Raw genomic sequence first — 46,412 nt, forward strand, 5'->3', positions numbered from 1 at the left:
GCAGCGCCTCCTGGATCGCGGCCACCTCGGCGCGGCGGTCGATCGCCTTGTCGCCGTACCTGTAGCCGTCGACCGCGACCAGCACGACCGGCTCGATCTGCTGCCACCGGTCGACCACGCTGCGGGTGCCGAACTCCGGCGCGCACGACGAGAAGGTCGCGCCGAGGCTGGCCGTGGCGAGCATCAGCACGTACGTCTCGGGGATGTTCGGGGCGTACGCCGCGACCCGGTCACCGCGCCCGACGCCGAGCCGGCGCAGCTCGGCCCGCGCCCGCCGCACCTGCTCGCGCAGCTGTGCCTTGGTGAGCGTGACCGGCTCGCGGGTCTGCGAGTACGCGATTACGACCGGGTCGTCCGGACCCAACCCCGGCATCCGCAGCACGTGCTCGGCGTAGTTGAGGGTGGCGCCGGGAAACCAGCGGGCGCCGGGCATCACGGGCTCGTCCAGGACGGCGGTCGGCTGGTCGTACGCCTTGACGTCGAAGTAGTCCCAGATCGACCGCCAGAAGCCCGGCAGATCGTCGACCGACCACTGCCACAGGTCGGCGTACCCGGCGAAGTCCAACCCACGGTGCTCGCGCAGCCAGCGCAGGTAATCCCCGATCCGGGAGCTGTCCCGCACGTCGGCCGGCGGCGTCCACAACACTGTGCCCGCGCTCATCCGAACATCTTGCCCGCCTGCCGCGCGAGCGGCGAAACCGGTACGGTGCGCGCATGCGACATCTATGGAGTTTGCTTGCCGGCGTGGTCGCCGCGCCGCTTACCTGGGTGCTCGTCTCCATGGGCCAGTCCGGCTCGTCCAGCACGGTGGCCAGATGGGCGGAGGCCGGCCGGTTCGACACCCTGGACCTCATCGAGCCGGCCGTATATCTGGCGGTGGCCGGCATCCTCCTCGGTGTGATCGGCACGCTGCGTTTCTCGCCGCTGGGCCCGCTGGTCGCCGGGCTGCTGCTGATCGCGCCGTACGCCGCGCTCTTCGCCGACCCGATCGCCGTTCGTGACGCGGTGCCGGACGGCTGGGAGGTCATCGATCGGGATATCCCGCTTCTGGTGCCGCTCGACAACGGCACGCTCCTGCTGCTCGGCGCGCTGCTGGTGATCGCCACGTTCAGCGTCCAGCGGTGGCGGCGGTGGCCCCTGGCGAGCGGATACGCGCCCGAGCCGTTCACACCGAAGGACGAGCCGGACACGCTGCCCGACCTGATCACCGTGCCGCCGGCGACGTCCTCCTTCAACGCTTTTAGCGCGGGAAACGCTTTTGATACGCAATCCGACGAGACGCCGACCGTGCCCAACCGGCCCTCCGGTAGCACTCCGTGGTCGGCGCCTCCCGCCGGGGCGAGCAAGGGCACCGACGCCAAGTAGCGCCAGTTCAGGGGCTTGCTCCCGGGGGGTACGGTGCCCCTGCGGATGATGATGGGGAGGGCACATGCGCCACGCGGGTTCGCTCCTGCTGTCGCTGTTTCTGGCGCCGCTGATCTGGGTCGGCACGGGCTACGGCCTGACCGAGGTCAACAAGGCGCGGGCGCAGCTGCTCGGCGGGTTCGAGATCGAGATCCTGCTCGGCCTGCTCGCGCTGTTGGCGGCCGGCGGGCTGTACGCGCTGCTGACGATGGCACGGCTTTCCCCGATCGGGCCGGCTCTCATCGGGCTGATCTTCCTCGCGCTCGCGTCCTGGGCGGCGTTCGACCCGGAGTCCTACTTCGACACGATGCCCACCGACCTGCGCGACGGTGACTTCGCCCTGACGTTCCCCGCGCTCGGGTACTCGGCCATGCTCGCCGTGCCGCTGCTCGCCACGCTGCTGAGCCCACGCCGCTGGCGGCGCTACGCCCACCCGGCCGCCGCGACGCCGGCCGCTCCCGCGCCGTACCCGATGCCCGCCGCCGGGATGCCCCCGGGCGCGGTGCCGCCGGGTGGCGCCTACGCCCCGCAGCCCACGTTCGCCGCTACGCCGGGCTACCTCGCGCCGCCGCCTTCGGGTGCGCCGACGACGGCTTTCCCGTCGTCCGCGCCGCCGTCGAGCGCGCCGCCCGCACCGCCGATGGCCGCGCCCGTCCAGCGGATCCCGGCGCAGACGCCGCCACCGCCGGCCGAGCAGGAGACGACGACGCGGCTCAGCCAGCCGCCGCCCGAGGCCCCGACGACGCGCATCCCGGCATCGCCGACGGTCGCCCCGCCCGCGCCGCCGGCCGAAGCTCCGACGACGCGCATCCCGACGTCACCGACGGTCGCCCCGCCCGCGCCGCCGGCCGAGGCTCCGACGACTCGGATCCCGACATCGCCCACGACCGCCATCCCGCCGGGCGGTGACCAGACCACGACGCGGCTCGGTGCGCAGCAGGACACGGAGGCCACCCAGCTCCTGAAGGGTCCGCCCCCGAAGGACGCCTACCCGAGGCCGGCCTGGTCCGCTCCGACGCCGCCGCCGATCACGCCGCCCGGCGCCCGTAAGCCAGAAGACGACGACCTCGACGACCCGGAAGCCACCCAGCCCGCGCGCTGACGGACCCGTCACGCGGCCTGGCGGCGCCAGCCGAGCAGCCAGATCAGGTACATGCCGCCCAGCGCGGCGGTCACCACGCCGACCGGGAGCTGGGTCGGCGCGAGCGCCCGCTGCGCGACGAGGTCGCTGGCGAGCAGCAGCGCGGCGCCCATCGCGGCCGACGGCAGCGGGTTGGGACCGGTGGCCCGGGTGAGCCGCCGGGCCAGCTGCGGCGCGGCCAGCGCGACGAACGCGATCGGCCCGGCGCACGCGGTGCCCACCGCGGCCAGGCCCACCGCCGCGGCGATCAGCGCCAGGCGTACCCGTTCCACGGAGACGCCGAGCGAGCGCGCGGTCTCGTCACCCATCTCGAGCACGAGAGTGCGCCGGTGCAGGATCAGGACGACCGGCAGCAGTACCACGAGCGCACCGCCGGCCACGGCCGCGTGTGCCCAGCCCCGGGCGTTCAGGCTGCCCATGATCCAGAGAGCGGCGCGCTGGGAGTCGAAGATGTTGGCGCGGGCCAGCAGGTACGTGGTCATCGCGGTGAGCAGTGCCTGCACGGCCACCCCGATGATCACCAGCCGGTACCCCTGCGTGCCGCGCCGGTAGGCGAGCAGGTAGACCGCGACGGCGGCGAGCGCCCCGCCCAGCACGGCGCCGGAGGCGATCTCGACCAGGCCGCCGCCAACCAGGATGATCATGATGAGCGCGCCCACGCTCGCGCCGGCGGTGAAGCCGATGACGTCCGGGCTGCCCAGCGGGTTGCGGGTGATGCTCTGGAAGATCGCCCCGCTCGCGCCGAACGCCGCGCCCACCGCCAGCGCGGTCAGCACCCGGGGCAGCCGCAGGTCGATGACGATGTACTCGGCCGCCGGGTTGCCCCGCCCCACCAGTGTCCGCACCACGCCGGCCGGCGAGATCGGGTAGTCGCCCGTGCCGAGGGCGACGACGGCGACGAGCGCGCAGGTGCCGAGCAGCGCCAGACCGACCGCGAACGAGCGCTTCACAGCCGGGGAAGCCTTCCGCGGCGGCGGACCAGCACGATCAGCATCGGCGCGCCGAGCGCGGCGGTCACCACGCCGACGCCGACCTCGCTGGGTCGGGCCACCACCCGGCCCACGATGTCCGAGAGGAGCAGCAGGATCGGCGCGAGCACCAGGGAGTACGGCACGAGCCAGCGGTAGTCCGGTCCGGTGATCATGCGGGCGGCGTAGGGGACCATCAGCCCGAGAAACGCGATCGGCCCGGCCGCCGCGGTCGCCGCGCCGCAGAGCACCGTGACCGCCACCGCGCCGAGCACCCGCGTCCGGCCTCGGTGGACGCCCAGTGCCTGGCCCGCCTCCTCGCCCAGTGCGAGCGCGTTGAGCGACGGGGTCAGGCCGAGCGCGATCGCCGCGCCGCCCGCGATGAACGGCAGCACGGCCACGATCACGGCCGGGTCGGCGCTGGCCAGCGAGCCGACCATCCAGCTGCGCCAGCGGTCGAAGGTGGCCGAGTCGGTGAGCAGGATGGCCCGGCCGATCGCGTGCAGCACGTACGTGAACGCGATGCCCGCCAGCACGAGCCGGACCGGGCTGGCTCCCTCACGGCCGCGGGCGCCGACCGCGTACACGAGCGTTGCGCTGACCGCCGCGCCGGCGAACGCGAACCACACGTACGCCCACGGGCTGGTCAGTCCCGCGATGCCGATCGCCACGAGCACGCCGAGCCCGGCGCCCTCGTTGATGCCGAGGATGCCCGGGTCGGCCAGCGGGTTGCGGGTGAGTGCCTGGATCAGCGCGCCGCCGAGCCCCAGCGCGGCACCGACCACGAGGCCGAGCAGCGTGCGCGGCACCCGCAGGTCACGGACGACCACGTGGTCGTCGATCCGTGCGTCGTAGTGCAGGAGCGCGTCGAACACCGTGCCGAGCGGGATCGACTTCGAGCCGATCGCGATGGACAGCAGCGCGGTGACGACCAGGACGGCGCCGGCCGCGGCCAGACCGAGGGCGAGTGCCGGCCGCGCGCGGACGCCGGCTTTGGACACGCCAGCGGCTGCGGTCACGGTCACAAGATCCCTCCTCGACATTCCGGTGCCGGTTAGCTTAGCCTGCCCTTAGTTCAAGCAGGAGGGTGGCACGTGAGCGGACTGAGTCGGCGGCGGCTGTTGATCGGCGGTGGCGCGGCGCTGTTCGTGCTGGCCGGGTGTGGTGGCGAGGACGAAAGCGGTGCGCCGGCGGGTGCTGGCGGCGGGCCGTGGGAGTTCACCGACGACCGCGGCAAGAAGGCGACCCGCGACAGCCGCCCCACGAAGGTCGTCGCGCAGATCAGCGCCGCCGCGACGCTCTGGGACTTCGGCATCCGCCCGGTCGGCATCTGGGGCGACGCGAAGAACAGCGACGTGCTCAAGGGCAACGTCGACGTCAACTCCGCACAGTGGGTGGGCCAGACCTGGGGCGACTTCAACATCGAGAAGCTCGCGTCACTCACCCCTGACCTGCTGGTCGCGCCGATGCAGACCAAGGACCAGCTCTGGTACGTGCCGGAGGACGCGGTCGCCAAGATCGAGCCGCTCTGCCCGAGCGTCGGCATCAACCAGTTCGAGGTGCCGGTCGACAAGGTGATCGGCCGCTTCGCCGAGCTGGCCGGCTCGCTCGGCGCCGACCTGAACGCCACCGCGGTCACCGGCGCCAAGGCGGAGTTCGAGGCGGCCGGCGCGGCGTTCGGCGAAACGGTCAAGGCCAAGCCCGGCCTGCAGGTGGCGTTTGTCAGCGGCAACAAGGAAAACCTCTACCTCGGCAACGCGAAGATCTTCTCCGACCTGGCGTACATGCAGAACCTCGGCGTCAACTTCGTACAACCCGCCGTGCCGGCGAACGAGCCGCATTGGGAGGTGCTCTCTTGGGAGCAGGCCGGCAAGTACCCGATGGACGTGTTGCTCTACGACTCGCGCAACCCGTCATACTTCACGACCGACCTGGCCCGGTACCCGACGGTGGCGAACCTGCCGGCCATCAAGGCCAACCAGGCTGTCGCGTGGAACCCGGAAACGCCCTCCACGTGGGCGGCGTTCGGCAAGGCGCTGCGCGACCTGACCGGCAAGCTGAGCACGTTCAAAACCGTGGCCTGACCGCCGTGCTGCCCGACCTCCTGGAGCGCTACAACGCCGCGGACGGCTACCCGCCGGCGGCGACCGGGCGGGCGGGCGACGGCTGGTACACACTCCGCGAGCTGCACGCGGACGGCGGCGTGCTGGCCACGCAGATGCGGGCGTTCGTCGCGTCGTCGGGCTGCCCGCCGGAGACCGCGGCGACGCACATGGCCGGCTGGGTAACGGGTTCGTTCGTCCGGCTGCTCGTCTACGCGTACCAGCGGGAGCGGCGGCTGCCACTGCTCACAATGGACGGCACCGCCCTCCGCGTGGACGAGGGCGGCTGGTTCAACGCGCTGGCGGTCGGTGCGCCCGTGCTCGCCGTGCGGCCGGGGGATCCCCTGGCCGGTGCGCCGGGCGTCGAGGTCACGTCCACAATGGAAGGCCAGCTGCTGGGCACGATTCTCGCCCTGTCCACTCCCGTCGTCGACACGCTGCGCGGCGTGTCGCGGCTCGGCCGCCGCACGGCCTGGGCGCTCGTCGCCGACACCGTGATGAGCGCGTTCGCCGGTGAGCTGCCGCCGGTCCCGGCGTACACCGCCGCCGCCGAGGCGGAGCGGCTGCTCGCCAGCGCCGGCGCCGGGCCGCTGGCGGTGCGGCGGCGGTGGGTGGGCTCGGTGCCGCTCTCCTCCGCGTGTTGCCTCGCCTACAAGCGCCCGGGTCTGGAGCACTGCGAGCGGGTCTGCCCCAAGCTCGATGACGAGACCCGGCACGACCAGATCACAACCTGGCTGCGTCAGCCCATGTGACGAGCTTTCGGACCGCGTTGATGCCCATCCACCGCAGCGGCTCCGGGGGCCAGCGTGGAGACTTGTGCCCTACCCAGGGGAGCGACGTCAGCTCGCTCTCCACGCCGAGTATCAGGTCGGCAAGCGTACGGCCGGCGAGGTTCGTCGTGCCGACGCCGTCGCCGACGTAGCCGCCGGCCCACGCCAGCCCGGTGTCCCGGTCGAGCCCCACGGAGGCGGACCAGTCGCTCGTGACACCGACCGGACCGCCCCAGCTGTGCGTGGCCGGCACGCCGGCGAGCGCGGGGAAGAGCTCGACCAGTGCCCGGTGCAGGGCGGCGAAGACGCGCGGCTCGTTGTCGTACTCCGCGCTCGTCTTCGACCCGAAGTGGTACGGCGCACCGCGCCCGCCGAATGCCAGCCGCCCGTCCGCCGTGCGCTGCCCGTAGATGATGAGCCGGCGGAAGTCGGCGAACGTCTCCCGCTCGGCCAGCCCGGCGGTGGCCCAGAAGTCGTCGGGCAGCGGAGGCGTGGAGATCATCAGCGAGTACACCGGCGCGATCGCGCGGCGGGCGCCGGGCAGCGCCGGCGTGTACGCCTCCGTCGCGCGGACCACGACCGGGGCCCGCACGGTACCGACCGGGGTGTCGGCCGCACCCTTGCGCAGCCCGACGACCGGCGTGCCCTCGTAGATGGTGACGCCCCGCCGCTCCACCGCGCGGGCCAGGCCACGCACCAGCCGGGCCGGGTGGATCGCGGCGCAGTGCGGGGTGTAAACGCCACCGAGCACGTTCGTGGCGCCGCACCGCTTCACCGCCTCCTCCGCGCCGAGGAGGACGAGGTCCTCGTCCTCCTCGACGGCAGCACGGGCGCGGCGCAACTGGGCGGGCGTGCGGGCGACCGCCACGGTGCCGCCCTTGCTCCAGTGGCAGTCGATGCCCTCCGCCGCGGCGACGCGCCCCACCTCGTCCACAGTGGAGTTCATCGTCTGCCGCATGGCCACCACGGCCTGCTTGCCGTGGCGGCGGGCCATCAGCCGCTCCGGAGTGGGGAAGAGCGCCGAGCACCAGCCGCCGTTGCGCCCGGACGCGCCGTACCCGGCGAACTCCTTCTCCAGCACCACGATGCGCAGCGACGGCTCGGCCGCCGCCAGGTAGTAGGCCGTCCACAGGCCGGTGTAGCCGGCGCCGACGATCGCGACGTCGGCCACGAGTGAGCCGTCCAGCGCCGGTCTCGGCGTCAGATCGTCGTCCACGGTGGACATCCAGAGGCTGCCCGCCTTCAGAGACGTAGCCATGCCTCGCCCAGGACGGCGCGCAGGATCTGCTCCATCTCGTCGAACTGCTCCTGCCCGGCGATCAGCGGCGGTGCCAGCTGCACCACGGGATCGCCCCGGTCGTCGGCCCGGCAGTAGAGCCCGGCCTGGAAGAGGGCGGTGGAGAGGAAGCCGCGCAGCAGCCGCTCGGACTCGTCGTCGTCGAACGTGGCCCGGGTGGCCTTGTCCTTGACCAGCTCGATGCCGTAGAAGTAACCGTCGCCCCGCACCTCGCCGACGATCGGCAGGTCGTTGAGCTTCTCCAGCGTGGCGCGAAACGCGGCCTCGTTGGCGCGGACGTGCCCGGTGAGGTCTTCGCGGGCGAAGATGTCGAGGTTGGCCAGCGCCACCGCGCAGGAGACCGGGTGGCCGCCGAAGGTCACGCCGTGGGCGAACATGCCGGTCTCGGCGAGGAACGGCTCGATCAGCCGGTCGGAGGCGATCATCGCCCCGAGCGGCGAGTAGCCGGAGGTGAGTCCCTTGGCGGTGGTGATGATGTCCGGCTGGTAGCCGTACCGCACCGCGCCGAAGTACTCGCCGAGGCGGCCCCAGGCGCAGATCACCTCGTCGGACACGAGTAGCACGTCGTACTCGTCGCAGATCTCGCGTACCCGCTGGAAGTAGCCGGGCGGCGGCGGGAAGCAGCCGCCGGAGTTCTGCACCGGCTCCAGGAAGACGGCCGCGACGGTGTCCGGCCCCTCCCGCTCGATGGCGCGGGCGATCTCGTCGGCCGCCCACCGCCCGAACGCCTCGATGTCGTCGCCGTGCTCCGGCGCGCGGTAGAAGTTGGTGTTGGGCACCTTGATGCCGCCGGGCACCAGCGGCTCGAAGTCGCTCTTGATGCCGGGCAGGCCAGTGATCGACAGCGCGCCCATCGACGTGCCGTGGTACGCGATGTACCGGCTCACCACCTTGTGCTTGGTGGGCTTGCCGACCCGCTTGTAGTAGGCGCGGGCAAGCTTCCACGCCGCCTCGACCGCCTCCGCGCCGCCGGTGGTGAAGAAGACCCGGTCGAGGTCGCCCGGCGTGAGCGCGGCGATCCGCTCGGCCAGCTCGATCGCGGTCGGGTGCGCGTACGACCACAGCGGAAAGAACGCCAGCTCGGCGGCCTGCTTGGCGGAGGCCTCGGCAAGCTCGGTGCGCCCGTGGCCGGCGTTCACGACGAAGAGGCCGGCGAGGCCGTCGAGGTAGCGGCGGCCTTGGGCGTCCCACACGTAGGCACCCTCACCGCGGACGATCGTCGGCACCTCGCCGTCGCGGTAGCCGCCCATGCGGGTGAAATGCATCCAGAGATGATCGGTTGCGTTGCCCATGCCACGATTACCGCACAAAGTTGGGGGCTCAGGCAAGCGAATCCGTCACTCGATAAACCAGACGCAACGGATTTCGTTGACCTACTCCCCGCGTTGACCACAATCTCCTCCTACTGGCCGGCGCCCGGTCCGGGCGGAGGAGGGTGACGGTCCGGGTGATCACGAGACTTGGCGGCGTGACCGACGATGCGTTGCGCTTCTTCCGCGAGTTCGCCCGCGCCCCTCTCTCGGTGGGCGCGATAGCCCCGAGCTCCGCCGTCCTGGCCCGCCACATCTGCGCGACCGTCCCCGAGGGCGGCGACCCGGTGGTGGTCGAGCTCGGACCGGGTACGGGCGCGTTCACCGATGTCATCCAGCGGCGGCTCGGCGGCCGTGGCCACCACCTCGCGGTGGAGCTCAACCCCGTCTTCGCCGGCCGGCTCGCGGACCGGTACCCCGGCGTGGACGTCGCCGTCTCCGACGCCGCGCGCCTGCGGGACCTGCTGGACGAGCGCGGCCTCGGCCGGGCCGACGCGATCGTGAGCGGGCTGCCCTGGGCGGCGTTCTCGGCGGGGCGGCAGGGCAGCGTGCTGGACGCGGTGCGGCGGGTGATCGCCCCGGGCGGTGCGTTCACGACCTTCGCGTACGTCCACACCCTCTGGGCACCTCCGGCCCGCCGGCTCCGGTCGGCCCTGCGCGCGGCATTCGAGGAGGTCGTCGTCGGGCGCACGGTCTGGCGCAACGTGCCACCCGCGCTGGTCTACCACGCCCGCCGCCCGCGGGCGGCGTAGCCGCCGCTCATCCCCGGCGAACGAGGTGGAGGTGGCCCCTCCGTGGATAGCTTCGAGCCATGTCGCATCACCTCGACACCCCACTGGCGCGCCAGAACGGCCGGCTGTACATCGACGACATGTACGTCTTCGGGAGCGAGGGAGCCACGACGTTCGTGATGGACGTCAACTCGACCATCACGGGCCCCGACATCACGCCCGGGTTCCACCCCGAGGGCCGGTACGAGTTCAAGGTCCACTTCGACGGGGCGGACGTGGAGGCGCTGACCTACCGGTTCGCGTTCGACGGGCCGGACGCCGACGGTCGCCCGAGCTACACGGTGTACGAGCTCACCGGTGCCGCCGCCAACGACGACGGCACGCCCGGCATCCCCGTGGCCCGGGGCCGCACCGGTGAGGCGGCCGAACAGGGATCGCTGCGGGTGTGGGCGGGACGCGTCCAAGACCCCTTCTACGTCGACCTCGACCAGCTCGACGTGATCAACGCGGCCGTCCGGGACGGCGCGCCCGTCGACCTCACGTCGTGGGCCGCGGCCGGAGCCAAGAACAGCTTCGCCGGCACGACGGTCTGCTCGATCGTGCTAGAGGTGACACACGACCACCCGCGTCTGCGGCCGGGCGCCTCGACCGGTGTCTGGTGTGCCACCAAGCTGGCCACCGACGCTGGTGGGTGGCGCCAGATCAACAGGTTCGGGCACCCGATGATGTGGCCGATCTTCTGGCCGGACGACACCGACTTCGCCAACCCGGCGAACGACCGTCACCCGGCCGAGGACTTCGACGCGGACGGCAAGTACATCGCCGAGAAGGTCGGCGCCGTGGTGGCCGCGAACGGCACCTCGGCGGACCCGCAGGGCTACGGCGCCCTGGTGGCGCGGCGGCTCTTTCCCGACGTGCTGTCCTACATGGTCGGCACTCCGGCGAGCTTCGGCATCAACGGGCGGACATTGGCGGACAACGCCCCCGAGGCGATGTTTTCGCTGATCCTCGGCAAGGCGACGCCTTCGGGTCTGGGCCCGTCGACCGCGGCCGACCAGCGCCAGGACCGGTTTCCGTACGTCGTGCCCGGTTAAGCCGTACCCCAGCTGTATGTCTGCTTCCGGAGCTTGAGGTAGACGAACGCCTCGGTGGAGACCACGCCCTCGACCTTCCGTAGCCGGCTGATGATCTCCAGCAGGTGGTCGTCGTTGCGGCAGACCACCTCGGTGAGCAGGTCGAACGAGCCGGCCGTGATCACGACGTAGTCGAGCTCCTCCAGCTCGGCGAGCCGGTCGGCGATCGCGTCCAGGTCGCCCGTGGTGCGGAGGCCGATCATGGCCTGGCGGGGAAAGCCCAGCTGGAGCGGGTCGGTCACCGCCACGATCTGCATCACCCCGGCGTCGAGGAGCCGCTGCACGCGCTGTCGCACGGCGGCCTCGGAGAGCCCTACCGCCTTGCCGATCGTGGCGTACGGGCGCCGTCCATCCTCCTGAAGCTGCTCGATGATCTGCTTGCCGACGTCATCGAGAAGGGCGTGGGCCGCGCCGTCGCCCACCGCGTACCGCGGCTTCGCCATCCAACCCCTCCTCCAAGCGCACTGTTTCGTTCGTATTTCGTTGCGAATTGGCTCATCCGCAACGGAATCCTTGTGACGCGGCATACATCATGCCAGGATCAGGCGTCGGATCGTACGAAGCATTCTCGCGAACCACTCTGGAGCCGCACATGCGCCCCATGAATAGCCCCCTGTCACCCGAAGCCAGGGCCGTGCTGTCGGCCACCAGGTTCTCACGGCGCACCCTCGTCCGGGGTGCGATGGCGTCGGGCGCGTTCGTCACCGCCGGTGGCCTCCTCACCGCCTGCGGCACCGAGGGCACCAAGCAGTCCGAGGAGAGCTGCGTCAGCGAAGACACCTCCAGCACGGACAAGAAACTTGCCTTCTCCAACTGGCCACAATATATGGACGTCGATGAGAAGGATGAGTCCAAGCGCCCCACGCTGATCGCGTTCCAGGAGAGCACCGGCATCCAGGTCACCTACACCGAGGACGTCAACGACAACGACGAGTTCTTCGGCAAGGTGCAAAACCAGCTCTCCGGCTGCCAGTCCACCGGCCGCGACATCTTCGTCCTCACCGACTGGATGGCCGGCCGGGTCATCCGCCTCGGCTGGCTCCAAAAGCTCAACAAGGGCAACCTGCCCAACGTGCAGGCCAACCTCCTGCGCTCGCTGCGCGCCCGCCCGTTCGACAAGAACAACGAGTACGCGGTGCCGTGGCAGTCCGGTCTCACCGGCATCGCCTACAACGGCGCGGTGACCAAGGAGGTGCGCTCGATCGACGAGCTGCTCACCCGCGCCGACCTCAAGGGCAAGGTCACCTGCCTGACCGAGATGCGCGACACGATGGGCCTGGTGCTGCTGTCGAACGGGCACGACCCGAGCAACTTCACCGAGGCGCAGTTCGACGACGCGCTGGAGAAGCTCAAGAAGGCGATCGCCTCCGGTCAGATCCGCAGGTTCACCGGCAACGACTACTCCACCGACCTGGCCAAGGGTGACATCGCCGCGTGCATCGGCTGGTCCGGCGACGTGATCCAGCTACAGGGCGACAACGACAAGATCAAGTTCGTGGCGCCCGACTCCGGCCTCATGCTCTGGTCGGACAACATGCTGATCCCCAACAAGGCGGCCCACAAGGCGAACGCCGAGAAGCTGATGGACTACTACTACGAGCCGAGCGTGGCCGCCGAGCTGGCCGCCTACGTCAACTACATCTGCCCCGTGCAGGGCGCCCAGGAGAAGATCACCGACCTCGACCCCGAGCTGGCGAAAAATCCGCTGATCTTCCCCGACGACGCGACGCTCAACAAGACGAAGGTGTTCATGGCGCTCGACGAGGCGCAGGAGCGGTCGTACTCAACCAAGTTCCAGCAGGCAATCGGGGCGTGACGATGGCGGATAAAGGCGACCTGGAGTTGGTCAACCTGACGAAGCGGTTCGGGGTCTTCACCGCCGTCGACGATCTCAGCCTCACGATCCCGCAGGGTGGTTTCTTCGCCCTGCTGGGAGCGTCGGGCTGCGGCAAGACCACCACGTTGCGCATGGTGGCCGGTCTGGAGGAGCCCACGACCGGCAAGGTGCTGCTCGGCGGGCGCGACATCAGCCGGCTGCGGCCCTACAAGCGGCCGGTCAACACCGTGTTCCAGAGCTACGCGCTCTTCCCACACCTGGACGTCTTCGAAAACGTCGCGTTCGGCCTCCGGCGGCGCGGCGTCGGAGACATCCGGGCGCAGGTCGAGAAGATGCTCGCCCTCGTGCAGCTGGAGGGATACGGCAAGCGCCGCCCGGCCCAGCTCTCCGGCGGCCAGCAGCAGCGGGTCGCGCTGGCCCGCGCGCTCATCAACCACCCGCAGGTGCTCCTGCTGGACGAGCCGCTCGGCGCGCTCGACCTCAAGCTGCGGCGGCAGATGCAGATCGAGCTCAAGCGCATCCAGACCGAGGTCGGGCTGACCTTCGTGCACGTCACGCACGACCAGGAGGAGGCCATGACCATGGCCGACACGGTCGCGGTGATGAACGCGGGTCGCATCGAGCAGCTCGGCGCGCCGGCCGAGATCTACGAGTTTCCGTCCACGCCGTTCGTCGCCAACTTCCTCGGCCAGTCCAACCTGCTGGCCGGCGAGGTGTCCGGCCGTTCCGGCCAGGACATCCTGGTATCGGCGTACGGTTCGCGCTTCTCCGTGCCCGCCGGCCGCTGCCGGGCCGTCGACGGAGATGTCTATCTGGGGGTACGCCCGGAGAAGCTCCACCTGGCGCCAGACAGCGACTCGGTGCCGGCGGGCCACCAGTGGGTGACCGGGGTCGTCTCGGATTCCTCCTATGTGGGCGTCAGCACGCAGTACCTCGTGCGCACCCCTTGGGGCACCGAGGTATCCGCCTTCGCCTCCAACGCCGGCGTGCTCGCCCAGGTGCCGGTCGGCGCCCAGGTCGTGGCGTACTGGCGGCCGGACCACGCGTTCCTGCTCGGCCGGCAGGCCGGTGCCGGCGACGCCACCCAACCGCTGCTGGAGCCGGTGCCGTGAGTGCGGTCGGGCACATCGGCACCGCAGTCGGTCCACATGAGACACCGCCACCGCCGCCGCGGAAAGGGCGGCGGCTCCTGCCGTACCTCCTGCTGCTGCCCGGCGGGCTGTGGCTGACCATCTTCTTCGCCGTGCCCGCGGTGCAGCTCGGCGCGACAAGCCTGTACGACCCGAGCGGGTCGCTACAGGACGGTTACGCGATGACGTGGGAGTTCGGCAACTACGCCGACGCGCTCTCCGCGTACTGGCCCCACTTCGTGCGCTCGCTCGTCTACGCGGGCATCGCGACGATCCTGTGCCTGCTGCTGGGCTACCCGCTGGCGTACGCGATCGCGCAGAAGGCCACCCGCTTCAAAAACCTCATGCTCGTCTGCGTCATCGCACCGTTCTTCACCAGCTTCCTGGTGCGCACGCTGGCCTGGAAGACGATCCTGTCGGACAACGGCTGGGTGGTCGGCGTGCTCCGCGACGTCGGGATCCTCGGCTCCGACGGCCGGCTGCTGGCCACGTCGGCGGCGGTGGTGCTCGGCCTGACGTACAACTTCCTGCCGTTCATGGTGCTGCCGCTCTACGCGAGTCTCGACCGCCTCGACGGCCGGCTGCTGGAAGCGGCCAGCGACCTGTACGCCAGCCCGCTGCGCGCCTTCGCGAAGGTGACGCTCCCGCTGTCGATGCCCGGCGTGGTGGCCGGCACGCTGCTCACGTTCATCCCCGCGGCGGGCGACTACATCAACGCCGAGCTGCTCGGCACGCCCAACCAGTACATGATCGGCAACGTCATCGACTCGGCCTTCCTGGTGCGCCTCGACTACCCGCAGGCGGCGGCCCTCTCGTTCATCCTGATGGCCGCGATCCTGGCGATGGTCTTCGTGTACGTGAAGCGGGCCGGGACGGACGAGGTGCTCTGAAATGAAACTGGGGCGCTGGCTGTCCGACCACTGGGTGATGGGCGTGGGAGTGCTCGTCCTCGCCTACCTGTTCCTGCCCATCGCCGTGGTCATGGGCCTCTCCTTCAACGAGCCGTCGAGCCGCCTGTCGTACGACTTCAACAAGTTCACAGTGGACAACTGGACCAACCCCTGCGGTCCGGGCGACATGTGCGACGCGGTCGTGCGCAGCGTGCAGATCGGCTTCATCGCCACGGTGGTGGCCACGGTGCTCGGCACGCTGATGGCGTTCGCGCTGGTGCGCCACCGCTTCCGTGGCCGCGGCGCGACAAACCTGCTCATCTTCCTGCCGATGGCCACGCCCGAGGTGGTGATGGGCTCCTCGCTGCTCGCGCTCTTCGTGGCCGGCGGCTTCCCGCTCGGCTTCTGGACGGTGGTCATCGCGCACGTGATGTTCTGCGTCTCGTTCGTCGTCGTCACCGTGAAGGCACGACTGTCCGGATTGGACAGCCGGCTGGAGGAGGCGGCGATGGACCTGTACGCCAGCGAGTTCCAGACGTTCCGCAAGGTGACGCTGCCGCTGGTATTCCCGGGCATCGTGGCGGCCGCGCTGCTGGCGTTCTCGCTGTCGTTCGACGACTTCATCATCACCAACTTCAACTCCGGCACCACGGTGACGTTCCCGATGTACGTGTGGGGCGCCGCCCAGCGCGGCATCCCGCCGCAGGTAAACGTCGTCGGCACCGCGATGTTCCTCGTCTCGCTGCTGCTGGTGCTCAGCACGTCGGTACGCCGGCGGAAGGCCTCCTGATGCGCGTCCTCGTCGTCGGGGCGGGCGGCGTCGGCTCGGCCGCCGTACCCATCGCCGCGCGCCGCTCGTTCTTCGACGCGATGGTGGTCGCCGATCTCGACCCTGATCGGGCCCGCCGCGCTGTGTCCGATATGGACAGGCGATTCAGCGCCGCGGGTGTCGACGCGTCGTCGGCCTCCTCCGTGGCTTCCCTGTGCCGGGACGCCGGCATCACGCACGTGCTCAACGCGGTCGACCCGCGGTTCGTCATGCCCATCTTCGAGGGCGCACTGGCCGCCGGAGCCGACTACGTCGACATGGCGATGTCGCTCTCCAAGCCGCATCCCGAGCGGCCGCACGCCGAGACCGGCGTGAAGCTCGGCGACGACCAGTTCGCACAGGCCGACCGGTGGGCGGCGAGCGGCCGGCTGGCGCTCGTCGGCATGGGCGTCGAGCCGGGGCTGTCGGACGTCTTCGCGCGGTATGCGGCCGACGACCTTTTCAGCGAGATCGACGAGATCGGCGTCCGCGACGGCGCCAACCTCGTCGTGGAGGGTTACGACTTCGCGCCTTCGTTTTCCATCTGGACCACCATCGAGGAGTGCCTCAACCCGCCGGTGGTCTGGGAGGCCGGCAGCGGGTGGCATACGACCGAGCCGTTCTCCGAGCCGGAGGTCTTCGACTTTCCGGCGGGCATCGGCCCCGTCGAGTGCGTCAACGTCGAACACGAAGAGGTGCTGCTGATCCCGCGCTGGGTCAAGGCCGGGCGCGTCACGTTCAAGTACGGGCTGGGCAGCGAGTTCATCGAGGTGTTGCGCACCCTGCACAAGCTCGGCCTCGACCGCACCGACGCGGTTCGCGTAGGCGGCGTGTCGGTGGCACCGCGCGACGTCGTCGCCGCGTGCCTGCCCGACCCGGCGACGCTCGGCGACCGGATGCGCGGCAAAACCTGTGCCGGCACCTGGGTGCGCGGCACCGGAAAGAACGGCGAGCCGCGAGCCGTCTACCTCTACCACGTGGTGGACAATGAGTGGTCGATGCGCGAGTACGGCCACCAGGCCGTGGTGTGGCAGACCGCCGTCAACCCGGTGGTCGCGCTCGAGTTGCTCGCCGCCGGCACCTGGTCGGGCACCGGCGTGCTGGGCCCGGAGGCGTTTCCGGCCCGGCCGTTCCTCGACCTGTTGACGGCATACGGCTCACCATGGGGGATGGAAGAGCGATGACCAGATACGGCGCGATGTACGGGCCCGACGTGACTTTCCTCGGCGTCGACAGGTGCGACCTCGGCGAGCAATCGTCCTATGCGGACGCTGACGTCGTGATCGTGGGCGCGCCTTTCGACGGCGGCACGTCGGCGAGGTCCGGCACCCGGTTCGGCCCGATGGCCATGCGGCAGGCCTGCTACCTCGCGCAGGACGGCTCCCGCCCGTCCCTCGCTCTGCGCGTCGACGGCCTCCGCGACCTGCGCGTGTACGACGCCGGCGACGTCGAGATGTTCTCCGGCGACATCGAGCGCGCGCACCGCGCCTTGGAAGACGCCGTCGCCGCGGTCGCCGGCGCCGGCGCGATCCCGATCGTGCTGGGCGGCGACCACTCGATCGCCCGGCCGGACGCGACGGGCGTGGCCCGCCACGTAGGCTTCGGCCGCGTGTCGATGGTGCATTTCGACGCCCACGCCGACACCGCCGACATCGACTTCGGTTCCCTCTACGGCCACGGCCAGCCAATGCGCCGCCTCATAGAGTCCGGCGCCGTCCGCGGTGACCGCTTCCTCCAAATAGGACTGCGCGGCTACTGGCCCGGCCCCGAGGTGCTCGACTGGATGGCCCAGCAGCGCATGCGCTCGTACGAGATGAGCGAAATCGTCGCCCGCGGCCTCGACGAATGCCTGACCGAGGCATTCGCCACGGCGGTCGACGACTGCGACGGCGTATTCCTGTCCGTGGACATCGACGTCGTCGACCCCGGGATGGCACCCGGCACCGGCACCCCCGAGCCGGGCGGCCTGACCGCCCGCCAGCTGCTCGACGCGGTCCGCCGCTGCTGCCTGGAGCTGCCGATCGTGGGTGTCGACGTCGTGGAGGTGTCCCCGCCGTACGACCACGCCGACATCACCGCCTACCTCGGCAACCGCGTCGTGCTGGAAGCCCTCTCCGCGATCGCCCGCCGCCGCCAAGGCCCGCCCTGGGACCCCCGCCAGCCCCTGCTCGACGGCCGCTAGAGCGCTGAGGCCGTCGACCTGGACGCACAGGCGGGGCAGCTCGACAGCGACGCGGTGAGCGCGACCAACAGCGGATGGGTGAGGCTGCGGGAGCAGCGGCATGGACCACGGCGGACGTCGCGGAAGTGTCACACCGGGACACACCGGCTTGACCAGCCGTGTCATCATTCTGGCTACCGAATCTTGTGGGGCCAGCGGGGGTAGGGCGCGGATCGATGGGTGAGTTCGTGGACGCGGCGCTCGGTTTTCCGGCCGTGCTGTTCACTTTCCTCCTGGTGGTCGTCGTCGGCTACTGGATCCTCGTGCTGCTCGGCGCGCTCGACATCGAGGCGCTCGACTTCGACGCCGACGGCGATGTGTTGGGCGGCATGGGCTTCGCCGGCGTGCCGGTGGCGGTCACCGCCTCGCTCCTCATCGCGATCGCCTGGTTCGTCAGCCTTGCCGGCACTGTGCTTTTCGGCGGCGTGCTGCTGCTCGCGATCCTCGCTCTGCTCGTGGCGCTCGCGGTCGCGTGGTTCGCCACGCGGCTGCTCGTCAAGCCGCTTCAAAGGCTCTTTCCCAGCGGGCCGGAGGCATCCCGCGCCGACTTCGTCGGGTCGGTGTGTGTCATCCGCACCGGGCGAGTCAGCCAGACTTTTGGCCAAGCGGAGGTTACCGCCGCCGACGGTTCCTCAGCGATCATCCAGGTGCGGCAGACCGGCACCGACACGTTCAAGTCGGGCACCGCCGCGCTGATTTACGAATACGACGCCGACGGGGAGTTCTTCTGGGTCACCCCCGTCCCACACCCCGAACCACACGGATAAAGAGGGACCCCTCATGGACGTCATCACCACCGGCTTCGGCGTGCTCGTCGCCGTCGTGCTTCTCGTCGTCATCGTGTTGCTGTTCATGGTGAGCCGGCTGTTCCGCAAGGTGGAGCAGGGCAAGGCGCTCATCATCTCGAAGATCCGGAAGGTCGACGTCACGTTCACCGGCGCGGTCGTGCTGCCGGTCTTCAACAAGGCCGAGATCATGGACATCTCGGTCAAGACGATCGACATCGAGCGCACCGGTAACGAGGGGCTCATCTGCCGCGACAACATCCGAGCCGACATCCGGATCACATTCTTCGTGCGGGTGAACAAGACGGTCGAAGACGTCATCAAGGTGGCGCAGGCCATCGGCACGGCGCGGGCCAGCGACCAGGAGACGCTTCAGGAGCTGTTCAACGCGAAGTTTTCCGAGGCGCTCAAGACCGTAGGCAAGCAGCTCGACTTCGTCGACCTGTACACGAAGCGGGACGAGTTCCGTGACCAGATCATCGCGGTGATCGGCACCGACCTCAACGGGTACAGCCTCGAAGACGCGGCGATCGACTTCCTGGAGCAGACGCCGATGGCCCGGCTCGACCCGGCCAACATCCTTGACGCGCAAGGCATCCGGAAGATCACCGAGCTGACCGCGATCGAGCACGTGCGGACCAACGAGTTCCAGAAGACCGAAGAGAAGGAGATCACCCGCCAAAACGTCGACGCCCGCCAGGCGATCCTGGAGCTGGAGCGGCAGCAGGCGGAGGCGGAGATCAAGCAGCGCCGCGAGGTCGAGACCATGCGGGCCCGCGAGGAGGCGGAGATCTCCCGGGTACGGGCGGAGGAGCGCCAGAAGGCCGAAGGCGCCAACATCCGGGCCGAAGAGCAGCTGGGCATCCAGATGGAAAACAAGGCCCGCGAGATCGCGGTCGCGGAGAAGAACCGCGAGCGGGTCATCGCGATCGAGACCGAGCGGATCGAGAAGGACCGCATGCTCGAGGTCATCGCCCGGCAGCGGGAGACCGAGCTGACCACGATCTCCAAGGACAAGGAGGTCGAGGGCGAAAAGCGGCTGATCGCCGAGGTGGTGCGGGAGCGGATCGCGGTCGAGAAGACGGTCGCCGAGCAGGAGGAGAACATCAAGCGCCTGCGGGTGGTCGAGGAGGCCGAGCGGGTGCGCCAGGCGACCGTCATCCAGGCCGAGGCCGAGGCGCAGGAGGCGTTGGTCAAGGACATCAAGGCGGCGGAGGCGGCCGAGGCGGCGGCCAAGCACAAGGCCCGCGAGGCGCTGGTGCTGGCCGAGGCGCGGCAGCAGGCGGCCGAGCTCGACACCCGGGCGAAGATCCGGCTGGCCGAGGGCGCACAGGCCGAGGCGGCCGCCGCCGGGCTCGCTGACGTGCAGGTGCGCGAGCGCGACGCGGCCGCCATCGAGAAGGTCGGCCGGGCCGAGGCCGCCGTGGAGCGGGAGAAGGCGCTCGCCACGGCCGAGGGCACGGAAAAGCTGGGCAGGGCGGAGGCCGCGGTCGAGCGGGAGAAGGCCCTCGCGCTGGCCGACGCGGTGCGCGAAAAGCTGAAGGGCGAGGCCGAGGGTCTCACCGAGAAGGCCGCCGCGATGGCCGCGCTCGACGAGGCGACCCGCGAGCACGAGGAGTACCGCCTGCGGCTGGAGGCGGAGAAGGAGATCCGGCTCGCCGGCCTCGACGTGCAGCGGCAGATCGCCGAGTCGCAGGCGTCGGTCGTGTCGAAGGGCCTGGAGAAGGCGAACATCGACATCGTCGGCGGCGACAGCATCTTCTTCGACCGGCTGATGAGCTCGATCACCGCGGGCAAGGCGGTCGACGGCTTCGTCGGCCACTCCGACGTGGCGCAGACGCTCGCCAAGCCGTGGCTCGACGGGTCGGCCGACTTCACCAAGGATCTGGCCGAGATGCTCAAGTCGCTCAACACGGCCGACGTGCAAAACCTGACGCTCTCCGCGTTCCTGCTCCAGCAGATCAAGTCCGGCGGTGCCGACGCGGAAAAGCTGAAGGAGTTGCTCCAGGCCGCGAAGCGGCTCGGCCTCGCCGACGCGCCCCTGGCTGAGCTGAACGCGAAATGACGGTAACCGCCGAGGCTTCTCCGAAGCTCGACGTCGGCACGTACGAGGTCCTGCGCGGCCGGCTCGCCGATCGTTCGGCCGAGCTGGCCCGCCGGGCGGAGGCGCTCAACGCGCGCCGCCTGGAGGTGTTCGGCAGCGCCGAGATGCGGCTTGTCGGCACCGAGCGGATCCGTACGGAAAACAACTGCGTGCCGCGCGACATCGTGTCGATCGGCGGGCTGATGCTCTTCGGCTACAACGTGTTCATCGGGCTCAAGCCGGAGACGACCGTCGACGACGTGTTCGCGGTGCACGCGTTCAGCCGCGACGGCGAGGCGTTTCGCTTCGAGCCGGCCGGCGAGGTGCCGTGGCTGCGCGACCCGCAGTTCCTGCGCGACTTCGGCGAGCTGTACCGGTACTACAAGGAGACCCGGCTGCTCCAGCTGCGCCGTCTCGACGGCCGGCTGCTCGCGATCTTCCAGACCGGTCCCAACATCGAAGACATCCGGGTACTGCGGTGGCAGGTGGCCACCGACGGTGCGGTGTCCTACATGGACAACCGGGGCGAGCGCGACCACACGTTTCCGTCGCCGCACGACTTCGAGTGGGTCGAGACCACCCGGGAAAACCACGTGCTCGGCCGCCACCCGCACATCTCCATCGCCGACGAGGTCTTCGTGGAGGCGGTCGGCGGCAACCTCACCGTCAAGGTGGAAAACAACACCGAGACCGGTGAGGGCATCTACGCCGAGCCGGTCGACGAGCCGCTCCAGAGCCTCGCCGACGCCGACATCCACTACGCGCGGGTCGGGCCGCTGATCCTGCTGCGGGTGCGGCCGTACAAGGAGACGGTCTGGCGCCACCTCGTCTTCAACACCCGCACCAAGACCGTCGTGCGGCTCGACGGCATCGGGCAGGCGTGCCAGCGGCTGCCCGAAGACCACGGCATCATCTTCCCCGGCGGCTACTATCTCGCGACGGGCGTCAACAAGACGTTCGACACCGACGTGGCGAGCCTGGAGTTCGACCGGGTCATCCGCTCGACAAACGGGGAGGACGTGCTCTACGTCTTCCACGCGCGGGCCGAGGGTCGCTCGCTCCTGTTGCCGTACAACGTGATCCGCAAAGAGGTAGCCACGCCGATCCCGTGCCACGGCTACTCGCTCTTCGACGACGGCACGCTCGTGGTGTTTCGGGCGACGTCCGAGGAGCCGACCCGGGTGCACCCGATGCAGGTGTGGCAGACGCCGTACCTGTCCGACACGTACGCGGCCGCGCAGCCGGTCGGCACCGGGCCACTTGAGCGGGTGGGCAACGCCGACCTGGTTCGCGGCATCTCGGACTGCCTCTCGGTGGCCCGGATGACCGACGAGATGCGGCCCTCCACCGGCGTCTTCGAGAGCCTGATCGCGACCTGCGCCCGCATCTTCGACCACTACCACTGGCTGGGCGAGCAGGAGCTCGGCGACCTGCGCACGCCGCTGTCGGAAGTGCGGGCCACCGCCGAGCAGGTGCTCGACGAGTTCGAAAAGGTGCAGGCGCTCACCACGCAGGCCGCCACCGCACTGGAGGAGGCGTCCGGCCGGATCCAGTCGCTGATCCGCCGCACCCGTGGCGAGGCTCCACAGTCGACGGACGGCTGGGTGGCGCAGCTGGCCGACCTCCGCTCGGCGCAGGGCCATCTGGTGACGCTCCGCGAGCTGCGCTACGTGGACATCGCGCGGATCGACGAGCTGACGCGGGTACTCGACGACGAGCTGGCATCCGCCGCGAAGCGCGCGGTGTCGTTCCTCCAGCGCGACGACGCGTTCACCGGATACCACGCGGAGATCGACCGGCTCGTCGCCGAGGCCGAGGGCATCGCCACCGTCGCGGCGGCCGAGCCGCTCGGCGATCGGCTCGGTGCGCAGGCCGAGGGGATGCAGGTCATCACCGAGGTGGTCGGCTCGCTCGACATCGCCGACGCCACGGTGCGCACGAGCATCCTGGAGCGGATCGGCGAGGTGCTCGGCGGCGTCAACCGGGCCCGGGCCACATTGGAGGGCCGGCGCAAGGAGCTGCTCGCCACCGAGGGGCGGGCCGAGTTCGCGGCGGAGTTCGCGCTGCTGGGCCAGGCCATCACGGGCGCGCTCGCGGTCTCGGACACCCCGGAGCGCTGCGACGAGCAGCTCGGCCGGCTGCTGCTCCAGCTGGAAAACCTCGAGTCGCGCTTCGGCGAGTTCGACGACTTCCTCGCCGACCTCGGTGCCAAGCGCACCGACGTGTACGAGGTCTTTTCCGCGCGCAAGCAGGCGTTGCTCGACGAGCGGGCGCGCCGCTCCGACCGGCTCGTCGACTCGGCCGACCGCATCCTCGCGAGCGTGCACCGGCGGATCGCCGTCCTGAAGACGATCGACGAGGTCAACACGTACTTCGCCGGCGACCCGATGGTGGCCAAGCTCCGCTCGGTGGCGCAGGACCTGCGCGACCTGGGCGACGCGGTGCGCGCCGAAGAGCTCGACGGCCGGATCAAGGCGGCCCGCCAGGAGGCCGGGCGCAGCCTGCGCGACCGCCTCGACCTCTACAGCGACGGCGGCGAGACGATCGCGCTGGGCCGGCACCGTTTCGCGGTCAACACCCAGTCGATCGACCTCACGCTCGTGCCGCAGGACGGGCGGATGGCGGTCGCGGTCACCGGCACCGACTACCGGGCGGCCGTGCGTGACGAGGCGTTCGAGGCCACCCGCCCCTACTGGGAGCAGCTGCTGGTCTCGGAGACGGCGGAGGTGTACCGGGCCGAGTTCCTCGCCGCGTCGATCCTCCTCGACGGCGACCTCGACGTCCTGCACGAGGCCGCGGTCGCCGACGGCGGCTTACGCGATCTGGTGCGCCGCACCGCCGAGTCGCGCTACGACGAGGGGTATGAGCGCGGGGTGCACGACCAGGACGCGGCCGCGATCCTGGATGCCCTGCTGCGCCTGCACGCCGGCGCCGGCCTGCTCCGCTACCCGCCCGCGGCCCGCGCGGCCGCGCAGCTCTTCTGGGCGTACGGCACCGACGAGGCCGCCCGCGCCGCGTGGTCCACGAGGGCGGGTTCGCTGGCTCGAGCCCGTGCCGCGTTCGGCGCCGCGCCGGCGATCGAAGAGCTGCGCGCTTCGCTCTCTTCGGCGGTGAGCGCGTTTCTGCGTGAGCGCGGCCTTTCCGTGGATGACCACCTCGCCGGTGAGTACCTCTTCGAAGAGCTGGCGAGCGCGCCGTTCGGCTTCGTCACCAGCGCCGGCGCCCGCGACCTGCTCGACCGCTTCCACCGCGCGAAGGTGGAGTCCTTCGTCGAGGATCTGCGTGCGCTCGGCGACGACCTGGCCGCCCGGCACCAGCTCGCGTCCGCCTGGCTCTCCGCGTTCGTCGGCGACACACCCGCGCCGGAGCTGCCGGAAGCCGTCGCCATCACGCTCTGCGGCGCCGAGGTGCCGCGCCACGACTCGTCCGCCGTCCTGTCCGCCACTGTGGACGGTCTGCTGGGCACCCACCCGCGGATCGCCAGCCGCAAGCTGGACCTGCGGCTCGACGAGGTGCTGGCCCGGGTGCGCCGCTTCCGGGCCGAGCGGGTCCCGGGTTTCCGGGCGTACCAGCGGCAGCGCAACGACCTCATCGCCCGCGAGCGCACCCGGCTGCGCCTGGCCGAGCACCAGCCGAAGGTGATGAGCGCGTTCGTCCGCAACCGCCTGCTCGACGAGGTCTACCTGCCGCTGATCGGTGACAACCTGGCCCGCCAGCTCGGCGCGGTCGGTGACGCCAAACGTACCGACCAGATGGGCCTGCTGCTGCTCATCTCGCCGCCCGGCTACGGCAAGACCACGCTGATGGAGTACGTGGCGAGCCGTCTCGGCCTGGTCTTCGTGAAGGTCAACGGTCCGGCGCTCGGTCACGCGGTCACCTCCGTCGACCCGGCCGAGGCGCCCAACGCCACCGCCCGGCAGGAGGTGGAGAAGATCTCGTTCGCCCTGGAGATGGGCAACAACGTGCTGCTCTACCTCGACGACATCCAGCACACCTCGCCCGAGCTGCTCCAGAAGTTCATCTCGCTCTGTGACGCGCAGCGCCGGATGGAGGGCGTGTGGGACGGGCGCACGCGCACATACGACCTGCGGGGCAAGCGGTTCGCGGTGTGCATGGCGGGTAACCCGTACACGGAGTCGGGCCAGCGCTTCCGGATCCCGGACATGCTCGCCAACCGCGCCGACGTGTGGAACCTCGGCGACGTGCTCTCCGGCAAGGAGCAGCTCTTCGCGCTCAGCTACATCGAAAACTCGCTGACCGCCAACCAGGTGCTGGCCCCGCTCTCCACAAGGGACCGTGGTGACATCGAGCTGCTCGTGCGGCTGGCGAAGGGCGACGAGTCGGTGCGGCCGGACCAGCTCCAGCACCCGTACTCCGGGGTCGAGCTGGAACAGATCCTCGCCGTGCTGCGCAAGCTGCTGCGCGTGCAGCAGGTCGTGCTCACCAACAACCAGGCGTACATCGCCTCGGCCGCCCAGTCGGACGCGTCCCGCACCGAGCCGCCGTACCAGCTCCAGGGGTCGTACCGAAATATGAACAAGCTCGCCGAGCGGATCGTGCCGGTGATGAACGAGGAAGAGCTCGAAGCCGTCATCGACGACCACTACCTGGGCGAGGCGCAAACGCTGGCCGCCAACGCGGAGGCCAACCTGCTCAAGCTCGCCGAGCTGCGCGGGCGGCTGACCGGCGAGCGGGTCGAGCGGTGGGCCGAGGTGAAGGCCGGCTACCTGAAGGCCCAAGCGCTCGGCGGCGCCGGCGACGACCCGATGAGCCGCGCCGTGGGCGCCGTGGGCCTGCTCGCCGACCGCGTGGGCGCGGTGGAGTCGGCGATCGACCGTGCCGCCGAACGCCTCCAAGAGCCAGCCTCCTAGGGGCGAGACCGCTGCTCCCGCGGCCTCACCCGTCCGCCGCCGGTCCCGCTTCCCCCTCCCGCCCTGTCCTGCCCTCAAGAGGGCAGCCCTCTCACTGTCTGGGCGGGTATACGGGACCCCTGCGGAGAATTCACGCCCAAGAGGGCTGCCCTCTTGGGGCTTGGTGGGGCTTGGTGCGCGGAGGTGGCAGTGGAGGTCGGGGATTTCGGCTCGTCCTGCGAGCCGCCGACCTCCGCGGTCTCCGGCGGGAGCAGCGGTCCGCCGCTGACGCGGACCGGGAAATCTGTTTCGAGATCTTGACCCGGAAGGTCTCTAGGACGACAAGGTGTGGAGGATGCCTTCGCAGCTGCGCACGACGACGCCGGCGGCCCGGCGCTGCTCCAGGCTCAGCAGCGGGTCTTCGGTCTGCTCCTGCCACCGCGTCAGCGCGTCAGTGGCCAGCTCCCACAGCTGGCCGGGATTGGTGCGCGGGTCGACGCCAAGCCGTGCGGCAGGTGCGGTGCCGCCCTCCCCGACGAGGCGGCGCGCCTCCGCCTCCAGCTCCGCGCCGAACTTGATCCGGTGCCCCTGGAGCGCCGCGACGAGCCGCAGTTCGCGGAAGTCGTGCGCGTTGGTCAGCGTGTGCTCCAGGTCGGCGAGGAGCTTTTCGCTGCCCGGGCGGGGCTCGGCGCGGAGCACCGACTCCAGCGCGGTGAGCGCCGAGCGGGCCTTGAGCGCGTCGGCCCGGTCGACGAAACACCGGCCGACCGCTTCCCGCAGCTCGCTGAGGCCGCTGCGGCGCACCAGCTCGGCGGCCAGCCCGGCGCGCGTGTCGGTGCCCGTGCCGGTGCGGATCAGCGTCGTGGCGAGCCGTACACCGAAGATGCCGAGCCGGTCGAGCAGGTCGACGCGGGTCTCCACGTCGACCTGCGCGGGAAAGTCTTCACCGGTGAACCTGTCGGTGGTCAGCAGGTACGGCTCCAGCTCCGGCCGTGGGGTACGGGCCAGTGTGGACAGTGCCGAGAAGTCACGGTCGCTCAGCACCCGGCCGGCCAGCGCGAGCAGGCCGCCGAGCGCCACTACGGCCAGGCAGAGCGAGCCGACGTGGTGGTCGCGGTGGTGTTTGCGGGCCAGTTGCTTCGCCGCGAGCAGCGCGTCGATGCGGCCGCCGCCGATCTCGTCGGCCCGGGAGAGGACGAGGATCACGTTGACCGGTGCGGCGCGGGCGACCGTGCCGTCCTGTGCCGCTTCCAGCCACTCCAGGTCGGTGCCGCGCCCGTCGCGGGTCAGGTAGAGCACCGCGTCCGCGTCGCGCAGCACCTTGTCGCCGGACTCCGGCAGCGCCGGGGTGTCCACAATGGTGGCGTTGCGCAGCGCCCGGCTGGGCCAGGTGACCACCAGGTCGTTGACGGGCGCCGGCTGCCACCGCCGGATGTCCACCCGCAACCCGTTCGCCGTGCGCGCGACCGGCAGCTCGACCCCCGCCGGGTACGCGGTGGCGTGCGGCTCGGGCCCGTCCTGGTACCAGGTGAAAACCTGCTCGGCGTCGGGCACCTCGATGGGTGCGACCTCCTCGCCGACGATCGCGTTGACTAATGTGGACTTGCCCGCCTGCCAGGGACCGGCGATCGCGATCCGCAGCGGCTCGTCGAACCGGCTCAGGTGGTGGCGCAGCTGGTCGGTGGCGGGCGGGCTGTCGTGGTAGAGGTCGAGCGCTTCGTGCATGAGGCGCCACACCGACTCTTCCAGAGCTGATGTCACGCGGGGTCCCCGCATAAACGTGGAGCGCAGCGGAGCGTTGTCGTGGGGTGCTTCATCCAACCGGCTCCAGGGGGCGACGCTGCTGCGGCACGCGGGGGCTGCCGAGCGCGGTCAGGGCCTGGGCCCGCTCGTACAGCGCGGCGAGCCGGCGCATCTGCTGCTGCACCTCGCGCTTGCGCTGCTCGCGCTCCAGCGCGTCGGCGTCCGCGGCCTGCTTCGCCGTGCGCAGCGAGTCGACGATCGCCTCCTGTAGCTGCTCGGTCAGCCCGGTGAAGTGGTCGCGCAGCGCCCGCTGCACCCACCGCGCGGTGTCTTTGCACTCCTTGTTGAGCCGCAGGAAGAAGTCGTCGACGTGCCGCTGCGACGCCACCTTGGCCGCGGCCTGGCGGCGGCGCAGCATCGTCTTGCCCTCGTCGCGGATGGTCTTGCCGCCGAAGAGCGCGCCGGCGCCGAGGGAGACCGGGTTGATCAGCGGCATGCCGGCGAGCGTCGTGGCGAGGCCGAACATGAGCAGCCCGCCGTACGAACCGCGGAGGCCGCTGAAGATCTTCTGTACCGGCGTGAACTTCTCCACGCTCGGCCGCTCGATCTCCTCCAGCTGCTCGGCGAGCCGGTCGGGGATGCCCGCCCGCCACTCGGGGAGGATGTCGGCGCCGTACCGGACGAAGTGGTCGGCGACCCGGCCGGTGATCCAGTCGCACCGCTGCACCAGCCACGCGAAGTTGGCCTCGGCGGCCTCGGTCAGGCTCTGCTCCATCCATGCCTGGTAGTCGTCCCAGGTCTTCAGCGGGTCGGCCGTCTCGAACGCCTCGTCGACCTTGCGCATGATCTGCCTGGTGCGGTCGCGCAGGTCGTACTCGATGTCGGACATCAGATCCGTCATCTCGTCGGACAGCGTGTTTTGCCAGCGGGTGGCGCAGCGGCGCAGCTCGTCGAGCCCGCGCTGCGCCTCGTACAGCCGGTGCAGCGACCCGGAGTCCTCAGTGGACATCTCGGCGCGCAGTGGTGCGGCGAGCTGCTCGATGACCGTGCTGGCCATCAGTCCGACCGCCGCGGGTGCGAGCACCTCGCCCTTGGAGCCCTGCTCGCGCTTGAGCCGGGCGATCAGGTCGGGGAAGCCGGACTCGGCGTTGACCGCCTTGTCGTTGGTGCGCGCGGCCTGTAGCCGCAGCGTCGCCGACACGGGAACGAGTGTGGCCGGCACGCCGGCGCTCGCGAGGTGCTCCCTGTTGCGCTCCGCCACGGCCCGCCAGTGCGGCGAGATGTCGATCTTGGTGAGCGCGACGACCACCCGCGGGTGCGACTGCATGATCTGGAGCAGCAGGTTGACCTCGGAGACGGAGAGCTCGCGGGTCGCGTCGGTGACCATCACCACGACGTCTGCCCGGCCCACCGCGGCGATGCCCGCGCCGGTGGTCGGGTCGTCGCCATCGGCGCCCGGGGTGTCGATGAGCACGATGCCGCTGGCCAACAGTCCACGAGGGACACCGATCTCGGCGTGCACTTCGCTCGCGCCCGGCCGCCGGCCCGGCGTCGTGGCGCTGATCCGGGCGGCGATGTCCGCGACGGGCATCGGCACGCGCTCGTCCGCGTCGCCGTCGTGCACCAGCGCCGCGGAGGGCGACTCCGCGTGCCGCACGACCGTGGGGATCGCCGTGGTGAGCCCGTCGCCGACGGGGCAGACCGGCGCGTTTATCAACGCGTTGACGAGCTGGCTCTTACCCTGCTTGGGCTCGCCCACGACAAGCACGCGCAGGGTGGGGTCCAATAGCTGCTCCCGCTTTTGCAGGAGCCACCGGACCAGGTCGGTGCGGCTGTGCGCCGCGCATACCCGAGCCGTCTCGTCGAGGGTGTCGAGCCAGATCGGTGCCATCACCGGACCAAGTCTGCTGATTTCCACTCATATATCAAGAGGGATGGGAGACCGGGCCCGAGTCCGGCCTCCCATCCCTGGGACCGCGGTAACGCTTAGAAAACCAGCCGTGACGCCGGGTCGTTCAGGCAGTGACGGCGGGTTTTTCAGACGAAATCAGAACAGGATGTCGGTGACGCCGAGGAGGCCGCCATCGGCGTGCGTGTCGGCGGTCGCCGAGCCGTGCACGGTGCCGTGCACGCCAGCCGAGCCGTGCGCCTCGGCGCCGCCGCCCAGCAGGCCACCCACGCCGACGCCGTCGAGCGTGCTGTCCACGGTGCTGGTGGCGCCGCTCAGCAGCGAGTCGCTGCCCAGGGTGTCGTTGAGCTCCGGCAGGTCGACCGGGGGAACGCCGACGCCGGCGGTCACCGAGCCGACCAGGCCGGTCACGCCGTCGAGCTGCCCGTCGACGGTGCCCAGGGTGTCGTCGGTGGTGCCGAGGACGTCGTCGACGGGCGCACCCGGGACCAGGCCGGTGGCGGTGCCCAGCGTCGCGTCGACCGTGCCGGTCGCGTCCGCGCCGATCGGACCGACCACATCGGAGTCGAGCGTGCCGGCCACGTCGTGCACGCCGGAGAGGTCGACGGATGCGCCCGAAGTGCTTGCCGCGACGCCGATGCCGGGGATGATGCCGGTCGTCGCGAGGCTGATGCCGCTGGTGTCCACAGTGATGGCACCCACCGCGGCGACGTTGACGTTCGCGTCGGCGCTGGGGGCGGGTACGCCGAGCGAGAGCTGCTGCGTGACCGACTGGAGCTGGCCGATCGCGTTGGTGGTGTCGCCGAGTGCGGCCACCTGGCCGAGGCCGAGGTCGCTCGTCGGCGCCAGGCCGGTGATCCCCTGTACCGGCGCGTAGTCCACGACCAGGGGGACCACGTCCTGCACGTCCGCGGCGGTGATGTCACCGAGCCCCGCGGCGTTGAGCGTGCCCTCGGGGTCCAGCTCGAAGGCCGAGCGCGCCTCGGGGTTGGTGAGGAGGTTCAGCACGAAGTCGTGCAGTGTCTGGGTCGATTCCATGCCGCTGACCGTATGAGGGCGCCAACCGCCGGGCATCGGGGACCGCGCCGGGTTTCCCGGTTAGGGGATTAGGGGGTCCGTCGCGCCAGAATTAGTGGCTCAGCAGGGCGAACATCTCTGGTACGAACGTATGGGTCCGCTGGGAGGAGAGCACTCGGATGCCGTACGTGCTGGGGATCGACATCGGTGGCACGACCACGACCGCCGCCGTCTCGCGTCTGGGTAACGCGAGATGGCTGGTGCCCGAGGTCGTGCGACTCGGGACGAGGTCCACGGCCGTGCCGTCGGTGCTGCACGTCGCGGGTGACGGCGCGCTTACGGTGGGCGAGCCGGTGCAGCTTGACGCTGGCCGGGTCGCGCGCGGTTTCGTCCGGCGCATCGGCGACGACGTGCCGCTCATCGTGGGTGGCGAGCCCTGCACACCGCAGGCGCTCACCGCCGTGCTGGCCATGTGGGTGGTCGAGCGGGTGCTGGCTCACGAGGGGGAGCCGGCTGAGCAGGTGGTGATCAGCCACCCCGCCGCATGGGGCGCGTATCGCCGGGAGCTGTTGCACCGGGCGCTATGGGAGATCGGCCTGGCCAACGTCACGTTGCTGCCGGAGCCTGTCGTCGCTGCCGAGAGTCACGCCGCGAGCGGCTGGAGGGGCCGCACCTTCGGCGTGTACTCCCTGGGCGGCAGCGACTACGAGGCTTCGGTCGTGCGCTGGGCGGAGGGTGTCGGCTTCCAACTCCTCGGCAGTGCGGGCGCGATCGAGCCGTTCGGCGGCGCGGACGTCGACGAGGCCCTCGTCGACCACGTGCGGTCGCGGCTCGACCGGGACCTGCGGGAGATCTTCACGAGCGGCCCGCAGGCCCGGATCGCGCTCTTCGGCCTGCGCCGGGAGTGCCGGCGGGTGAAGGAGGAACTGACCACGTCCACCGAGGCCGAAGTGGTGCTCAGCACGTCCCACGGGCACGTGCGGGTGCCGGTCAGCCGGGCCGAGCTCGAAGAGCTGGTCCGGCCGGCGCTGGAGCTGAGCGTCGAGACGTTGGCGCAGGTGGTGCGGTCCTGCGGCCTGCGGCGGCGCGAGCTGGACGGTGTCCTCCTCGTGGGTGGCGCGGCGCGGATGCCGCTGGTCGCGGAGCTGCTCCGCGCCGCACTGCCCGGGCCGGTCGCGGTGGAGGCCGAGCCGCAGAGCACGGCGGCCGCCGGGGCGGCGCTCGCCGCGGTGCAGGTGCTGTCGCCGCCAAGCGCGTGGCGGCAGGATCCAATGTGGATTCCCGAGCAGCGGGCCATCGAGTCGTCGAACCATGAGCCGCCGCCGTTCGTGCAAGATGGCATGGACGCCGGCCCGCCACCGCGCCCGCCCGTCGACATCACACCGTTGCGACTCCGGCCGACACAGCGCCTCTTCGGCCTGGTAGGAGGCCAAGCTTGAGCTCCCGCATCGTCCAGGCCCCGCGGCTCGTCCTGGATGAACCGACCGCGGCGCTGCTCGACGCGGCCACCGCCGCGCCGCACGCGTCGCTGCGGGTGGCCATTCAAGCACCCGGCGGATACGGCAAGAGCCTGCTGCTGCGGGAGCTGACTCGGATCTACCGCCATGCCGACGTGCCGGTGGTCGACGCGTGGCAGGACGTGTCACCGCAGGACGGTCCGTTCGTACTTGTTTTGGATGACGCCCACAGATTGGGAGACGAGCGGCTGCGCGAGCTGCGCGCGCTCGTCGAAGCGCGCCGGCCCGGCATCGTGCTGGCGTACCGGCCGTGGCCCCGTCCAGCCGCCCTCGCCGAGCTGCTTGAGCTGCTCCGGCTGGACGGGCCACCGCTGGTGCTGAGCCCTTTCACCGTCGAGCAGACCGCGAAGCACCTCGGCGTCGAGGCGGGCGCCACCGCCGCGAAGTACGTGTTCGCGCAGACCGGTGGTGTACCCCGATTGGTGGACCGGCTTGCGCCGGTGGCCGAGCGGCCGGATGCTGGTGTGCCCCCGCAGGTCCTGGTGCAGTTTCGGGCCGACCTCGACGACCTCGACGCCGAGCTGCGCGCGCTGCTGCTCGCCGCCGCCACGGGCGTGGAGCTCCCCACCGACCTGCTCGGCGCGCTGCTCGGCCGCGCACCGGACGCCGTCGACGACCTGCTCGACGCGGCCCGCGCCACCGGACTCCTGGCCCCGGACGGCCGGCTGGTGCCGGTCGCGCGCCGCGCGGTCGCCTCGCTCAGCCCGGCCGCCCACCGCACCGCCGTGTGGCAGCGGCTGGCCGAGCTCCAGCTCGCGCGCGGCGGTGCGGTACTCCCGCTGGTGCGTGCCCTGCGCGAGGCCGGTGTGAGCGGTGGTGGTCTCGCCGCGATGTTCGAGGCCGCGGCCGAAGAGGCCCTCGTCGACGAGCCGGCGCTGGCCGCTGAGCTGTTCGCGGTCGCGGCCTCCGCCGGGCGACCGACCGACGCGCGCCGCGCGCTGGCCGCGGCACTCTCCGGCGACCTCGACTCCGGCCTGCGCCTGGCCGACCGCCTCGTCGCCGCGGAGGGCTCGCCGGACCGCGCGGTGGGCGCGGCGGTATCGGGCTCCGCGCTCGCCCACCGGGGCCAGCTCGGCCGCAGCGCCGAGCTGTACCGGTGGTCGGGCACCACGTCTTCGGTGTCGTTCGCCGCGATCGGCTTCATCGGCACGGGCCAGCTCGGCCGGGCCGACGACCTGGTCCCGCCGGACGGTCCGCCCACGCTGCTCACCGGCGCGGCGGCGCTGATGGCGAGCGGCATCCGGGAGTCCCTTACCGGCTCGGCCACCGCGGCGCTGTCCACATTGGTCCAGGCGGCCGCGCTGCTGGAGCCGGCCGGCCGCGCGGTGCTGCTGCCGGACAGCCCGGCCGCGCTCGCCGCGCTGGTGGCCCTCCACTGTGGCGAGTTGGACACCGGCGAGGCGGTGCTCGACCGGGCCATCGCGGCCGACGTGGGCGCCGCGCTGATGTCCCGCCGCCACCGCCTTTTGCAGGGCTGGATGCAGATGGTGCGCGGCCGCACCGCCGCGGCCGCCGAGCACCTCGCCACCGCCGGCACCCGGCCGCTGGAGCCGCGCGACCTGCTCTTCGCCACCGCACTCGAGGCCGGCATCGCCCGCCGCAACAGCGACCTCGCCGCCCTGCACCGCGCCTGGGCGCAGGCCCGCGAGGCGGTGATGCGGCACCCGGTCGACCTGTACTCGCTGTTGCCCCTCGGTGAGCTGGCCGTCGCCGCCGCCCGCCTGGGCGAGCAGTCCCGCATCGCGACCCACCTGGGCGAGGCGTGGCGGCTGCTCGACCGCATCGGTCGCCCACCACTGTGGACGGCGCCGCTGCACTGGTGCGGCCTGCACGCGGCCATCATCGCCGAGGAACCCACAACTGCCGATGAACACGCCGCCGCGTTGGTGGCGACCGCCAAGCACAGCCGGTACGGTGCGGTGGTAGCGGCAGCGGCGGAAAGTTGGCTGGAGACACTGCGCGGGGCGGTCGATCCGGCCAAAGTGGAGGCTGCCGCCAGGGGGTTGCACGGTGCGGGACTCTGGTGGGACGGCGCCCGGCTGGCGGGGCAGGCGGCGATCCGTACGTCGGACCGCAAGGCCATGACCGCGTTGCTCGATTGCGCCCGGTTGCTCCAGGGCTCCGCCCGCGGAGGCGGTTCCTCGACGGCGGCGCAGCCGGCCGTGGCGCAAGTCACAGAGGCGTTCACCGCGCCTGCGGAGAGCCTGCTCAGCGAGCGCGAACAGGAGGTGGCGGATCTGGTACTCGACGGCCTGACGTATCGACAGATCGGCGACCGCCTCTTCATATCGGCCAAGACGGTCGAGCACCACGTGGCACGCATGCGCCAGCGGCTGGGCTGCGCCAACCGCGGCGACCTGCTCGCCAAGCTGCGTGCCATGACCGCGGACCGGCCGGGCGCAGCGTCGCGCCGGGCCCCTTGGCCGCGCCGCCCGATGGACTGAAGATTTTCGACGAGGGGGAGACGACGTGGCGCACCCGGCGGTTACGAGCGATGACCTGGCATGGCTTCTCGACGACGTCGTCGACCGCGTTCGCGGTGCCGAGCATGCCGTAGCGATTTCCCCCGACGGCCTCCTGCTGGCCGCCTCCCGCCACGCCGGCCCGATGGCCGCCGACCAGCTGTCCACTGTGGCCGCGGGCCTGTACGCACTGGCGGTCGCCGCCGGCCGCCACACCGAGAGCGGCGCCGTCCGGCAGATCACCATCGAGATGCGGGAAAAGTTCCTCTTCGTGACCGCCACCGCCGGCGGCGCCATCCTGGCCGTCGTCTTCGAGGCCGACTCCGACGTCGACGCGATCGCCTACGAGATGGCACTCTTCGCCGGCCGCGCCGACCACCACCTGCCCGCGTTCACCGCACTCGCCGCCTCGTCGTAAAAATCCCAGGCCGGGAGATCAGCGCTACCGCGACGTCCGCCGTGGTCCAGGCCGTTGCTCCCGCGGCCTCACCCGTCCGCCGCCGGTCGCGGTTACCCCTCTTTCCGTGGGCGGCGTTTGCCCGCCGCCGGCTGGCTAGTTGTCGGTGAGGGCTGCGCGGCAGCGGTCGGCGTGGGTGGTGACTCGCTGGCAGAGGCGCTCGGCCAGCTCACCAGGCGCGCTGTGTGCCGCCGCCTTGAACGCATCCGGTATGCGGGCTGCGAGATCGTCGATTCGCGTCACGGTGGCATCGGGGTCGAGCCCGCCGCCTTCGGCCAGCCGGCGCCAATGCCGCGCGCGGATCGCCGCGATCCGGTACTCGCCACCGATGCGCATCGCCATCCGCAGCTTCGGGGCGTGCATCTCGTCGTAGGGCAGAGCGCTGGCCAGGTCGTAGAGCGGCGCCAGTCGCACCTCAGAGCCGGAGAGCAGCAGGGAGTAGTTCTTGGCGTGGGCATCCGTGCCCGCGATGATCCAGTTGAACGCCAGTGCGTCCACGAACCGGCGGCGGCAGCTGTCCGACCGGAGCAGGCCCAGGATCTGCTCCGGGCCGGGGCCGCCCTCGCTCTGGTACTTGATCACCGGTGGGATCCCGAGTGCCTGGCACAGGTCTTCCTGGTGCAGCCGGCGGATCGCGCCGTCCGCGCGCGGGAGCCGGTCATAGCGGTCGACGACGATGACCCGCTCGCCGTCGAACGACGCGATGCGCGAAGCCGCCGCGTCGAGGCCAAGACCACGGGCGGCTTCGAATTCGGCGTCATAGGTCAGCGTCAGTTCGCCGTTGCGGTCCTGCCTCACCGCCCCGGCGATCTGACCGTCCATCAGGACGACGAGTGCCATGAACCACACCATGCCCGACACGGAGTGTGGTGGGTGAGCGGCAATCAGGTGGTGGCGGCGAACGCCTCCTCGAGGATTTCCAGGCCGCGCTCCAACGTCGGGTCGTCGATCACCAGGGGCGGCAGGAAGCGCAGCACGTTGCCGTACGTGCCGCAGGTCAGCGTGAGCAGCCCGGCCCGGTGGCAGGCGGCCGAGACCGCGCCCGCCGCGGCCGCGTCCGGGGTGATCGTGCCGGGCTGGACGATCTCGACGGCGAGCATGGCGCCGCGGCCGCGTACGTCGCCGATGCGCGGGTCGTGGCCGGCCAAAGCGCGCAGGCGGGGCACCATCACCGACTCGATGCGGCGGGCGGCGGCAGCCAGGTCGAGCTCGCGCATCGTCTCGATCGCGGCAAGTGCGGCGGCGCAGGCGAGCGGGTTGCCGCCGTACGTACCGCCGAGGCCGCCCGGGTGCACCGCGTCCATGACCTCGGCGCGCCCGGTCACCGCGCCGAGCGGCAGCCCGCCGGCGATGCCCTTCGCGGTGGTGACCAGGTCGGGCTCGACACCCTCGTGCTCGCAGGCAAACCACGACCCGGTGCGGCAGAAGCCGGTCTGGATCTCGTCGGCAACGAAGAGCGCCCCGGCCGCGGCGGTCCACGCGGCCAGGGCCGGGAGGAAGCCGGGAGCGGGCACGACGAAGCCGCCCTCGCCCTGGATCGGCTCGGCGATGACCGCCGCCACGTTGGCCGCGCCGACCTGCTTGTCGACCTGGTCCAGTGCGCGGGCCGCGGCCTCGGCACCGCTCAGGCCGCCGTCCCGGAACGGGTACGACATCGGCACGCGGTAGACCTCGCCGGCGAACGGGCCGAAGCGGTGCTTGTACGGCATGTTCTTGGCGGTCATCGCCATCGTGAGGTTGGTGCGCCCGTGGTACGCGTGGTCGAGCACCACGATGGCCGGCCGCCCGGTGGCGTGGCGGGCGATCTTCACGGCGTTTTCGACCGCTTCGGCGCCGGAGTTGAAGAGGGCCGAGCGCTTTTCGAACCCGCCCGGCGTCAGCGAGTTGAGCGTCTCGGCGACGGCCACATAGGACTCGTACGGCGCGACCATGAAGCAGGTGTGCGTGAAGCGGGCCACCTGTTCGCGCACCGCCGCGACGACGCGGGGCGCCGCGTTGCCGACGGAGGTGACCGCGATGCCGGACGCGAAGTCGATCCACTCGCGACCGTCTACATCGGTCAGCGTGCCGCCGGCGGCGTGATCCACATAGGACGACACGACGCTGCCGACGCCGCGGGCCACCGCCGCCGTGCGGCGCTTGTGCAGCTCCTCTGAGGTGGGCATCGCCTAACCCCAGTTGTGCATGACGTGCTTGAGCCGGGTGTAGTCCTCCAGGCTGTACACGGAAAGATCCTTGCCGTGCCCGGAGTGCTTGAACCCGCCGTGTGGCATCTCGGAGACGAACGGGATGTGGGTGTTGACCCATACGCAGCCGAAGTCGAGCCGGCGGGTCATCCGCATCGCGCGCCCGTGGTCCTTCGTCCACACGGAGGCGGAGAGGCCGTACTCCACGCCGTTGGCCCAGCGCACCGCCTCCTCCTCGTCGGTGAAGCGCTGCACCGTGATCACCGGGCCGAAGACCTCGTCCTGGATGATCTCGTCCTGCTGCCGTACGCCGGAGACGACGGTGGGCGAGTAGAAGAACCCGCGGTCGCCGACCCGCGAGCCGCCGATGCCGAGCGAGGCGTGATCGGGCAGCCGGTCCACGAAGCCGCTTACGCGCGCGAGCTGGTTGGCGTTGTTGAGCGGGCCGTAGAGCACGTCCTCCTCGTCCGGGCCGCCGGTCTTGGTCTCCCGCGCCTGCTCGACGAGCGCGGCCACGAAGTCGTCGTGGATGCCGGGGCCGGCGAGCACCCGCGTGGCCGCGGTGCAGTCCTGGCCGGCGTTGAAGTAGCCGCCGACCGCGATCGCCTCGGCCGCGGCGGCCAGGTCGGCGTCGTCGAAGATCACGACCGGGGCCTTGCCGCCAAGTTCGAGGTGGGTGCGCTTGAGGTCGGGGGCGGCCGCCGCGGCGACCTCCTTGCCGGCCCGGGTGGAGCCAGTGATCGATACCAGCTGCGGGGTCGGGTGGGCGACCAGCGAGCGGCCGGTGTCGCGGTCGCCGCAGACCACGTTGAAGACGCCCGCCGGCAGGAACTCGGAAGCGATCTCGGCGAGCAGCAGCGTGGACACCGGCGTGGTGTCGGACGGCTTGAGCACGACCGTGTTGCCCGCCGCGAGGGCTGGCGCGATCTTCCAGATCGCCATCATCAGCGGGTAGTTCCACGGGGTCACCTGGCCGACGACGCCGATCGGCTCGCGCCGCACGTAGGAGGTGTGACCCGCCATGTACTCCCCGGCCGAGCGCCCCTCCAGCATCCGCGCGGCACCGGCGAAGAAGCGCAGCTCGTCGACCGCGGGCGGGAGCTCCTCCTCGGCGGTGAGCTGGCGCGGCTTGCCGGTGTTGCGCACCTCGGCGTCAACGAGCTCGGCGGTCCGCGACTCCACCGCGTCGGCGAACTTCAACAGCGCCTTCTGCCGCTCCGCGGGCGTGGCGTCGCGCCACGACTCGAAGGCGGTCGCGGCGGCGTCCATCGCGAGGTCGACGTCGCGCTCGGAGGAGACCGGCGCCTGGCCGAAGACCTCGCCCGTGCACGGGTCGACAAGATCGCTGAAGCGGCCGTCGACCGGATCGACGTAGCCCCCGTTGACGAAGTTGCGCAGTACTTGCTTGTCAGTCATCGAGGTCTCCCGGTGAACGGCGGTTATCGCATCTCACCCGCCATCTTCGCGACTGAATTCGCGGCAGACAAGGTGCTTGGCGACTGTTTTCGTTAACCGACTAGAGTTTGACCATGGAGATCACGCCCTTCTACGTGGCCGGGCAGAAGAGCACCAGCGACGACACCCTCGACGTTCACCACCCCTATGACGGTCGCACGGTCGGGCGCACCGCGAACGCCACTCCCGAGCAGGTCGAGCGGGCGGTGGCGGCCGCCGCGGGCGTGGCCGCCGAAGCCTCCGCGCTCCCGGCCGCCGCGCGCGCCGCGGCGCTGGACCACGTCTCCCACCGGCTCGCCGAGCGGGTCGACGAGGTGGCACAGCTGATCACCGCCGAAAACGGCAAGCCGCTCAAGTGGGCGCGCGCCGAGGTCGCACGCGGCGTCTCCACGTTTCGCTGGGCGGCCGAGGAAGCGCGCCGCTTCGCCGGCGAGCTCCAGCGCCTCGATACGGACCCGGCGGCGGCTGGGCGGATAGCCATGATCCGCCGCTTTCCGCGCGGGCCGGTGCTCGGCATCAGCCCGTTCAACTTCCCGCTCAACCTTGTCGCCCACAAGGTGGCACCGGCCATCGCGGTCGGCGCACCGATCGTCCTCAAGCCGGCCCCGGCCACCCCGCTGACCGCGCTGCTGCTCGGCTCGATCCTGGCCGAGACGGACCTGCCGGCGGGCATGTTCTCCGTGCTCCCGGTGCCCAACGATCGCGCCGGCGCGCTGGTCGAGGACCCGCGCCTGCCGGTCGTGTCGTTCACCGGCTCCGGCCCGGTCGGCTACGCGATCCGCGACCGCGTGCCGCACAAGCACGTGACGCTGGAGCTGGGCGGCAACGCGGCGGCCCTGGTCTGCGGCGACTGGTCGTCGATCGAGGATCTGGAATGGGCGGCGCGGCGGATCGCGCTCTTCTCCAACTACCAGGCCGGGCAGAGCTGCATCGCGGTCCAGCGCGTGTTCGTGCACGAATACCTGGAGGACGCATTCGTCCCCCGGCTCGTCGCCGCCGTGGAAGCGCTGAAGACCGGCGACCCGTCCGACGAGACCGTCGACGTCGGCCCGATGATCAGCGAAGACGCCGCGAAGCGGGTGGAGAGCTGGGTCGACGAGGCCGTGGCGGGTGGCGCCACCGTCGTCGCCGGCGGCCAGCGGCAGGGCGCCACCTTCCCACCCACGGTGCTGACCGGCGTGCCGGCCGGCGCGAAGGTGCTCACCGAGGAGGTCTTCGGCCCGGTGCTCGCGGTGGCCCGCGTTCCCGACGACGCGGCCGGGCTGGCGGCCGTCAACGACTCGGCGTTCGGCCTGCAAGCCGGCGTCTTCACGCACAACCTCCAGACCGCGTTCACCGCACACCGCACGCTGGAGGTGGGCGGCGTGATCATCGGCGACGTGCCCTCCTACCGCGCCGACCAGATGCCCTACGGCGGCCTCAAAGGCAGCGGCGTCGGCCGCGAAGGCCTCCGCAGCGCGATGGACGACTACACAGAACCGAGAGTCATGGTCCTGACCGGCATCGACCTTTAGATCAGGTCCCGGGTCCGCGTCACCCGCGGACCGCCGCTCCCGCCGGAGACCGCGGAGCCCGGCGGCTCGCAGGGCGAGCCGAGATCCCCGGCCTCCGCTGCCAGCTCCGCGGGACAAGCCCTTGGGCGTCGCGAAGCGACGCCTCACCAACGGCGGACGGGTGAGGCCGCGGGAGCAGCGGTCTGGACCACGACGGGCGTCGCGGTAGCTCAGAATTTCGATCTCTTGGGGTAGATCCTCTAGGCCTTGAGCGCCGACGAGACTAGGGCTTGGCCTTCCTGCTGGAGTTGGGCCAGGTGGTCGGGGCCTTTGAAGGACTCGGCGTAGAGCTTGTAGACGTCTTCGGTGCCGGAGGGGCGGGCGGCCAGCCAGCCCGACGCGGTGACGATCTTGACGCCGCCGATCGGGGCGTTGTTGCCGGGGGCGTTGGAGAGGACGGCGGTGATCGGGTCGCCGGCGAGCTCGCTCGCGGTTACCTGGTCGGCCGAGAGCTTGGCCAGCACGGCCTTTTCCTCGCGGCTGGCCGGTGCGTCGATCCGGGCGTAGGCGGGCGCGCCGAACCGGTCGGTCAGCTCGGCGTACCGCTCGCTCGGCGAGCGGCCGGTGACCGCGATGATCTCGGAGGCGAGCAGGCAGAGGATGATGCCGTCCTTGTCGGTGGTCCACACCGAGCCGTCCTGGCGCAGGAAAGACGCGCCGGCGCTCTCTTCGCCGCCGAAGCCCACGCTGCCGTCGACGAGGCCGTCGACGAACCACTTGAAACCGACCGGCACCTCCATCAGCCGGCGGCCGAGGTCGTTGGCCACGCGGTCGATCATCGAGGAGGAGACAAGCGTCTTGCCCACGGCGGCGTCCGCGGCCCACCGCGGGCGGTTGCGGTAGAGGTAGTCGATCGCGACGGCCAGGTAGTGGTTGGGGTTCATCAGGCCGCCGTCTGGGGTGACGATGCCGTGGCGGTCGGCGTCCGCGTCGTTTCCGGTGGCCACCTGGAACGCGCCGCGCTGCTCGATCAGCGAGGCCATCGCGTACGGCGACGAGCAGTCCATCCGGATCTTGCCGTCCCAGTCGAGCGTCATGAACCGCCACGTCGGGTCGACCTGCGGGTTGACCACGGTGAGGTCGAGCCCGTGGCGGCTGGCGATCTCGTCCCAGTACGCGACGCTCGCGCCGCCGAGCGGGTCGGCGCCGATGCGCACCCCGGCCGCGCGGATCGCATCGATGTCGACCACGTTGGGGAGGTCGCCGACATAGGTGCCGACATAGTCGTACGTCTCGGTGGTCTCGGCGGCCCGCGCGCGCGTGACGGTGACCCGCCGGACCTCCTTGAGCCCGCTCTCCAGCAGCGCGTTGGCGCGGTCTTCGATCACCTTGGTGACGTCGGTGCCGGCCGGCCCGCCCGACGGCGGGTTGTACTTGAAGCCGCCGTCCTGCGGCGGGTTGTGTGACGGCGTGACGACCACACCGTCGGCCAGCCCGCTCGTCCGACCACGGTTGTAGGTGAGGATCGCGTGCGACACCGCCGGCGTCGGCGTGTAGCCGTCGCGGCTGTCGAGCCGCACCCGCACCCCGTTGGCGGCGAAGACCTCCAGCGCGCTCAGCAGCGCCGGCTCGGAGAGGGCGTGGGTGTCGCGGGCCAGGTAGAGCGGGCCGTCGATGCCGCGCTCCGCCCGGTACTCGCAGATGGCCTGGCTCATCGCGACCACGTGGTCTTCGTTGAACGCCAGCTTCAGGCTGGACCCCCGGTGCCCCGATGTGCCGAACCCGACCCGCTGCCCGGCCTCCGCCACGTCCGGCTTACCGGTGTAGTAGGCCGAGACGAGGTGGGGCACGTCGACGAGATCACCAGACTCGGCGACGCGACCGGCGCGAGGGTGAAGCCGGGCAGTATCGGACACGACGTATCCTCTCGGGAAGTCGGGAAGCGGTTTCGATCGTAGTCGTGTGGGAGGCTTCTGTTGGCGGGCAACATTCGGGTCGTGGCCTTTGACCTCGACGACACACTCGCCGTGTCGAAGTCCCAAATCGACGACCGGATGGCGAAGCTGCTGGCCCAGTTGCTGGCTCAGGTCGACGTCTGCGTGATCTCGGGCGGGCGGTTCGAGCAGTTCGATACCCAGGTGCTGCGCCATCTAGACCTCGATGCCGTCGCGCGTCAGCGGCTGCACCTGATGCCCACCTGCGGCACCCGCTACTACCGCTGGATCGACGGCGGCTGGGGCCTCGTGTACGCCGAGGACCTCACCGAAGAGGCCAAGGAGCGCATCGTCGCGGTGCTGGTCGAGGGTGCGAAGGCGCTCGGCATCTGGGAGCCCGAGCCGTGGGGCGACATCGTCGAAGACCGCGGAAGCCAGGTGACGTTCTCGGCGCTGGGGCAGCGGGCGCCGGTCGACGCCAAGTACGCGTGGGACCCCGACGGCGCCAAGAAGGCGGCCCTGCGTGACTACGCGGCCGCCCGCCTGCCCGACCTGGAGGTGCGTAGCGGCGGCTCCACGTCGGTCGACGTGACCAAGATGGGCGTCGACAAGGCGTACGGCATGGGCAAACTGATCGAGCACCTCGGCCTGGCCATCGAAGAGGTGCTCTTCGTCGGCGACCGCCTCGACGAGGGCGGCAACGACTACCCGGTGAAGGCGATGGGTATCCGCTCCGTGGCGGTGACCCGCTGGCAGGACACCGCGGACTACGTCGAGCGGCTGCTCACCACGCTGCCGGACGGTGTACCCGGGGACGTTTAGGATCATCGCAGCCCCGCCCGCGTTTGGAAGGAGCGTCCGGTGTCGCTGGACACGCAGTTGCTGGAGATCCTCGCGTGCCCAGACACGCATCACGCACCCCTGGAGTACGACGCCGCCGCCGAGACCCTGACCTGCACCGAGTGCGGCCGGATCTTCGAGGTGCGAGACGGCATCCCGGTGCTGCTGCTGGACGAGGCCCGTACCCCGGAGGGCGAGCCCCCTACCCCTGAAGGCGAGAAATGAGCGCGAGCGTGCGCGGCCGCCGCACGGTCGACGAGGCACTGTTGGACAACCCCGACGCCCTGGCGGAAAACGACCCAGGCGGCATGCTGCGGGCCACCGCTTCCGCGGGCGCGCAGGTCCGCGAGACGGCGGCGCTCGCCGCGGAGGCCAACCTGGCCGCGCTGAGTGACGAGGGCCGCCCGCGTGCCGTCGTGATCGCGGGCATCGGCACCGCTGGCCGCACCGGCGAGATCCTCGCGACGGTCGCCGGCCCCCGCTGTCCCGTCCCCGTGATCGCGCACCGCAGCGCCGGCGTGCCCGGCTGGGTCGGCGCCGCCGACGTGGTGATCGCGGTCAGCGCCTCCGGCCGCAGCCCCGAGGCGCTCGGCGCCGCCGAGGCGGCCGCCCGCCGGGGCGCGCGCCTCGTGGCGGTCGGCGCGCCCGACTCGCTGCTCCAGTCGGTGGCGGAGGGCGCGCGGGCGCCGTTCATCCCGGTGCCTCGGCGGGCCCCGGCCCGCGCCAGCCTCTGGGGGCTGACGGTGCCGGTGCTGCTGGCCGCCCGCACGTTCGGCCTGGTGAAGGTCAACGAGGCCGACCTGGCCGAGACCGCGTCGCGGCTCGACGCGGACGCCGATCGCTGCCGCCCGACGGCCGAGTCCTTCGTCAACCCGGCGAAGTCGCTGGCGCTGGGCCTGGCCGGCTCGGTGCCGATCGTGTGGGGCTCGTCGCCGCTGGCCGCGGTGGCCGCCCGGCGCTTCGCCGACACGATCTCCGCGAACGCCCGCTACCCCGTGGTCGCCGGCGCTCTGGGTGAGGCCGGCCGCGGTCGGGTGGGCCTGCTCGACGGCGTCTTCGGCGGCCTGGTGGAGTCGTCCCGCGACATCTTCGCCGACGAGGGGGAGGAGCAGGACGTCACGCGGCTTCGCGTGGTGCTGCTCCGCGACGGCGGCCTCGGCAACGAGGAAGACGCCGACGAGCCGGTCGCGGTCGAGGAGCGGCGGGCCGACGCGGTGCAGACGCTGGCCGAGCGGCGCGGTGTCCGCTGCGACGTGGTCACCGCCGAGGGCGGCTCACCGCTGGAGCGGCTGGCCTCGCTGGTCGCCGTGCCCGACTTCGCCTCGATCTACCTCGCTCTCGCACACGGACTCGACCCCATGGCCGTGCCGGCCGTCACCGAGATGAAGGAGCTGAGCAACCCGTGAGTACCTCCGGCGGCACCAGAGCGATCATCGCAGCGCTGCTGGCAAACCTGGGTATCGCGGTCACGAAGTTCCTCGCGTGGCTGCTCACCCAGTCGTCGTCGATGCTGGCCGAGTCGATCCACTCCGTGGCCGACTCCGGCAACCAGGCGCTGCTGCTGCTCGGCGGGCGCCGGGCGCGGCGGGAGGCCACCCCGCAGCACCCCTTCGGGTTTGGGCGGGAGCGCTACATCTACGCGTTCATCGTCTCGATCGTGCTCTTCAGCCTCGGCGGATGCTTCGCGTTGTACGAGGCGTACCACAAGTGGGGTCACCGGGACGAGGGCATCACACAGTGGCACTGGGTGCCGGTGGTCGTGCTCTCGGCCGCGATCGTCATGGAGTCGTTCTCGTTCCGTACGGCGATCGTCGAGTCCAACCACGTGCGGGGCAAGGCATCGTGGGTCCAGTTTGTCCGCCGGGCCCGGGCGCCCGAGCTGCCCGTGGTGCTGCTGGAAGACCTCGGTGCGCTGGTCGGTCTGATCTTCGCGCTCATCGGCGTGTCGATGACGCTGATCACCGGTGACGGCACCTGGGACGCGCTCGGCACCGCGGCCATCGGCATCCTGCTGGTCACGATCGCGATCGTGCTCGCATTGGAGACCAAGAGCCTGCTGCTCGGGGAGAGCGCCACCCCCGAAGACGAGGCCAAGATCGTGGAAGCGATCACCACGGGCCCGGAGGTCGAGCGGGTCATCCACATGAAGACGCTGCACCTCGGCCCGGAGGAGCTGCTGGTCGCGGCGAAGATCGCGATTCGCGGGCACGAGAGCGGCGAGGACATCGCGCGGCACATCAACTCGACCGAGGCGCGCATCCGCGCGGCCGTCCCGATCGCCCGGGTCATCTACCTCGAGCCGGACATCTACCAGGTGCCGGCCGAGACCGCCCCGGCCGCGGGCTGAGCGGTGCGCCGCCTGTCCGGCCGCGTCCGGCCGTACGCGTGGGGTTCCCGCACCGCGATCGCACGGTTGCAGGGGCGGCCGGTGCCCAGCGAGGGGCCGGAGGCGGAGCTGTGGCTGGGCGCCCATCCGGGCGACCCCGCCACGGTCGACGGGGCGAGCCTGGCCGACCTGATCGCCGCCGAGCCGGAGGGCATGCTCGGCGGCGAGGTGGTGGCGCGCTTCGGCCCGCGCCTGCCGTACCTGATGAAGGTGCTCGCCGCCGCCGCGCCGCTGTCGCTCCAGGCGCACCCGGACGCGGAGCAGGCGCGGGAGCGGTTCGCGGCCGGGCATCCGAGCTACGTCGACGCGTACCACAAGCCCGAGCTGCTCGTGGCGGTGTCGGATTTCGAGGCGCTGTGCGGGTTTCGCGACCCCGCGGCGTCCGCCGCCGCGCTGTCCACTATGGATGCACCCGCACTCAAGCCGGTCGTCGCCGCGCTCGGCCGGGGCGACCTCCGCGCCGCGATGGCCGACCTCGTCGCGCTACCGGCGGCCGCGGTCACCGAGGCGACGGCGGGGCCCGACGCGCCCGCGCTCGTCCGCCGGCTCGCCGCCGGCTATCCGGGCGATCCCGGGGTACTCGTGGCGCTGTTGCTCAACCACGTCACGCTCGCGCCCGGCGAGGCGATCTGGATGCCGGCCGGAAACCTGCACGCGTACCTCGAGGGCACCGGCGTAGAGATCATGGCGGCCAGCGACAACGTGCTGCGCGGCGGTCTGACGCCCAAGCATGTCGACGTGCCCGAGCTGCTGCGGGTGCTGCGCTTCGAAGTGCTGGCCGACCCGGTCGTGCGTCCCGAGCAGGTGGGTCCGGGGATCGTGCGGTGGCCGGCGCCGGTGGAGGAGTTCGCCCTGCACCGCGTGCGGCCGACCGCCGGTGCCGCGGTGCTGCCGGTGCTCGGGCCGCGGGTAGTGATCTGCCTGGCCGGCGACCTGATCGTCGACGACGGCGCAGGCGAGGTGGCGCTGGCCGGTGGCGAGGCGGCCTTCGCCACGGCCGGTCCCGCCGCGCTCACGTTCGTCGGATCCGGAGAGGCGTACGTCGCGTCCGTGCCGGCGTAACTCTGGGCTTCTGGGGTGGGCTCCGTTCCCACCTAGGCGTTTGCGCCATTCGCACACACGTACAGATCAAGAAATTTCCTGATTCGCTTGACACCGCCATAGCGCAATGTAACGCTATAACCACGCAGCGTTATCGCGACGAAAGGTCCGAGTCACGCGCGGGGGAACCAAACCGGGGGGATGCGCGGGGCGGTGGGAGTTGAGCGGAGAGCCCGCTCATGACCCGCCGCCCCGCGCGCTGCGTAGAGTGCCCCGATCCGAGCCCTCTATTTGCGCTTGAGGCCGCCCGCGTATGGTGGTTGCTCGTTGCAACGGACGCGTTCGACAGGAGCTTTCATGACCAGCACTCTGCCGGCGCCGGACGCGTCGGCCTCGGCCCGCCCGCGCACCGTCGCCGAAGGCGACTACAAGGTAGCGGACCTGTCGTTGGCCGGTTTCGGTCGCAAGGAGATCCAGCTCGCGGAGCACGAGATGCCCGGGCTGATGGCCTT

38 protein-coding genes (1 of these 38 cut by a window edge) are annotated in these 46,412 nt (G+C 71.1%); 25 read left to right on the forward strand and 13 right to left on the reverse strand.

Annotated features, from left to right (window positions below; all coding sequences use genetic code 11):
- A protein-coding gene (locus AC5L36_RS38275; RefSeq protein ID WP_441223550.1) for an acetoacetate--CoA ligase crosses the window boundary here: on the reverse strand, nt 1-661 show its start. It extends 1,262 nt beyond the left edge of the window; the window shows 661 of its 1,923 coding nt (coding positions 1-661); its start codon is at nt 659-661; its stop codon lies beyond the left edge, outside the window.
- 53 nt (nt 662-714) lie between these two features.
- Here AC5L36_RS38275 and AC5L36_RS38280 point away from each other — a divergent pair, with 53 nt between their 5' ends.
- Complete coding sequence (locus AC5L36_RS38280) at nt 715-1,365, forward strand: hypothetical protein (RefSeq protein ID WP_441223551.1); 651 nt, start codon at nt 715-717, stop codon at nt 1,363-1,365.
- Nucleotides 1,366-1,429: 64 nt separating this feature from the next.
- Nucleotides 1,430-2,506 (forward strand): hypothetical protein, encoded by a 1,077-nt coding sequence (locus tag AC5L36_RS38285; RefSeq protein ID WP_441223552.1) that lies wholly within the window; start codon nt 1,430-1,432, stop codon nt 2,504-2,506.
- Nucleotides 2,507-2,514: 8 nt separating this feature from the next.
- Here AC5L36_RS38285 and AC5L36_RS38290 read toward each other — a convergent pair whose 3' ends face one another.
- Together AC5L36_RS38290 and AC5L36_RS38295 are read right to left on the reverse strand one after the other, a co-directional pair.
- Complete coding sequence (locus AC5L36_RS38290; RefSeq protein ID WP_441223553.1) at nt 2,515-3,495, reverse strand: FecCD family ABC transporter permease; 981 nt, start codon at nt 3,493-3,495, stop codon at nt 2,515-2,517.
- Nucleotides 3,492-4,538: a FecCD family ABC transporter permease gene (locus AC5L36_RS38295; RefSeq protein ID WP_441223554.1), complete on the reverse strand. Its 1,047-nt coding sequence runs from the start codon at nt 4,536-4,538 to the stop codon at nt 3,492-3,494. Before AC5L36_RS38295 ends, AC5L36_RS38290 begins: the two co-directional genes overlap by 4 nt.
- 69 nt (nt 4,539-4,607) lie before the next feature.
- Between AC5L36_RS38295 and AC5L36_RS38300 the strand changes: the two genes are divergently transcribed.
- Nucleotides 4,608-5,597, forward strand: a complete 990-nt coding sequence (locus AC5L36_RS38300; protein WP_441223555.1) for an ABC transporter substrate-binding protein — start codon at nt 4,608-4,610, stop codon at nt 5,595-5,597.
- A 5-nt stretch (nt 5,598-5,602) separates the two neighbouring features.
- Entirely contained in the window at nt 5,603-6,367 is a 765-nt protein-coding gene (locus AC5L36_RS38305) for a hypothetical protein (RefSeq protein WP_441223557.1), read from the forward strand.
- Here AC5L36_RS38305 and AC5L36_RS38310 read toward each other — a convergent pair.
- Together AC5L36_RS38310 and AC5L36_RS38315 are read right to left on the reverse strand one after the other, a co-directional pair.
- The gene (locus tag AC5L36_RS38310; protein ID WP_441223558.1) at nt 6,339-7,643 is read right to left on the reverse strand and encodes an NAD(P)/FAD-dependent oxidoreductase; all 1,305 of its coding nucleotides are present in this window, start codon (nt 7,641-7,643) and stop codon (nt 6,339-6,341) included. The genes AC5L36_RS38305 and AC5L36_RS38310 overlap by 29 nt on opposite strands.
- Nucleotides 7,628-8,974 (reverse strand): aspartate aminotransferase family protein, encoded by a 1,347-nt coding sequence (locus tag AC5L36_RS38315; RefSeq protein WP_441223560.1) that lies wholly within the window; start codon nt 8,972-8,974, stop codon nt 7,628-7,630. The genes AC5L36_RS38310 and AC5L36_RS38315 overlap by 16 nt, the downstream gene beginning before the upstream one ends.
- 155 nt (nt 8,975-9,129) lie before the next feature.
- On the opposite strand from AC5L36_RS38315, the gene AC5L36_RS38320 reads away from it, so the two are divergent.
- Together AC5L36_RS38320 and AC5L36_RS38325 are read left to right on the forward strand one after the other, a co-directional pair.
- Nucleotides 9,130-9,744 carry a class I SAM-dependent methyltransferase gene (locus AC5L36_RS38320; RefSeq protein WP_441223562.1) on the forward strand — a complete coding sequence of 205 codons (615 nt, stop codon included), beginning with the start codon at nt 9,130-9,132 and terminating at the stop codon, nt 9,742-9,744.
- 59 nt (nt 9,745-9,803) lie between these two features.
- Nucleotides 9,804-10,817, forward strand: coding sequence for a DUF4331 family protein (locus AC5L36_RS38325; protein ID WP_441223563.1), 1,014 nt, complete (start codon nt 9,804-9,806; stop codon nt 10,815-10,817).
- Here the strand turns inward: AC5L36_RS38325 and AC5L36_RS38330 are convergent.
- The gene (locus AC5L36_RS38330) at nt 10,814-11,299 is read right to left on the reverse strand and encodes an Lrp/AsnC family transcriptional regulator (RefSeq protein ID WP_441223564.1); all 486 of its coding nucleotides are present in this window, start codon (nt 11,297-11,299) and stop codon (nt 10,814-10,816) included. The two genes, AC5L36_RS38325 and AC5L36_RS38330, sit on opposite strands and share 4 nt — an antisense overlap.
- Nucleotides 11,300-11,457: 158 nt before the next feature.
- Between AC5L36_RS38330 and AC5L36_RS38335 the strand changes: the two genes are divergently transcribed.
- The 9 genes from AC5L36_RS38335 to AC5L36_RS38375 all read left to right on the forward strand — a co-directional run bounded on the left by AC5L36_RS38335 (nt 11,458) and on the right by AC5L36_RS38375 (nt 25,481).
- Nucleotides 11,458-12,672, forward strand: a complete 1,215-nt coding sequence (locus tag AC5L36_RS38335; protein WP_441223566.1) for a polyamine ABC transporter substrate-binding protein — start codon at nt 11,458-11,460, stop codon at nt 12,670-12,672.
- 2 nt (nt 12,673-12,674) lie between these two features.
- Nucleotides 12,675-13,805, forward strand: coding sequence for an ABC transporter ATP-binding protein (locus tag AC5L36_RS38340; RefSeq protein ID WP_441223615.1), 1,131 nt, complete (start codon nt 12,675-12,677; stop codon nt 13,803-13,805).
- Nucleotides 13,802-14,713 carry an ABC transporter permease gene (locus AC5L36_RS38345; protein ID WP_441223567.1) on the forward strand — a complete coding sequence of 304 codons (912 nt, stop codon included), beginning with the start codon at nt 13,802-13,804 and terminating at the stop codon, nt 14,711-14,713. The genes AC5L36_RS38340 and AC5L36_RS38345 overlap by 4 nt, the downstream gene beginning before the upstream one ends.
- 1 nt (nt 14,714) lies before the next feature.
- Entirely contained in the window at nt 14,715-15,503 is a 789-nt protein-coding gene (locus AC5L36_RS38350; RefSeq protein WP_441223568.1) for an ABC transporter permease, read from the forward strand.
- Entirely contained in the window at nt 15,503-16,705 is a 1,203-nt protein-coding gene (locus tag AC5L36_RS38355; RefSeq protein WP_441223570.1) for a saccharopine dehydrogenase family protein, read from the forward strand. The genes AC5L36_RS38350 and AC5L36_RS38355 overlap by 1 nt, the downstream gene beginning before the upstream one ends.
- Nucleotides 16,702-17,703 carry an agmatinase gene (speB, locus tag AC5L36_RS38360; RefSeq protein ID WP_441223571.1) on the forward strand — a complete coding sequence of 334 codons (1,002 nt, stop codon included), beginning with the start codon at nt 16,702-16,704 and terminating at the stop codon, nt 17,701-17,703. Before AC5L36_RS38355 ends, speB begins: the two co-directional genes overlap by 4 nt.
- Nucleotides 17,704-17,918: 215 nt before the next feature.
- Nucleotides 17,919-18,509 carry a hypothetical protein gene (locus AC5L36_RS38365; protein WP_441223573.1) on the forward strand — a complete coding sequence of 197 codons (591 nt, stop codon included), beginning with the start codon at nt 17,919-17,921 and terminating at the stop codon, nt 18,507-18,509.
- Between the two features lie 13 nt (nt 18,510-18,522).
- A complete protein-coding gene (locus AC5L36_RS38370; RefSeq protein WP_441223574.1) occupies nt 18,523-20,592 on the forward strand; it encodes a flotillin family protein in 2,070 nt (689 codons plus the stop codon).
- Nucleotides 20,589-25,481 carry a DNA repair ATPase gene (locus AC5L36_RS38375; protein WP_441223575.1) on the forward strand — a complete coding sequence of 1,631 codons (4,893 nt, stop codon included), beginning with the start codon at nt 20,589-20,591 and terminating at the stop codon, nt 25,479-25,481. The genes AC5L36_RS38370 and AC5L36_RS38375 overlap by 4 nt, the downstream gene beginning before the upstream one ends.
- 312 nt (nt 25,482-25,793) lie before the next feature.
- Here AC5L36_RS38375 and AC5L36_RS38380 read toward each other — a convergent pair whose 3' ends face one another.
- From AC5L36_RS38380 to AC5L36_RS38390, 3 genes are all read right to left on the reverse strand, one after another.
- Nucleotides 25,794-27,221, reverse strand: coding sequence for a P-loop NTPase family protein (locus AC5L36_RS38380; protein WP_441223577.1), 1,428 nt, complete (start codon nt 27,219-27,221; stop codon nt 25,794-25,796).
- A 52-nt stretch (nt 27,222-27,273) separates the two neighbouring features.
- Complete coding sequence (locus tag AC5L36_RS38385) at nt 27,274-29,094, reverse strand: dynamin family protein (protein ID WP_441223616.1); 1,821 nt, start codon at nt 29,092-29,094, stop codon at nt 27,274-27,276.
- A gap of 156 nt (nt 29,095-29,250) precedes the next feature.
- Entirely contained in the window at nt 29,251-30,150 is a 900-nt protein-coding gene (locus AC5L36_RS38390) for an IniB N-terminal domain-containing protein (RefSeq protein ID WP_441223578.1), read from the reverse strand.
- 158 nt (nt 30,151-30,308) lie between these two features.
- Between AC5L36_RS38390 and AC5L36_RS38395 the strand changes: the two genes are divergently transcribed.
- From AC5L36_RS38395 to AC5L36_RS38405, 3 genes are read left to right on the forward strand one after another with little or no spacing between them, the layout of a single operon-like run.
- A complete protein-coding gene (locus tag AC5L36_RS38395) occupies nt 30,309-31,568 on the forward strand; it encodes an Hsp70 family protein (protein WP_441223579.1) in 1,260 nt (419 codons plus the stop codon).
- A complete protein-coding gene (locus AC5L36_RS38400) occupies nt 31,565-34,090 on the forward strand; it encodes a helix-turn-helix transcriptional regulator (protein ID WP_441223581.1) in 2,526 nt (841 codons plus the stop codon). Before AC5L36_RS38395 ends, AC5L36_RS38400 begins: the two co-directional genes overlap by 4 nt.
- A 25-nt stretch (nt 34,091-34,115) precedes the next feature.
- Nucleotides 34,116-34,526 (forward strand): roadblock/LC7 domain-containing protein, encoded by a 411-nt coding sequence (locus tag AC5L36_RS38405; RefSeq protein ID WP_441223583.1) that lies wholly within the window; start codon nt 34,116-34,118, stop codon nt 34,524-34,526.
- Between the two features lie 135 nt (nt 34,527-34,661).
- On the opposite strand, the gene AC5L36_RS38410 is transcribed toward AC5L36_RS38405, so the two are convergent.
- From AC5L36_RS38410 to AC5L36_RS38420, 3 genes are read right to left on the reverse strand one after another with little or no spacing between them, the layout of a single operon-like run.
- Nucleotides 34,662-35,405 (reverse strand): HipA domain-containing protein, encoded by a 744-nt coding sequence (locus tag AC5L36_RS38410; RefSeq protein ID WP_441223584.1) that lies wholly within the window; start codon nt 35,403-35,405, stop codon nt 34,662-34,664.
- Nucleotides 35,406-35,449: 44 nt separating this feature from the next.
- A complete protein-coding gene (gene gabT, locus AC5L36_RS38415) occupies nt 35,450-36,730 on the reverse strand; it encodes a 4-aminobutyrate--2-oxoglutarate transaminase (protein WP_441223586.1) in 1,281 nt (426 codons plus the stop codon).
- A 3-nt stretch (nt 36,731-36,733) separates the two neighbouring features.
- Complete coding sequence (locus tag AC5L36_RS38420) at nt 36,734-38,167, reverse strand: gamma-aminobutyraldehyde dehydrogenase (RefSeq protein WP_441223587.1); 1,434 nt, start codon at nt 38,165-38,167, stop codon at nt 36,734-36,736.
- Nucleotides 38,168-38,280: 113 nt separating this feature from the next.
- Between AC5L36_RS38420 and AC5L36_RS38425 the strand changes: the two genes are divergently transcribed.
- Nucleotides 38,281-39,720, forward strand: a complete 1,440-nt coding sequence (locus AC5L36_RS38425) for an aldehyde dehydrogenase family protein (RefSeq protein WP_441223588.1) — start codon at nt 38,281-38,283, stop codon at nt 39,718-39,720.
- Between the two features lie 239 nt (nt 39,721-39,959).
- Here AC5L36_RS38425 and pgm read toward each other — a convergent pair whose 3' ends face one another.
- Nucleotides 39,960-41,615, reverse strand: coding sequence for a phosphoglucomutase (alpha-D-glucose-1,6-bisphosphate-dependent) (gene pgm / locus AC5L36_RS38430; protein WP_441223590.1), 1,656 nt, complete (start codon nt 41,613-41,615; stop codon nt 39,960-39,962).
- An 81-nt stretch (nt 41,616-41,696) separates the two neighbouring features.
- On the opposite strand from pgm, the gene AC5L36_RS38435 reads away from it, so the two are divergent.
- The 6 genes from AC5L36_RS38435 to AC5L36_RS38460 all read left to right on the forward strand — a co-directional run.
- On the forward strand, nt 41,697-42,455 hold the full coding sequence (locus AC5L36_RS38435) for an HAD-IIB family hydrolase (protein WP_441223592.1): 759 nt from the start codon (nt 41,697-41,699) through the stop codon (nt 42,453-42,455).
- Between the two features lie 39 nt (nt 42,456-42,494).
- Entirely contained in the window at nt 42,495-42,698 is a 204-nt protein-coding gene (locus AC5L36_RS38440) for a Trm112 family protein (protein ID WP_441223594.1), read from the forward strand.
- Nucleotides 42,695-43,879 (forward strand): SIS domain-containing protein, encoded by a 1,185-nt coding sequence (locus AC5L36_RS38445; RefSeq protein WP_441223596.1) that lies wholly within the window; start codon nt 42,695-42,697, stop codon nt 43,877-43,879. The genes AC5L36_RS38440 and AC5L36_RS38445 overlap by 4 nt, the downstream gene beginning before the upstream one ends.
- Nucleotides 43,876-44,820, forward strand: a complete 945-nt coding sequence (locus tag AC5L36_RS38450; protein WP_441223598.1) for a cation diffusion facilitator family transporter — start codon at nt 43,876-43,878, stop codon at nt 44,818-44,820. The genes AC5L36_RS38445 and AC5L36_RS38450 overlap by 4 nt, the downstream gene beginning before the upstream one ends.
- A gap of 3 nt (nt 44,821-44,823) precedes the next feature.
- Entirely contained in the window at nt 44,824-45,921 is a 1,098-nt protein-coding gene (gene manA, locus AC5L36_RS38455) for a mannose-6-phosphate isomerase, class I (protein WP_441223600.1), read from the forward strand.
- Between the two features lie 336 nt (nt 45,922-46,257).
- A partial coding sequence (locus tag AC5L36_RS38460; RefSeq protein ID WP_441223617.1) for an adenosylhomocysteinase occupies nt 46,258-46,412 on the forward strand: 155 nt, incomplete at its 3' end.

It is taken from the genome of Phytohabitans sp. LZ39 (genome assembly GCF_059359075.1).

Bases quoted from the DNA above. Each gene is read 5' to 3' on its own strand.
- AC5L36_RS38280 (WP_441223551.1), top strand. From the start codon at position 715: ATGCGACATCTATGGAGTTTGCTTGCCGGCGTGGTCGCCGCGCCGCTT.
- AC5L36_RS38285 (WP_441223552.1), top strand. From the start codon at position 1,430: ATGCGCCACGCGGGTTCGCTCCTGCTGTCGCTGTTTCTGGCGCCGCTG.
- AC5L36_RS38310 (WP_441223558.1), bottom strand. From the start codon at position 7,643: ATGGCTACGTCTCTGAAGGCGGGCAGCCTCTGGATGTCCACCGTGGAC.
- AC5L36_RS38315 (WP_441223560.1), bottom strand. From the start codon at position 8,974: ATGGGCAACGCAACCGATCATCTCTGGATGCATTTCACCCGCATGGGC.
- AC5L36_RS38325 (WP_441223563.1), top strand. From the start codon at position 9,804: ATGTCGCATCACCTCGACACCCCACTGGCGCGCCAGAACGGCCGGCTG.
- AC5L36_RS38330 (WP_441223564.1), bottom strand. From the start codon at position 11,299: ATGGCGAAGCCGCGGTACGCGGTGGGCGACGGCGCGGCCCACGCCCTT.
- AC5L36_RS38335 (WP_441223566.1), top strand. From the start codon at position 11,458: ATGAATAGCCCCCTGTCACCCGAAGCCAGGGCCGTGCTGTCGGCCACC.
- AC5L36_RS38340 (WP_441223615.1), top strand. From the start codon at position 12,675: ATGGCGGATAAAGGCGACCTGGAGTTGGTCAACCTGACGAAGCGGTTC.
- AC5L36_RS38350 (WP_441223568.1), top strand. From the start codon at position 14,715: ATGAAACTGGGGCGCTGGCTGTCCGACCACTGGGTGATGGGCGTGGGA.
- AC5L36_RS38355 (WP_441223570.1), top strand. From the start codon at position 15,503: ATGCGCGTCCTCGTCGTCGGGGCGGGCGGCGTCGGCTCGGCCGCCGTA.
- speB (WP_441223571.1), top strand. From the start codon at position 16,702: ATGACCAGATACGGCGCGATGTACGGGCCCGACGTGACTTTCCTCGGC.
- AC5L36_RS38365 (WP_441223573.1), top strand. From the start codon at position 17,919: ATGGGTGAGTTCGTGGACGCGGCGCTCGGTTTTCCGGCCGTGCTGTTC.
- AC5L36_RS38370 (WP_441223574.1), top strand. From the start codon at position 18,523: ATGGACGTCATCACCACCGGCTTCGGCGTGCTCGTCGCCGTCGTGCTT.
- AC5L36_RS38375 (WP_441223575.1), top strand. From the start codon at position 20,589: ATGACGGTAACCGCCGAGGCTTCTCCGAAGCTCGACGTCGGCACGTAC.
- AC5L36_RS38385 (WP_441223616.1), bottom strand. From the start codon at position 29,094: ATGGCACCGATCTGGCTCGACACCCTCGACGAGACGGCTCGGGTATGC.
- AC5L36_RS38390 (WP_441223578.1), bottom strand. From the start codon at position 30,150: ATGGAATCGACCCAGACACTGCACGACTTCGTGCTGAACCTCCTCACC.
- AC5L36_RS38395 (WP_441223579.1), top strand. From the start codon at position 30,309: ATGCCGTACGTGCTGGGGATCGACATCGGTGGCACGACCACGACCGCC.
- AC5L36_RS38410 (WP_441223584.1), bottom strand. From the start codon at position 35,405: ATGGCACTCGTCGTCCTGATGGACGGTCAGATCGCCGGGGCGGTGAGG.
- gabT (WP_441223586.1), bottom strand. From the start codon at position 36,730: ATGCCCACCTCAGAGGAGCTGCACAAGCGCCGCACGGCGGCGGTGGCC.
- AC5L36_RS38420 (WP_441223587.1), bottom strand. From the start codon at position 38,167: ATGACTGACAAGCAAGTACTGCGCAACTTCGTCAACGGGGGCTACGTC.
- AC5L36_RS38425 (WP_441223588.1), top strand. From the start codon at position 38,281: ATGGAGATCACGCCCTTCTACGTGGCCGGGCAGAAGAGCACCAGCGAC.
- AC5L36_RS38445 (WP_441223596.1), top strand. From the start codon at position 42,695: ATGAGCGCGAGCGTGCGCGGCCGCCGCACGGTCGACGAGGCACTGTTG.